The organism is Arthrobacter sp. LjRoot78 (assembly GCF_964254335.1).
In the GTDB taxonomy this organism is placed as follows: domain Bacteria; phylum Actinomycetota; class Actinomycetes; order Actinomycetales; family Micrococcaceae; genus Arthrobacter.
Genome location: NZ_CAXUTG020000001.1, coordinates 3,797,712 through 3,853,672 on the forward strand (window position 1 = coordinate 3,797,712; position 55,961 = coordinate 3,853,672).

The window sequence follows — 55,961 nt, forward strand, 5'->3', positions numbered from 1 at the left end:
AACCCCGGTGAAACCCGGACCATGTCCAAGCGGCACGCCTTCCGCCAGATGACCACCCGCGTGCACCACCCTGGCAGCCACGCCCTGGAGCTCCAGATCAACGGCATCCGGTACGCCCATACGCAGTTCCTCGTCGAGGTCTGACCGACTGCGGGACGGCAGCAGCAACTCAACCGCGGGGATGCGCCAGACGTTATAAATGTGATTTGACTCACAGGCAACTGAGAGCTAAACTCAACGAGTTGTTAGCGCTAACAACTCAGTCTATGATTTCGAACATCATCCTGCTGGCACCGGAGCCCTGCGCTCCTTCCGGCGAGATCAACTTCCGATGAGCGGGCTCCGGTCCGCCTCATCAGTCGACCGGATCCTCCCGGCCGGCCCCACCGCCGTGAAGCGCAGATGCTTTCCGGTTTAGCACCAGTTCGCGGACCGAGCCGTCCGCGGAAGGAGAACATAGTGAGAATCAAGAAACTCCTGGGCGCGTTCGCCGTCGTCCTCGCAGTGACGGTGGGGGCCACAGGCTGCGGCAGCCGGGGCGGCGCCGCTACCCCGGCCGCCAGCGCGGATAATTCGGGGGCGCTCGTGGGCATCTCAATGCCCACGCAGACCTCGGAGCGCTGGATCGCCGATGGCGGGAATGTCGAGAAGTCCTTGAAGGACCTGGGATACAAGACGGACCTGCAGTTCGCCAATGACGACATCCCCACACAGGTGTCACAGATCGAAAACATGCTGACCAAGGGCGCCAAGTCCCTCATCATTGCCGCAATCGACGGCACCACGCTCACTGACGTACTGGCCAAGGCGAAGGAGCAGAACGTCAAGGTCATCGCCTACGACCGCCTCATCAACGGGACGCCCAATGTGGATTTCTACACCACGTTCGACAACTACACGGTGGGCGTCCAGCAGGCCACCTCGCTGCTCACCGGCCTGGGCCTCCTCGACGCCAGCGGCAAGAAGGTGGAGGGCAAGGGGCCCTTCAACATCGAGCTATTCGCGGGCAGCCCGGATGACAACAACGCCAACTTCTTCTGGACCGGCGCCATGGACACCCTCAAGCCCTTCATGGAAGCCGGCACGCTGAAGGTTCCGAGTGGTCAGACCAAGTTCGAACAGGCAGCCATCCTCCGCTGGCAGGCACCCGTTGCCCAGAAGCGCATGGAGGACATCCTCACCGCCGCCTACAGCTCCGGCACCAAGCTGGACGGCGTGCTGTCCCCCTATGACGGACTGTCCATCGGCATCATCTCGGCGCTGACCAGCACCGGCGGCTACTCCAAGGGAAGCCTGCCCGTCGTCACCGGCCAGGATGCCGAGAAGGGCTCAGTGAAGTCCATCGTCGCCGGCGAGCAGTACTCCACCATCTTCAAGGACACCCGCCAGCTGGGCGCCCAGGCCGTCAAGATGGTCGACGCCGTGCTGAAGGGCAAGGAGCCGGAGGTCAACGACACGAAGACCTACAACAACAAGGTCAAGGTTGTCCCGTCCTACCTGCTGGAGTCCGTGATCATCACCAAGGACAACTACAAGAAGGAACTCATCGACTCGGGCTACTACACCGACGCCGACGTCAAGTAGCCGTGGCGGGGTTGTGGCCGGGCCGTCGCCGGCCCGGCCACAACCCGTCCGGCAGGCCCCTGCAGCCGCAGGACGGCCCAGAACCGACCAGTCAGTGGGAATTGACGATGAACACACCCATTCTTCAAATGCGAGGAATAACCAAGACCTTCCCGGGCGTCAAGGCCCTCCAGAACGTCACGCTGGATGTGAAGCGTGGCGAGGTGCACGCCATCTGCGGTGAAAACGGCGCGGGAAAATCCACGCTCATGAAGGTGCTCTCCGGGGTCTACCCGCACAGCTCCTTCGACGGAGACATCCTCTTCGAAAACGAACCGTGCACGTTCAACAGCATCAGCGACAGCGAGAAGCGCGGCATCGTCATCATCCACCAGGAGCTGGCGCTAAGCCCCTATCTTTCGATTGCTGAAAACATCTTCCTCGGCAATGAGCTGACGAAGAACGGGTGGGTGGACTGGCGCAAGACAAACCTGGAGGCTGCCAAGCTGCTGGCCAGGGTGGGACTCAGCGAAAACCCCGTCACGCCCGTCCAGCACATCAGCGTCGGGAAGCAGCAACTCGTCGAAATCGCCAAGGCACTCTCCAAAGAGGTCAAACTCCTCATCCTGGACGAGCCAACGGCCGCGCTGAACGACGAGGACTCCGGCCACCTGCTGGACCTCATCCTGCACCTGAAGGGCCAAGGCGTCACCAGCATCATCATCAGCCACAAACTCAATGAGATCCGCAAGGTAGCGGATGCGGTCACCATCATCCGCGACGGCAAGACCATCGAAACCCTGCGGCTGGATGAGGGCCAAATTACGCAGGAACGGATTATCCGCGGCATGGTGGGCCGGGACCTGGACAGCCTCTATCCGGACCGCGACCCGAAAATCGGCGAGGAAGTCCTCCGGATCGAAGACTGGTCGGTGCGGCACCCGCAGGACCACACCCGGATGGTGGTGACCAACGCGAGCCTCAACGTCCGAAAGGGCGAGGTGGTGGGACTGGCCGGCCTCATGGGCGCCGGCAGGACGGAACTGGCCATGAGCGTCTTCGGCCGGACGTACGGCACTGCCATGTCCGGGAAGGTCTACAAGCACGGCCGGGAGATCAACACTTCCACAGTGTCGGATGCCATTAAGCACGGCATCGCCTACGCCACCGAGGATCGCAAGCACTACGGCCTGAACCTCATTGAAGACATCAAGCGGAACATCTCCATGGCGGCCCTGCGGAAACTGGCCAAGGGCGGCTGGGTGGACAAGAACCAGGAAACCATCGTCGCCAACAGCTACCGGCAAAGCATGAACATCAAGGCACCGTCAGTGGCTGCCATCACCGGCAAGCTGTCCGGCGGCAACCAGCAGAAGGTCGTGCTGAGTAAGTGGATGTTCTCCGACCCCGACGTGCTGATCCTGGACGAACCTACCCGCGGCATCGACGTCGGGGCCAAATTCGAGATCTACACGATCATCACCAAGCTCGCGGCAGAGGGTAAGGCGGTCATCGTGATCTCCTCCGAACTCCCCGAACTGCTGGGCATCTGCGACAGGATCTACACGCTGTCAGCAGGCCACATCACCGGCGAAGTGCCCATCGCCGACGCTTCACAGGAGACCCTCATGCACCTTATGACCAAAGAGAAGGAATAGCGACCATGTCCGCCCTCCGAGAATCCCTCGGCTTCCTCGGAAGCCGCCTCCGCCAGGTCGGCATCTTCGTCGCCCTGATCCTGATCGTCCTGCTCTTCCAGGTCCTCACCGACGGTATCCTGCTGCAGCCCCAGAACGTCACCAACCTCGTGGTCCAGAACAGCTACATCCTGATCCTGGCCATCGGCATGGTGATGGTCATCATCGCCGGCCACATCGACCTGTCCGTCGGCTCCATTGCGGGCTTCATCGGTGCCGTATCGGGCGTGATGATCGTCCACTGGGGCTGGGCATGGTGGATCGCAATCCCCGCCTGCCTGCTGGTCGGCGCACTCGTCGGCGCGTGGCAGGGATACTGGATCGCTTACGTCGGCATTCCGGCCTTCATCGTCACTCTGGCAGGCATGCTGATCTTCCGCGGCCTGACGCTGATCACCCTCAAGAACCAGCAGATCACCCCGTTTCCGGACGAACTCCGCGCACTCGGCGGCGGCTTCCTCCCGGACATCAGCGGGGGCACGTCCGTACTCGAATGGCTCACCGTCATCCTCGGCGTCGGAGGCACCGCGGCCATCCTCTTCCAGGCCATCAAGGAGCGTCGCGTCCGCCGGAAGTTCAACCTGGAGAACGAACCTATGGCCTGGTTCGCCGTAAAGACTGCGTTCATCGCCTTGCTGATGCTGATCATCACCTTCCTGCTGGCGAGCTACCGCGGAACCCCGATCGTCCTCATCGTGCTCGCGGCCCTGGTGATCATCTACTCCGCCCTGATGAACAACAGCATCTTCGGCCGGCACACCTACGCCATCGGCGGGAACCTCCATGCAGCGGAACTCTCCGGCATTAAGACCAAGGCCGTCACCTTCCGGCTCTTCGTCAACATGGGAGTCCTGGCGGCCCTTGCAGGCCTCGTCTTCACAGCCCGCCTTAACTCGGCCCAGCCCGCAGGCGGCACCGGGTTCGAGCTTGACTCCATCGCGGCGGCCTTCATCGGCGGCGCCGCGGTGCAGGGCGGCATCGGCACCGTGGCCGGAGCCATGATCGGCGGGCTGATCATGGGCGTGCTTAACAACGGCATGTCCATCCTGGGCCTCGGCACCGACTACCAGCAGCTCATCAAGGGCCTGGTCCTCCTCCTCGCCGTCGGCTTCGACATCTTCAACAAGAACCGGAGCGGTCGCGGCGGAGGAAGCGCCCTCCGCACGCGGTTCAAGCTGAAGACCACGCCTCCGGCTGCTGCAGAAAGCGCGGAGACCGCAGCGGACCGCCCGGTCGCCGTCCCCGCCAGCTCCCGGCAGGAAAGCACCGTGCGGAACTCCTGACAGAGTCCCCCCGGGGCCGACGGCGGCAGGCAACTGCCGCCGTCGGCCCCTGCTTGTGCTTCTTCCGGCACGAAGGCCGGCCGCCCCGCTTGGCCCGCAGAACCCGCCCACACCGGAAATGTGATTTGCTTCACAGTTCCGGCGCGGATAGCATTCCATAACTGTTAGCGATCACAGAGAAGGACCTGGAATGACTGCCTCCATCCCCGAGCCCGGGACAGCCGACGACTGGCAGCAGCTGATTGGCAGCCGGGTTGAACTTCGGCTCGACGGCCGGATGGTGCGCACCGGCGAGGTGGAAGACGCCACCCGGGATTCGGCCGTCATGTGGCTGCGGTTCGACGGCAACCACGGCCGGCAATTGGTGTCCAAGGACGACGGCTACCAGGTTGTTCCCGTCAGCTGAGGGACGCGGTCACGCTTTGGCGCCGGCCGCCGATCCGGTGGCGGGCGTGTTGGTCACTTTGAGTCCGCAGCCTTCCTCGGCAAACGCCGTCAGGGTTTTGTAGCCGAAGGTCTTGTAGGTCACGTTGGGCCAGCGGCCCCGCAGGAGCTGGCCGAGGCGGCCCACGTTGACCAAGCCTTTCACCCAGAGGGTGGGATCGTCCTTGAGGAACGCATGGACACTGGCTTTGTAGAGTTCAAGCTCGGTGTGCGGCGCTCCGGCTTTCTTTTTCGCCGGCCCGGCCGGCGCCGATTTCGCGGCGGGCGTCTTGGCAGCCGGCCCGGCCGGCGCCGGGATGTCGATGACATGGAAATGGTCGGCCACCGACTGCAGGACCTTGTTCACCACGCCGGCCTTCGGCTGGGACGTTGTGGCAACCAGTGAACGTTTTCCGAGCGCATGCAGGCGCCGCAGGAGCGGGACGAAGTCACCGTCGCCGCTGACGATCACAAAAAGCTCAATCCACGGCATGTCCGCGGCCACTTCAAGTGCGTCGACCACCAGCTCAATGTCCGCGGCGTTCTTGCTGCTCTGGTCAAACGAGAAAATCTGGACGGGCTTGATGTTGTGGGCCAGCAGCTGGCTCCGGTACCCGGCCATGTCCGGCCTGCCCCAGTTGGCATATGCACGCGCCAGCGCCGTTTGCCCGCCAAGGCCCGTGTCCCCAACGACCTTTTCAATGTCACGCACCACCCTCGCCAGCGGCACGGAGGTGACGTCGTTCCCGTACCCGCCGAAGAGATTCTCCATGTCCAGGAAAATAGCCACGTTCCGCTGCCGCGATCCTGCCACGTTTACCGTCCTCCCCCAGCGAATAGTAAACAGATCCTATCCCCCGGCGGGGCCCGAAGCGGCGGGGCCCCGCCGTTGCTGGCTAGCGGCCGCCTTCGATCTTCCGGCTGCGCTGCTCCTGGGCCATGGGACCGTACGGGTACACGCCTACCCGGGGCCGGCTGGCCTCCGTGAGCCGCCGGGTTTCCTCCTCAGTCAGTTCAAGGTCCGCAGCGGCAAGGTTGTCCGCCAGCTGCTCGGTGGTGCGGGCCCCCAGGATCACCGACGTCACTGCCGGGCGGTCCGCCAGCCACGCCAGCGCTACCTGCGAGGCACTCACTCCGTGGTCCGCGGCGATCTTCTCAACGGTTCCGATGACCTCCCACGTCCGCGGATCGTCGTTGCGGGCCTGCCAGGCTTCCATGCCTCGCTTGGGATTCTCGCCCAGCCGGGTGGCCCCCTCCGGTGCCTCGTCGCGCTTGTACTTCCCGGAGAGCCAGCCGCCGCCCAGCGGGGACCACGGGAGCAGGCCGATCCCCGCGTCCAGCGACGCCGGAACAATCTCCGACTCAATCTCCCGGACCAGCAGGCTGTACTGCGGCTGCAGCGTCACCGGCGCGCTCCAGCCGTGGGCCTTGGCGAGGTGCACCGCCTTGGTCAGCTGCCAGCCCAGGAAGTTGGAGAAGCCGTAGTAGGCAATCTTTCCGCTGCTGACCGAGTCATGCAGGAAGCGCAGCGTCTCCTCCAGCGGCGTGATGGGATCCCACGCGTGCATCTGGTACAGGTCGATCTGTTCGACGCCGAGGCGGCGCAGCGAGTCATCCAGGGCCCGGGTGAGGTGGCGTCGGGAGGTTCCGAGGTCGTTCGGTGCCTGGCCCATGGGAAAGCGGCCCTTGGTGGCGAGGACGGCGCGGTCCCTGACCTCGGGACGGGCAGCCAGCCAGCGCCCGATGATCTGCTCGGAAACCCCTTGGCTGTAGACGTCAGCGGTATCAATGAAGTTGCCGCCTGCGGCGAAGTAGTCGTCGAGGATGGCGAAGGACGTTTCCTCGGTGGCTTCGGCGCCGAAGGTCATGGTTCCCAACGCGTAGTTGGATACGACGGCGCCGCTGTTGCCTAGTGTGCGGTATTGCATAGTTCTCCTCAGTCCTCGGTGGGCGTGGTGCGGTTCGAGTGGTACGTGCGCCAGGTGTGCTCCGGAGCGAATCCCAGGAGGCGCTTGGCTTTGTCGATGGACAACATCGTTTCGTGTTCGCCGAGTTCCTTGACCACCTTGACGCCCGGGAAGACTTCGGCCGCGAGGCTGGCACTGGACCGGCTCATGACCGTGTCTTCGTTGGCAATGATGAACGCCTCGAACCCGGGCCGGGCGTTCTCCAGTGCGCGGGCCACCGCCTGCGCGCCGTCCCGGCCGTCGATGTAGCCCCACAGGTTCCATTTGCGCAGCGTGGCGTCGGAGTCGAAGGAGGGAAAATCCTCGTAGTCCTCCGGGTCCATCACGTTGGAAAAGCGCAGGCCGGTGATGCTCAATTCCGGATCCCAGCGTGTGAGCTGGATGGCCAGCTGTTCCTCCAGGTGTTTGACCAGGGAGTACGTGCTTTCCGGCCGGGCCGGGTATTCCTCGTCCACGGGGATGTAGGGAGGATCGACGTCGAACGGAAGTCCCAGCACCGTCTCGCTGGAGGCGTAGACCAGCTTTTTGACTCCGGCCCGGCGGGCAGCCTGGAAGACGTTGTAGGTGGCGAGCATGTTGTTCTCGAAGGTGGCCGCGTCCGGCGCATGGCCCGGAGCCGGAATGGCCGCCAGGTGCACGATCGCGTCGAATCCCCCGTGACGGTCGTCGAGGCCAAGGATCACGTCCAGGACCTGCCCGTAGTTGCGCAGGTCCACCTCGGTGAAGCCGCGGCCCCTGGTGCCCGTGCGGTCCAGGTTCAGGACGTCATGGCCGTCCTCGGAAAGCCGGCGCACCACGCTCCTGCCCAGCTTTCCGCTTCCGCCGGTAACAGCAACTCTCATCAGGAACTCCTCTGGGTAGTTGTCGGCGGCCGGTCGTCCGCAACTGCCTGCCGCCGTCGTCATTCCACCCTAGAGGCGCCGCTGCACGGATGCAGCCCATTTGGCTGGCCCTCTGAGTCCTAGGAAAGAACGTCCCCGCCCGCCGGCGGACTTCAGCCAAGCCGGAGCAACAGGGGAAGGGTGTTGGTGATGAGGGTGAAGGCGGCCGCCACGATGCCGATGACTGCCGGAATGATGCCCGACGCCTCGCCTCGGCCACGCGCCCTGAATCCGAGCACCGCCGCAGCCAGCTCCGGTGCCAGGATCAGCAGCAGGGCGGGTCCCGCCGCGCTCACGATGACGCCCGGAGGTAGCGGGTCCCCGCTGTCGTAACCCTGCAGTGCGAGCAGCCCTTCGCCGAGGACCATGCCGGCCATGAACGCGACGGGAATGGCCGCAACGGCGATCCAGGCCCAGCGCAGAAGCCGGCGGCCAGGGAGGGAGCGTCCGGAATCCGGGGCGGCCGCGGGCACCCGGCTGCGTGAAGTCATCGGTGCAGGCTCGTCAGATGTGCTGTGACTGGCCCGGCAGGCCCATGCTCGGGCGCCCGAACGGAAGCCGGCTCGGACTGAAGCCCAGGGAGGCGTAGTAGCCGCCGGCAACCATCACGGCAAACCCGGCGACGCCCAAGTACATAAGCTGTACGACGGCGCCCGCGATCACCGCAAGGAATCCGCAGACCACGCACAGGGCACCGAGGACTACGCGCCGCATCAATGACCACGACTGGCCCTCCATGCGCGCGGCGAATTGCGGATCATCCTCGTGAAGCGACTGCTCCATCTGCCTGAGGACGTCCCTTTCATGTTCAGAAAGCGGCATCGTTGACCTCCGAACCGGATTGATATTAAGGATCGTCCATGCGGCGCTTAAGTCAATAGAGCCAAAAGTCACGGACGGATCGCGGTGTCTTTGGACCCTAGGCAAGGCGTCCCGGGTAGGCGCACGCTGGAGCCCATGAACACTGAAGAACGCATTGTGGTGGGCGTGGACGGCTCTGAATTCTCCACGGCTGCGCTGCAGCTCGCCGGACGGATGGCCGGCAGCCTCAACGCCCCGCTGGAGGTCATCACGTGCCTCGGAACCTCCGATTTCTACCTCGCCTCCCACATGCCTGCCGGGCGCGTGCCCAGCATGGAGGAACTCGAGGAAACAGCGAAGCGCCTGGTGGACCAGGCCATCGAGAGGGCCTTCGGGGCATCTCCTCCGGCGCGGCTGTCCCGCACGGTGAAGTTCGGGCCGCCGGCAAAGACCCTGGTGGATGAAAGCCGCGATGCCCAATTGCTGGTGGTGGGCCGGCGCGGCGAAGGCGGTTTCCTCTCCCAGGTCATGGGATCCGTGAGCGGAGCCTGCGCCGCACATGCGCATTGCCCCGTCCTGGTGGTGGGCCAGGACTCCAAAGTGGCCGAACCGGAACCGGGTCCAACGGCCGGGTGAAGCCGGGCGTCTCCCCTGCGGAACCCCAGGGCGTTCAGTGACTTTGTGCCCTGCTCCCGGTTCTCGTTCAAGCCCTAACCTGAATGCATGAGCGCGGCAATCACCGCGTGCCAAGTCCCGGGAGCGTCGTCATGAAAGCAGCAACTGCGAGCATCATCGCAGGCGCAGTCCTCCTGCTTTCCGGCGTCCTGTTACTGCTGGACGCCCTGCGTGTCCTTGACACCGCACTGCTGGTGTGGCCGTTGATCTTCGGCACATCCGGCGCCGCCTTCCTGGCGGTGTTTCTCAGGAGCCGCGCGAACTGGTGGGCGGCCGTCCCGGGGTTTGCCCTCCTGGGGCTGGCCGCGGTGGTCACCACCACGCAGCTGTGGCCCGGCTCTGCGGGCGACTGGCCGGGCTCGATATTCTTTCTCTTCCTCTCCGCCGGCTTCGCGGCAGTGTACTTCCGGGAGCGGGCCAACTGGTGGGCGCTGATTCCGTGCGGTGTCATGCTCACGCTCGCCTTGATCGTGGCATTGCCGCAGGGGCTGGACGGAACGCCGGTGGCCGCCGTGCTGTTCCTGGGGCTCGCCGCAACCTTCGCCACGGTGTCGTTCACCCCGGAGCGGATGAAATGGCCCCTGATTCCGGCCGCCGTGCTGGCCACCCTAGGGCTGGCCTTTGCCATTCAAGCCACCGTCACCTTCCGCACCGTGGAGTACCTGACTGCGGTGGTGCCGCTGCTGGCCGGCGCCTATCTGCTGTACTACGCATTCCACAACCGCCGAAGCGGCAGCGGGCATACGGGCGGGGCCGTCGCCGATCCGATGAAGCAAGGACTGGGTGATGCTCACGGTGGCCACTGACCCAGCAATCGGGAAGGACGTTGTTGGGGGGACGCGCGTATACATCCTGGATAGCCACGCCCTGGTCCGGGTGGGACTGCGCGAACTGCTCGAAGAGGCGCACTTCGACGTGGTTGGCGAGAGCGGCTCGGCCTCCGAGGCAAGCCGCAGCATCCCGGCGCTGAGCCCCGACCTGGTGGTGATCGGAGCCCATCTCCCGGACGGCACCGGCATCGAAGTCTGCCGGGAAATCCTCTCCGACAACCCTGGACTCCGGTGCCTGCTGCTGAGCAGTTATGACGACGACCACGCCCTCAGCAGCGCGGTACTGGCCGGGGCGGCCGGCTATGTGCTCCGGCAGTTGCCCGGGACCGCGCTCCTTGAGGGAATCCGCCGGGTGGCCACGGGCGAATCGCTGCTGGAGCCCGGCGTCGAACGCAAAGTCATGGAAGGCCTGTACAAAACGCAGGTGAGCCGCCGTCACAGCCGGCTGAGCTCACAGGAACTCAGGGTCCTCACACTCATGGGCCAGGGCATGACCAACCGCGAGATCAGCGAGGAAACGCGCTTTGCCCGGGCCACGGTGACACTCCAGGTGGCGGGAATCCTTACGAAGCTGGGCTTCGAGTTGCGCGGCTAACGCCGGCTGCCGCGGTCACGGCTTCCGGGTCACACTGAAGGGGCGGTCCAGGTCAGCCGGGTACCGTGGCCGGGGCTGCTCTCGATGGAGCACTCGCCGCCCAGGGCCATGGCCCGGTGCTTCATGTTGGCGATGCCGCTGACGCGCTCGGGGTTCTCGAAACCGCAGCCGTTGTCCGTAATCCTGAGTTCCACACAGTCCGGCTGGGCCGAAAGGGATATGTCGATTTCGTCGGCACCTGAGTGCCGCACCGCGTTGCTCAGCCCCTCGGACAGCACCGGCAGCAGCTGCTCCACGACGGCGTCGGGAACCGCTTCGTCCACAGGACCCGTCAGCTGGACCTTGGGTGAAAATTCCGAGTTGCGGATCCCTTCGTGGATGGTCCGCATGATGAGGCCGGTGAGTGGTTCCTTCTGCCCGTGGCCCGTCCGCATCGAGTAGATGGTGTCCCTGAGTTCATGAATGGTGCTGTCCAATTCGGCTGTCACGGCCGAGATGCGTTCCTGGGCCACGGGGTCCGGGATGTACCGGCGCAGGCTCTGCATGCTCAACCCCGCCCCGAAGAGCCGCTGGATAACCAGATCGTGCAGGTCCCGCGCGATCCTGTCGCGGTCCGTGGACAACAGCTGTTCTTCCCGCCTCTGCCGCGCCCTGACCAGCCCCAGTGCCAGCCCCACCCGCGAACCAAAAACGGCGGAGGACTGCAGGTCGGACTGGAGGTACAGCGGGCCTCCTGCCGGACGTGCCAGGATCAACAGGCCGCGTTCGCTGCTCTTGCGTCCCAGGGCAGCCACCAGCAGCGAACCAAGTTTCTCGTCCGTTCCGGGCCCGAAAACCTCGTTGGGGTCCCGCACGAGAGCGGACAGCCCTGTATCAAGGACGTCAGCGACGACCTTGGATGCCGGCAACTCCTGGCCGGCAGGAAGGGACTGGACACCCACCATCGTCCGGCACCGCTGCGTTCCGTCGGCATCCGGGTAGGCAATCACGGCCAGGATCGAATCCGAGACCGTCAGTGCCCGCTCAGCGACGAGGTCCAGGTTGTCGGTTTCGCCGGGGAACAGCGCCGAACTCAGCTGGTCGCTGACTTCCAGCCCGGCTTCCAGCCAACGTTGGCGCCGGCGGGTGTCCTCGTACAGCCGGGCGTTCTCGATGGCAACGCCGGCGGCCGCCGCCAAAGCCGAAGCGAGCTCCTGGTCCTCTGCAGTGAACGGCCCGCCGTCGAGCTTCTCTGTCAGGTAGAGGTTTCCGAAGACAGAACCACGGACCCTGACGGGCACCCCAAGGAAAGTCTTCATGTCGGGGTGGTTGGGCGGGAAGCCGCTGGCCATCTCATGTGCGCCGAGATCGTCCAGCCGGAGTACCTCGGGTTGGCGGATCAGGTGCCCCAGGACTCCGCGGCCCGAGGGGGGATCGCCGATCAGCCGCACGCCGTCGTCGTCGATTCCCACCGTGATGAAGTGCCCGAGCTCGTGCTCGCCGTCGATCACGCCCAGCGCGCCGTAGCGCGCGCCCACCAGCTCGCAGGCGGACTGCACCACCCGGTCCAGGACAGCTTCGAGGCTAAGGTCTTCAGTGAGTGAAACCACGGCGCCCAGCAGGCCCTGCATCTGGTCCTGGGCACGCACCAGTTCATCTGCCCGGGCCACGAAGTCGCGCAACAGGTCCTCGGTGCGCCTCCGGATAGGTTCACGCCACATGGGGCCACCGAACGCCGGGATTATGACGGCCGCCGTTGGTTACGGCGGATGCAGGCGCATCCAACAAGGGAAGGCTGCTCAGGCCACCGCCAGCGGGCTGATGTGACCGATACTTCGTAACTACCGGAAGGTCCGGGCTCATGCGACTCCCCAAGGCAGCGAGACACGCACGGCGGACTGCTTCACCGAGTTCCTAATGCATCAACCCCAGACTGATACCAACACAGTACCAAGACGGACACAGTGGCTCAAGGGACAGCGTAACGGGACTAAAGGCACTGGGAAACCCTTGCCGCGGCTGGGAGTCTGAACTGGCGGAATAACGCGGCGTCCCCGGGATACGAGGAGATGACCCAACGTGCGAATCGGATTGATCGCTCCGCCCTGGCTGCACGTGCCCCCGCCCCGCTACGGCGGCACCGAAGTGGTGGTGGACGGGCTGGCCCGCGGACTCGTTGCCGCCGGTCACGACGTGCTGCTTGCCGCCCCGGCCGGAAGCACCTGCCCGGTTCCCTTGGTGCCGGACATGCCTCCACCCAGCGCCGGATCGGCCGCCACCTGGTCCGCAGGTGCCGAGCTCTACCATGTGGCCCTGGCCTATGCCGCCCTGACGGACGTGGACCTTGTCCATGACCACACGGTGGCCGGCCCCTTCTTCCGCTACCGCCCGGCCTCGCTGCCCGTGGTCACCACCAGCCACGGGCCGTTCAGCTCGCAACTGGGCGACCTCTACCGGCTGATGGGACCCGATGTGGCCATGGTGGCCATCTCGCATCGACAGGCGGCTGACGCCGCCGGTGTGCCGATCGCCCGGGTGATCCACCACGGTATCGACGTTGACGCCGTGCCGGTGGGAGACGGCAGCGGCGGCTACGCGGCATTCCTCGGGCGGATGAGCCCGGACAAGGGCCCGCGGGAGGCCATCCTGATCGCGCGTCAGGCAGGCGTCAGGCTGCTGATGTCCGCCCGCATCCAGGGCCCGGAGGAACAGGACTTCTTCGACAGCCAGGTGGCCCCGCTCCTGGGGCCGGAAGTGGAATTCCTCGGAGAAATCACCGCGGCGGAAAAGTACCAGCTGATGGGCGGTGCCGTGGCGTTCCTCAACCCGATCCAGTGGCCGGAGCCCTTCGGGCTGGTGATGATCGAAGCGCTGGCAACCGGCACCCCCGTGGTGGGCACCGGTTCGGGGGCGGCACCGGAAATCGTGGACGACGGCGTCACCGGCTACCTCCGGACCGGCATCGATCAACTGGCCGATGCCCTGGCCCTGGCCCCCGGACTGGACCGGACTGCCTGTCGCCGGGCCGCTGAGCTGCGCTTCAGCGTGGGGCGGATGGTGGCCGATCACGTCTCCTTGTATGAGGAGATACTGCGGGGCCGGCGCCTGAATCAGTCCCCGGCCTCTTCCCCGCCCGGCTGAAGGTGTTGGAGGAACCAGTCCCTGGCCAGCGCCGCCGCTTCAGATAATGTTCCGGGTTCCTCGAAGAGGTGCGTTGCCCCCGGGACAACGGACAGCTGGCTGGGACAGCGCAGCAGCGCCTGGGCCCAGCGGTTGAGTTCCAGCACCTCGCGGTCGGCCCCGCCCACGATCAGGAGGGTGGGGGCGCGGACGGCGGACAACCGCTGGCCGGCAAGGTCCGGACGGCCGCCCCGGGACACCACGGCATCAATCCGGGCGCCGGGTTCCGCCGCAGCCCACAAAGCGGCACCGGCTCCCGTGCTGGCACCGAAGTACCCGATGCGGCTTCGGGCGGTGTCCGGCCGCTCGCCGAGCCACGCCGTCGCCGCAGTGAGCCGGCCGGCAAGCAGCGCGATGTCGAACACATTGGCGCGGTTGAGTTCCTCGGCCGGAGTGAGCAGGTCCAGGAGCAGGGTTCCCAGGCCCGCCCGCTGGAGGAAGGACGCCACAAAACGGTTACGGGGGCTGTGCCTGCTGCTGCCGCTTCCGTGCGCGAACACCACGACGGCGGCCCCCGCCGCCGGCAGGAACATGTGCCCCTGGAGCTGTGCCTCTCCCGCTTCGATCTGGACGTCCTCATCCACGGCCGTCCCGTTGGCAACGGTCTGGGCGCTGTGCAGCCGCTTCGCTGCCGCATCGAGCAACAGCACAACTTCGTCGTCGCCCGTGGGCGAAAAGTCACGGTAGTGGTACCCGACGGCGGTGAACTGGCGGGGCGTGGCCAGGCAGACGATTTCGTCCGGTTCAGTGAGGTCCGCGAGGGTGTCCGCCGGCGCCACCGGCACCGCCAGGATCACCTTTGCCGCGCCGAGCTGGCGGGCGATGCGGCAGGCAACCCGGGCCGTGGATCCGGTGGCGATTCCGTCGTCGACAATCACGGCGGTGCGGCCCGCAAGCTCGGTGCGGGTGCGCCCTTTCCTGAACCGGGCCACCCGCGACTCGAGCAGGGCGCGCTCCCGTTCTTCAACGGCAGCAAGCTCGGATTCCGTCACGCGCACATGGGAGATGATGTGCTTGTCCAGCACCCGCGCACCGCCTTCGCCGATGGCTCCCATGGCCAGCTCGGGCTGGAACGGGACGCCCAGCTTCCGCACCACAATCACGTCCAACGGCGCGTCCAGCGCCGCGGCCACCTCGAACGCCACCGGAACACCGCCCCGGGGCAGCCCAAGGATCACGATGTCCTGGCCGCGAAGGTATTCGAGGCGCTGCCCCAGCCGCCGTCCCGCTTCAACCCTGTCCTCGAAAATGCTCATGGCCAGCCGTTCGCCTCGTGGCTCATGGCCGCCGTGCGGGTCCGGGCAACCCAGGGGTATGCACTTCAGCATGCGGGGAGGGACTTCGGCGGCCGTTCTTCTCCAACTATCCGGCAGGCGGCGGCTGGCTGGGAGGGACTTTCGGCCCGGATTCCAGGGGCGTTGGCGGCCTTCGGCCAGCCCGCCCAGGGCAGCCACGGCCGCGTTGTCACACGCGTCCGGAGCCCGGCAACAGATGTATATAATTTCCCGGTACGGTTTAGCAGAGAGCCGTTGGATAGTTCTACGATCCGGTCCCCTCTGCCTGCCATCCGCGTCGCCACCGACGCGGCGGACGGCCGCGCTGCCGGGTCGTTTTGACCTGAATGAAACGGCAGCAAGAACATCGTGGCCAGCGAGTCGACCGCAAACACCGCAACGTCCATCAGCCAGCATCTGCACGAAATGGTGTTGAACAGCTCGGATGTGGAGCAATTCCTTCACGAACTCGCACGGGTTTCCGCGCGCAGCCTTTCCGAGCCCGGGGATGCCGTCCTCTGCGGGATTACCCTGCTCCGGCACCGTAAGGCAGCAACGGTGGCCAGCAGCAGCCCGGAAGCCCAAGCGATGGACGAAATCCAGTACGACTTTGGCGACGGCCCGTGCATGACCGCTTCCCGCGACCAGGTGACCGTGCACATCAAGGACCTCCGGGCCCATGAACGCTGGCCCAAGTACTCCAACACGGTCCTGGGGCACGGCGTCCGGTCCATCCTCGCCGTGCCGTTCCAGCTCGACGGCGACACCCGCGCGGCGCTGAACCTCTATTCCCACCGGCCCGGCCGGTTCGAGGGCAAGGTCCTGGAACTCGCCGAGGACTTTGTCAGCCAGACGTCCATGGCCCTCCGGCTGGCGGTGCGGTTCGCCCACTTCAGCGAAACGGCGGCCAATCTCAAGGCAACCCTGGAGTCCCGCACCGCGATCGACGTCGCCATCGGGATCATCATGGCCCAGAACCGGTGCAGCCAGGAGGAGGCCTTCGAGCTCCTGAAGGCGGCCTCAAGTGCGCGCAACGTGAAACTGCACGGCGTGGCTGCTGCCATTGTCGATTCCCTGGGCCAGGGCCCGGCCAGGACGCACTTCGAGCTGTAGCGGTTCAAAACATCGGCAGCAGGAATCCGATGACCAGGGCTGCTGCCCCGATGCCGCTGAGGATCCAGCCCAGGACCCCTGCAGCCTCGCCGCGGACCTCCGGCGCAGTGGTCCGCCAGCGGGTGGGCGTCTTCACGGCGTAGTGGATGGTGACGGCGTCACCCGGAGCCATATGCCTGATGTCGTGCGGGGACATGGGCGCGTTATGGACCTGGTAGTGGTGGTCGTACCAGCGGAAACCCACACCGCTCTCGTCGGAATAAACCACGCCCTCCGACTCGATCCAGTGATCATCGAAACGCCTCATCGTCCCCACGGCCACCAGAAGGATGAGGCCGGCGGGCAGGCAAATCCAGGTCAGCACTTCCAGGATGGGACCTGCAATGTCGAGAACTCCGGGCATGGTCATGATGGTACCTTTCCCGCGCATTCACGGGCCACATCCGCCGTCCGCTCCAGGGCGGGCCACGGGCCACATCCGCCGTGCCACACTGCCGACGTGCCACACTAAGGACTACTACGAGCGGGGCATGCCCAAGGGAGCAGCACACATGGTAACGGGGCAACGCACCCACCTGTTTGGCAAAGACAAGTGGCGCGGGAACGGCCTGTCCAGTGCGGACGTCTCCGAACGCGTCCGCGGAGGGCTGACCAACCTGGTCTCCAACGCATCCAGCCGCAGCCTGTGGGACATCCTCCGCGCCAATGTCCTGACGCTGTTCAACGCCATTGTGGCCGGCAGCTTCGTGCTGCTCCTGGCCCTGGGGCAGTGGCAGGATGCCCTCTTCGGGTTCGCCGCCGTCGGCAACGCCGTCATCGGGGTGGTCCAGGAATACCGGGCCAAGAAGTCGCTGGACCGGCTTGCGGTGCTGAACTCCCCGCACGCACGGGTACTCAGGGACGGCGCCATCCGGGACATTCCGACGGCCGAGGTGGTCCTTGACGACGTCATCCTGCTCTTCGCCGGCGACCAGGTGCCCGCGGACGCCGCCGTGTACGACGCCCACGGGCTGGAAATCGACGAATCGCTGCTCACGGGCGAGTCCAATCCCGTGGACAAAGCACCGGGGTCCGAGGTCCTGGCCGGGTCCAGTGTTGTGGGCGGCCAAGGCAGGGCCCAGGTTGTCCGAGTGGGGGACGACTCCTTCGCCGGCAAGCTTACGACGGCGGCCAAGCGTTTTTCCCTGGTTAACTCGGAAATCCGCACCGGCCTCAACCGGGTCCTGCGATGGATCACGTGGGGCCTCCTCCCTGTCATGGCCATTGTTGTCAACGGCGAGATGCACGCCCAGGGAGGCTGGAGCCAGGCGCTGGACACAGGCACATGGAAGACCGCGGCTGTGGGCGCCGTGGCAAGCGTCATCGCCATGATCCCGCTGGGCCTGGTGCTGATGGCCAGCGTCGCGTTCGCGCTGGGCGGGCTGCGGCTCGCCCGGGACGAGGTCCTCATCCAGGAACTGGCCGCGGTGGAAGGGCTGGCCCGGGTGGACATGCTTTGCCTGGACAAGACCGGCACCCTCACTGAAGGACGAATCATTTTCGACGGCGTGCACGACGCCGGCACCGCACCGGCGCAAGGGTGGAAGGAGGCCCTGGGCTGGTTCGGGGCCGACGCCGACGCAAACGCCACCGCCCGCTGCCTCGCCGCCGACTTCAGGTACGACAGCGGACCCCGCCCGGTATCCTCCGTCCCCTTCGCGTCGTCCCGGAAATGGAGCGCCGTCAGTTTCAACGACGGGGCTGCGCCCGGTGCCTGGGTGCTGGGCGCCCCGGCACTCGTCCTCGAGGCCACGACCCCGGGACACGTCCAGGCCCTGGCCTCTGCGGCCGGGCTGGCATCGTCCGGCCTCCGGACCCTTGTTTTGGCCCATGCCGGGCGGCCCATGGCTGCCAGGGAAGCGGAGGATGCAGCCCTGCCGTCGACGCTGGTGCCGGCCGCGTTACTGACATTCCGTGAAAAGATACGGCCCGACGCCGCCACGACCCTCGCCTACTTCCGGGAGCAGGGCGTCGACCTCCGCATCATCTCCGGTGATGATCCGCGGACTGTGGCGGCCATTGCCCGCGACGTGGGCCTGGACTCCGCTGACGGCTACGATGCCCGCGAGCTGCCCGAAGATCCCGAGCTCATGGCGGACGTCCTGCGGGACCACAAGGTGTTCGGCCGGGTCACCCCCGCGCAAAAGAAGGCAATGGTGGCTGCACTGCGCAGCCGCGGCCACGTGGTGGCCATGACCGGGGACGGAGTCAATGATGCCCTGGCGCTGAAGGAGGCGGACATCGGGATAGCCATGGGCACCGCCGCCGCGGCGACCAAGGCCGTTTCCCGGCTGGTGCTGCTGGACGGCCGATTCGACAGGCTTCCCGGCGTCGTGGCTGAGGGAAGGCGGGTCATCGCCAACATCGAGCGCGTCTCCATGTTGTTCCTGGCCAAGACAGCGTATGCCATTGCCCTTTCGGTGGTCTTCGGCGGTTTGCTGTGGGGCTTTCCGTTCCTGCCGCGACAGCTCTCCGCCACCGACGGGCTCACCATCGGCATCCCCGCCTTCTTCCTGGCACTCATGCCAAACACCCGGCTCTACAGGCCCGGCTTCCTCAAACGCTCCCTGACGTTCGCTGTCCCTGCCGGCCTCATCATCACCGCGGCCGTCCTTTCACTGAATGCCTATGCGGCGATCGCAGGCGGGTACGGGGAGGACTCCGTGCGGACCGGGTCGGTCATGGTGCTCGCCCTCGTGGCGCTCTGGGTGCTCGTGGTGCTCTCCCGGCCGCTGAACCGCTGGCGTCTCCTCATCATCGCCTCCATGTATGCAGGCCTGCTGGCGCTGCTCACCGTCCCGGTCATCACAGACTTCTTCGGCATCTCGTGGCCCCCGGACCACCTCCGCAATGCCGCCCTGCTGGCGGCGCTGGGCGGGTGCGCCGCCGTCGAGCTCGTGTTCCGGTTACGCCGCCGCCTCAATGTTTGACCGGGCGGCGGCCGCGGCGCCATGGACGCATAACCGCCTATGGCACTACTCGAACCCGTATGCACCTAGGGTGGAGGGGCATACGGTAGGCATCCGCCCGCCTGCGACTGATCAACTGATTGAGGAAACAAACATGGGTTTGGGCGACAAGATCAAGAACGCTGCCGAGAAAGCCATCGGCGAGGCCAAGGAAGCATTCGGCAAGCTGACCAATAACAGCAAGCTCGAGACCGAGGGCAAGATTGATCAGGGCACGGCCGACGCGAAGCACGCCGCCGAGGACGTCAAGGACACCATCAACGACAAGTAGTCGTTACTGATGGCCGGGGCGCGGAGATTTTCGCGTCCCGGCCATTTTTATGCCCCGCCGGCGGAGGGATCGGCGCGACGTCCCGTTGCAGGTTCCGGCACACGGCCGGGACCTTAGCCCCTTCCTTTTCGGAGCATCCGGAACCACTCTGGTCACATGGCAGCCTGCCCCGGGGGAACCGACAACGGCGGGCAATGATCGGTACAGGCGGCGACAGCCATGGACGAGCCAGTGGTGCACATCAGCGGTTTCCGGATGGACTTCGCGGACACCACCGTGATCCGCGACCTGTCCTTCGACGTGCGGGCCGGCGAGACGTTCGGGTTCCTGGGCAGCAACGGCTCGGGCAAGACCACCACCATCCGCGCGCTCCTGGGCCTGTACGAGCCCACGGCCGGCGTCCTCCACATCAACGGGCGGCCCTTCAAGCCCGAGCACGGCAGCAGGCTGGGCTACCTTCCGGAGGAGCGCGGGCTCTACAAGAAGGAAAAGGTTATGGACGTCATGACGTACTTCGGCCGGCTCAAGGGAATGGACCGGCACTCGGCGCGGCAATGGTCCCTGGCATACCTGGACCGCGTGGACCTTGCCGGCAAGGCCGCCACCCAGGTGGACAAGCTCTCCAGCGGCGAGCAGCAGAAGGTCCAGCTCGGCGTCACCATCATGAACCGTCCGGAGCTCCTCATCCTGGACGAACCCACCAAGGGGTTCGACCCCGTGAACCGCCGCCTCCTGATGGACATCATCGCGGAGCAGAAGAACGACGGCGCCACCGTGGTGATGGTGACCCACCAGATGGAGGAAGTGGAACGGCTTTGCGACCGCATCATCCTCCTGAAGGACGGCACGTCCGAGGCCTACGGCACCATCGATGAGGTCCAGAACAAGTACGGCGGCAGGGTGGTCCGCATCCGGCACGCCGGGCCCATCCCGCCGTCGCCGCACTATGAGGTGACGCTGGAGGAAACCAACTACGCGGAGCTCTCCATCACGGACGACACCGACGAAGCGGCCATCCTGCGCGAACTCATGGACGCCGGCATGGTCATCCGCAGTTTCATCACCACGAAGATCTCAATGGAGGACATCTTCATCCGCGTGTACGGGGAACACAACGGGTCCCCGGCACCCGCCCCCGGGCGTGTGGCCGCAACACGGGGTGCGTAGCCGTGGCCCAGCACAACCTTGGAACCGTCATCAGCTTCGAATTCGTCCGCACCGTCACCAAGCTTCGCTTCTGGATCGGCACCCTGTCCGTGCCCGTCATCATGGCCGTGGTGTTCGGGATGATCTTCCTCAGCAACACCAGCACCAGTTCCGCCGCCGAGGCCCAAAAGAACGCCCAGTTCAGCATCTCCTACCTGGATGCTTCCGGCCTGATCACTCCCGCTGACGCGGCCGCGTTCGGCGCCGTTCCCGCGGCCTCGTCCGACGCCGGGATACAGGATGTCCGGTCCGGCGCCGTCGAGGCCTACTTCGAGTTCCCCGCCCATCCCGAGGCGACTGCGGTGAAGGTCTACGGCGCGGACCGGGGGTTGTTTGAAAACGGCAAGTACGCCGCCGTCGCCCAGGCCATGCTGGCCCGCGCTGTGGCCGTGAGGATCGGTTCGCCCCAGTTGTCCGGGCTCGCGGCGGGGTCGGTGCAGGTGGAAACGGTGACCTACCAGGGGTCCGAGGTGGCCGGCGGCATGAACTCCGTGATTCCGCCGATGGCGTTCCTGGTGGTGTTTTACGGGCTGGTGGTGCTCCTCGCCGGGCAGATGCTGAACTCCACGCTGGAGGAAAAGGAGAACAGGGTCACCGAAATGATCCTCACGACCCTCAAGCCCACCACCCTGATCACAGGGAAGGTGCTGGCCCTGTTCATGGTGGGCCTGGTGCAGGTGGCGGTCTTCGCCTCGCCCATTCTGATCGGCGGACTCTTCTACCGTGATGCCCTGAGCATCCCCGCGTTCGAATTCTCCCAGCTGGTCTTCGACCCCCTGCGCATGACCGTCGGTTTCCTCATCCTCGTGGGAGGCTTCGCCCTGTTCACCACCACGCTGGTGGCCATCGGCGCCGTAATGCCCACAGCCAAGGAAGCCGGGAATTTCATGGGTGTGATGATTGCCCTGATCTTCATTCCGTTCTATTCGGTCAGCCTGGTGATCTCCGAGCCGCATTCCCTGATCGTGCAGGTGTTCACCTACTTCCCCTTCTCGGCGCCGGTCACGGCGCTGTTGCGGAACGCGTTCGGATCGCTGGGCGTCCTGGAAGCCGCAGTCGTGATCGCCATCCTCTACGTCGGCGCTGCACTGATGCTCCGTGTGGCCGTGCGGCTCTTCCAATACGGGTCCATCTCCTACACCCGGAAGGTCAGCATCAGGACCGCCCTCAAAGCTGGATCACGGCACGTTGTGGCCGGCCCGGCGGAGAAGTAGCCGGGACTTTGGCGGGGCGGGAGGCGGACCGTGCGGCTGGTTTTCCTCGGTGACGTGATGCTGGGCCGCCTGGTGAACGAGCGGCTCAGGTCAGCCCCGCCTGCCTACCCCTGGGGCGACACGCTTCCGGTCCTGGCGCAGGCGGACATGCGGTTCGCCAATCTCGAATGCGTCCTGGCCGACGGCGGGACGCCGCTGCCGGGGAAGGTGTTCCATTTCCGCTCGGACGTCCGGAACGCTGCCGCACTGACTGCCGCGGGCATCGACGCCGTCTCGCTCGCCAACAACCACGTGCTCGACTACGGGGCGGACGCCTTCCGGGAGTTGCTGCCTGCGCTGGACCGCAGCGGAATCCTGCACGCCGGAGCGGGGCCGGACCTGGAGGCCGCCCGGCGGCCGGTGATCCGGCGGGTGGGTCCGGCCGCCGTCGGACTCCTTGCCTTCACGGACAACCAGCCGGACTGGGAGGCGGGACCGTTCCGGCCCGGGGTGTACTACGTGCCGGTGGACGAACGGCGCCCGGACGACGCGAGGGTCCGGGACCTGCTGGCGCTGGTTGGCCGCACCAGGGCACGCACGGACCTGCTGGTCATTTCGGCCCACTGGGGCGGCAACTGGGGCGCCGATGTGCCGCCGGCCCACCGGGAGCTGGGGCATGCGCTGGTGGATGCGGGGGCCGACGTCGTGTTCGGGCATTCGGCGCATATCTTCCGCGGCGTGGAGCTCTACCGCGGCCGGCCGCTCATCTACAGCGCCGGCGACTTCATAGACGACTATGCCGTGGACCCCGAAGAACGCAACGACCAGTCGTTCATCTTCCGCCTCGAAATCGGCGGCGGCGTGCCCGTCCGGCTTCAGCTCCATCCAACCGTCATCACCGGGTTCCAGGCGCGGCTGGCCGGAAGAAGCTCACGCCGGATCGCAGTACGGATGCAGGAGCTTAGCGCCCTGCTGGGAACGCAGAGTAGGTGGGTCGATGAAACGAATGTGCTGCAAATACCGGTGGACAGTTAATCCCGTTTGTCCCGTTCGCTGAATTCCTCATCGAGGTCGAAATGCCTGAATTCGGTCTCCGGATTCGGTTCGCCCTCGGCCACGTACTCGTAATCCAGCTGGCGCTGGATCTGGCTGTCGAGGACCTGAAGTTCCGTGTCCTCGACCTTTGAGAGATCTTCCGGAAACTCGTCTTCCGGGGTGAGATGCAGCTTCTCTGACATGTCGTGCCTCTCTTGGCCAGGAACTGGGGTGCTGTTCTGGCAGCATCTTGGCATTTCCCAGATTATCGGTACCTGCCAGCGGGCGGAAGTCCAGTGAGCGGCAGACTAGCCGGCGGAAGCCGGCGCCCCGGCTTTGTCATCCGCTGTCCTCCGCCAGGCCGCCACGAGGAGCCAGCCGGTCCACCCGAGGATCAGCACTATGCCCGCCAGCGTGGGCAGGCTATTGGATGCGGAGAAGCCCTCGGCACCGATGATCCAGCCCTGCGCCAGGTAGGCCGCTCCGGACAGCGCCATCAGGTACCCGATGAACCGGGAGACCCTGCGCGTGGCGGCGATGCCACTGCCGAACAGGATGAGCGCTGAACCCAGCATGAAGCTCTGGTAGCTCCTGACTCCCCACTCAAGCCACCGGATGTCCTCCGCAGCCGCGAAGCGCAGGGCCTTCTCCCCCTCGGCGGCGCCGGCCCAGGCATCGACGGCATGTTTGAGCGCAACACCGTCCACACCCTGCAGGACACCGTAGAGGGCGAGCGCGGCAACGGCCGCCGCCGCACCCAGCCGCACGGCCCAGCCCGCTGGCCCGTGCCGGACGTTGAGGGCGTAGGCAAGCACCAGCAGTCCGCAGAGCAGCAGCGCCATGCCAACGAACTGCCCGAGGTGGACCACGATCCAGGCGTCGCTGGCCGCGTACTCGGCGAACGTCGCAGGGTGGTCGTTGGCGCTGGCCGCGTCCGGGTGCTGGAGTCCGGCCAGCAGCGAGGCAACGACGCCGGCGAAGAGGAGTGCGGCGGACAGCCGCAGCTCGGGGCGGCGGAGCCCGCCGTCGTTCTTTGTGTCTTCCATGTCCCTAACTCCCTTCCGCCGGCTGACAGCTACGGGTTTGCGGCCCGGTATGGCCGCCGGCGCAGGGCATGTCCGCTGCTGCCCTGGCCGGTGGTCCGGGACCTGACGGCGAGGTACGCCGCGACCGCCGCGGTCAGCACCGCCACCGCCGGGATGAACTGCCACCAGTCCACCGTGTCCATGCCCTGGGACGCGTTCATGGAACCGTGCAGGAGTCCCAGAAACAGGATGCTTCCGCCGGTTCCCACGAACACCATACCCAGTAGGTAACGCGCTACGGCGGCGAACCCGAAGAGCACTCCCCAGGACAGGGCAACGTCCGTCCACGGGGTCGCTGCGAACCCCCGCGCGGCGAAGGCCTGGGGCAAATGGATGAGGGCGAACGGGATGGCAGTCAGCAGTGAGCCTGCAAGCACGCCCTTCCGGTCCATCAGCCGGCGCTGGACCACCCCCGCCCAGGCCAGTTCCTCCCAGACGTTGCCCAGCAGGGCGCCGATGACCACTGCCTTCAGCAGGTACAGCCCCGCGGTTGTTGCCCACCCGCTGCCGGGCTCACGGAGCGTGCCGGTCGCGACGGCGGTCAGGAGAGTCAGCAACGGCAGTGCCAGCAACGCCATGGCATACCAGCCGGCGCCCACACGCCAGCGGACCACCCCGCTGAAGAGGCGCCGGACGCCGGCACGGCCATCCGTCGCCGCCGTCACAAGGACGGCCGTCCCCAGCAGGCTCAGCAGTTCCACCAGGAGCCCGGGAGTAACGTCCTTGAGCAAGACGATGGCAAGACACTGCGCCAGCCAGGCCAGCGGGATGGCAAGGATCAGGAAAGCGGCGACCGGGTGCGCGGCTATGCGGTCCTTGAGCCGCATGCGGATGCTTCCCGCGGAGTTCGGTGCATTCGATTCAACGCTCATGATGTGCCTCGGTTCAGGCCAAATCACCAGATGCGAACAGCTGCAGAGTACGCCGGTTGCAACGCTGAATCCATAGTTTCCGGTGCTGGGTTTCCCGAGCGGGCCGCCGGCCCGTCAGCGGCCATGGGTGGTCCTGGCCTTCCTCTTCCGCCCGCCGCGGACCAGCTGTCCCCGCAGGGGGCGGGCTGCCGGGGTGCTGAAGCGGGCCGCGCGGCGGGAAATGTGGTGCGTGGGCCGCCGGCGCGGAATGACGGCCGGCCGGACAGGAGGCTGTTGGGCTGTACGGGCAAAGAACCAGCGCTTGGCGAATTCGACCATGACCAGATACACCACCGTCATGCCCAGCAGCGCCAGGAAGAAAGGCGTGGGCAGCGGATCGAACCCCAAAACACCCGCCAGCGGAGACAGCGGGAGGAAGACGCCCAGTGCCACCACGCCCAGGGATGCGCCCAGCAGGCCGGCCGAAGGCCTGCTCCGCAGGAAAGGAACCCTCCGGGTGCGGATGGCAAAAATGATCAGTGTTTGCGTGGCGATCGATTCGATGAACCAGCCGGCCCGGAATTCCCCGGGCACCGCGTTGAACGCGAACAGCATCAAGGCGAAGGTGGCGAAGTCGAACAGGGAGCTGATGGGTCCGAAGAGGAACATGAAACGCCGGATGAAGCCGATGTTCCAGTGCGACGGGGCCAGCAGCTGTTCCTTGTCCACGCGGTCGCCCGGGATCGCCAGCTGGCCGGTGTCGTAGAGCAGGTTGTTCAGCAGGATCTGCCCGGGCAGCATCGGCAGGAAACTTAGGACGACTGAGGCCGTGGCGGCACTGAACATGTTGCCGAAGTTGCTGGAGGTTCCCATCAGCACGTACTTGATGGTGTTGGCGAAAATCCTCCGCCCTTCCATCACCCCCTCTGCCAGCACGCCCAGGTCTTTGTCCAGCAGGACAACATCGGCGGCGTCCTTTGCCACATCGGTGGCGCTGTCCACGGAGATGCCGATGTCCGCCGCGTGCAAGGCCAGCGCGTCATTGACGCCGTCGCCCATGAACCCGACGGACCCCCCGCTTTGGCGAAGCAGGCGGATGATCCGGGCCTTCTGCTCCGGCGAGACACGGGCGAAGATGCTCGCCTCGCGGGCCGCTGCTGCCAGCTCGGCATCAGAGAGATTTTCCACCTCGGCGCCGGTGAGCGTGCCGCCGGAGAGCACTCCGAGCTCGTCACAGACCTTCTCGGCAACCTTGGCGTTGTCCCCGGTGGCGATCTTGACCGTGATGCCGAGCGCTTCGAGCTGGTCCAGCGAAGCCCTGGCGTTGGCTTTGGGCCGGTCCAGGAAAACCAGCAGCCCCTCCAGGACCAGGTCCTGCTCGTCGGAGGGTTCAATCGCCGCCATTCCTCCAGCCGGCCGGCTGGCGACGGCCACCACGCGGGAGCCCGCGTTGAACTGTTCGTCCAGCATCGCCTGCACGCCCGCCGGGATGTCCACGCAGAGTGCCAGGACATCTTCCGGCGATCCCTTGGTGACCATCCGCGCCGCTCCGCCGTCCATGCTGACCAGCACGCTGGTCCGGCGCCGGAGGTGGTCGAAATCGATGACGTCGAGCCGCTCGTAGCGGTCCGGCTGGAACCCCGCGGCGTCGGCGGAGGCCCAGAGTGCCGTGTCCAGCGGGTTCAGTCCCACCATGGAGACCTTCGCTTCCGCGTAGTCCGCTTCCGTGGCGAGAAGCCCCAGCGTCAACAGGGCGCCCGGGGACACTCCCTCCCTGGCGGGCAATGCTGCGGTGAAGCTGATCCTGCCTTCGGTGAGGGTGCCGGTCTTATCGGTGACGAGCACGTCCATGTCCCCGAGGTCCTCAATGCACACCAGCCGTTTGACCAGCACCTTGCGTTTGGCCAGCTGACGCGTGCCCGTCGCCAGGCTGGTGCTCACGACGGCCGGCAACAGCTGCGGGGTGATTCCGACGGCGATCGCCAGCGAGAACAGCAGGGATTCAATGACAGGCCGCTGCAACAGGAGGTTGGCGATGAAGATCAGCGAGGTGAGAACCAGGGCCACCTGCAGCAGCAGGTAGGAGAAGCGTTTCAGGCCGAGCTGGAACTCGGTCTGCGGCTGCCGCTCACCGAGTCCCAGGGCGATCCGGCCGAATTCGGCCCGCCCGCCCGTGGCCACAACCACCCCTGTGCAGCTCCCCGACTGGATCACGGTCCCCATGAACACGCAGGACGTCAGGTCCGCGAGCGCTACGGCACCGGTGACTGGCGCGGGGTCTTTGCTGACCGGCAGGGATTCGCCGGTCAGGATGCTTTCGTCGCAGAGCAGGTCTTTGGCCGTCAGCAGCCTGATGTCGGCCGGGATGATCGCACCGATGGCCAGATGCACGACGTCGCCGGGCACCAGGGCGGTGACGCCGACTTCATCCATGGTCCCGTCGCGGAGAACCGCGGCCAGGTGAGTGACCCGCGAGTGCAGGGCCTCGGCGGCGCGTTCGGCCCGGAACTCGTTGGTAAAGCCCAGACCGACGCTGACCAGCAGGATCACGCCGATCACGATGGAGTTTGTGGCATCCCCCAGGAAGAGCGATAGCCCGGCAGTGATGGCGAGAAGGATCAGGATGGGGCTGCCCAGTTGCCGGCCCAATACGGACCATCCGCTCGCTTGATGCGTCCGCACGGCGTTGGGGCCCACGGCAGCCAGCCGTTTTGCGGCTTCCCCGCTGGCCAGCCCACCGCTGCCGGATTCCAACTGGTCCAGGACCTCTTCCACGGGAAGCTGCGCGGCATGCGCCATCGTCACTTGCCCGGGCAAATGCCCGTGGACCTGGAAGTCCGGCACGTGGAGTTCCTGCACGTCAGGACAGCCGCCACACGTAAGCGTAGGGCTGCGGGAACTGGGTGATCCGGAAGGCGCGGACCACGATTTTGGCCGGGCCCGGCGGCATGCCCGTCCAGAGGACCTGCTCCACGTTGTTCCCGTGGTCGAAGCCGGCAGAGGTCCCGGAATTTCCGTGCCGCTCGCTGCCGTCGGCCGCCTGCACAATGAGGTCGAGGTCGTTCTGCAACTGGGGACCGGGCGGATCGGACCACACGAGGGTGATCTTCAGCGTCACCCCGGCTGCGGTGAGTTCCGGGTCCCCGGCGGGACCCCGGTTCCGCCTCCCCTTGGCAGCAACCTTGGGGACTTCAGCAGGGATGTCGATGGCGAAGGAGTCCTCCTCCCCCTGCTCCAGCGGGCCGCCTTCGCCCAGGCCCGCGTTGCCCGGCTGCCCGGGAAGGACCACGGACCGGCCCAGGTTGACCCGGCCCCACCCGGAGTTCCCGTTCGGTGATTCGCCGGCCTCACTGGGGTTGTACTGTCCCGGCAGCACATCGGCGCCGTTGATCAACAGGGCCTTGATCAAGGCAGCACTGGGGGCGGCCAGCCCGTTCTTCACCAGTGTTTCCCGCAGCACCGCCACGCAGCCGGCAACCAGCGGGGTTGCCATGGACGTGCCGGAATCGAAGAAGAACAGCGGATCGGTGGAAGTGCCGAAGGTGCTGCCCATCGGGGCGTTCCGCGACAGCGTGGACAGGATGCTGGTTCCCGGGGCCACGACGTCGGGTTTGATCCGGCCTTCCTTCGTGGGCCCGCGGCTGGAGAAAGCCACCATCCCGTCCGGGTTGTTGGCCTGTTTGTCCCGTTTGACGGGGTTCGCGGGGAAGTCACCCGGCCAGTACGTGCCGTAGGAGGGCGCAAAATCCTTGCGGAGGCTTTCGCTGGCTCCCACGGTGATGCAGTTCTTGGCCGCGGACTGGGATCCGATGGAGTTCGAGTCCACCGTGCCGTCGCTGTTGCCGTCCACGCCGTCGTTCCCGGCTGCAAAGCAGATCACCTGGTCCGGGTGGTTCCATACGAATTCGTCGATCTCCCGCGAGCTCGCGTCGTAGGGCAGGTTGAGTCCGGGCACGCCCCACGAATTCGTGTGCACGCGGGCGCCGTCGTCATACGTCTTTTGGAAGAGGTCGTTCAGGTTGACCGGGATGCCGCCCAGACCGCCGTTGGTGTCGAGCAGGCTTTGCAGGATCAGCATGGCTTCAGGTGCCGTGCCCTCAATGTCCCCGCCCATGGTGGCCGAATTTCCCCGGCCCAGCACGGAGCCGGCCACGTGCGTGCCGTGGCCGTGCGGATCGTCCGCCTTGTCCGGCGCCGTGCGGCCCAGCGCATAGAGTGTCTGGACCCGTCCGGTGAACGCCGGATGCGGATTGGCGGCGTCGCCGGTGTCGAATCCTGTGTCCGCAACGGCCACCGCTTCGCCCTCGCCGCGGTAGACGGTACCGTTGACCAGCACCTCGGCATTCAGGATCTGCCGGGCAACGTTGTTGAAGAGCTGGCGCTCCCGGACCGGGTGGATCTCGCGGATCTCGTCGATCTTCGCCAGTTCCGGGAGCTGGCCCACCGACGTGGTGATGCGCAGCTTTCCCGGGGTCACCGCCACGGCGTCGGGCTCCACCCGGGCCGCCACGGCAACCCGGGCGATCAGGTCCGGGCCGGCCTCGATGCCCGGGTGCAGCAGCAGGTCCACCTTTTCCAGCCGGCGGTCCGGATGCGGTTCGTGGTCCGCCAGCGACCGGACGTTGCCGGTGTCCGCCCCGCGCGGCAGCAGGGGCGGCGGGATCTTGAAGACCCTGGAGTAGACGTCGGCCCAGCTCACGAACGGCAGGGCGCGCACCCGGTCCAGGTCTGCCGGCGGGAACGCTGCAAGGTAGGTGTTGTCCGATACGTATTCCTGCATCTCGACGTCGATGCCGGCAAGTTCCGCGCGCTGTTCCGCCGTCAGCGGCTCCGCGGTCTGGATGAGGATGTGGTCCGACTCCGAGGCGTCCTCGGCAACCAGTCCGGCGTCACGCAGGGCACGGTTCTGTTTGATCGGATCAATGGTGATGCCGTTGATGGTGATGTCAGACATGAAGTTGTGCCCCCTGGCGATCAGCCGGAATTGCGCCGCCGGAAACAGCCTCGGCACCCGGTGGCCGCATGTGCTCTAGAAGGAGACCCGGACCCCGCCGAGCGGGGCCCCGGAAGGTGAGCGTCAGCATACGCTCGGCACCCTAGGCGGTCAACGGCGGGTGGAAAGCCGCCCCGCAGCGGGCACCTCCGCGGGCATCTCAGCGGGCACCTCAGCGGGCAGAGTCCCGTCGTCCTCGTACGCGTCCGCTCCGGCGAGGTCGCGGCCGGCGATGTAGCCGAAGGTGAGGGCCGGTCCCAGATTGATGCCGCCCGCAGGGTAGTGCCCGCCCATGACGTTGGCATGGTCGTTGCCAGCAACGTAGAGCCCATCGATCGGCCGGCCGTCGTTGTCCAGGACGCGGCTGCGGCCGTCCGCCTCCAGTCCGGCGAAGGTGCCGAAGCTGCCGGGAACCACGCGGACCGCGTAGAAAGGACCTTTCTCGAGCGGACCCAGCGAGGGGTTGGGCCGGTTCCCGGCGTCGCCGCCATAGCGGTTGAACGCGGTCTCGCCGCGTCCGAAGTCGGGGTCCACGCCGTTGCGGGCGTTCCGGTTGAACTCCGCCACGGTGGCTTTGAGACCGGCGGGGTCGATCCCGCACCTCGCCGCGAGCTCCTCGACGGTCCGCCCCTTCTTGAGGTAGCCGGAGCGAAGGTACGGGAACAGCGGGACCGGCAGCGGCTTGGCCATGCCCAGCGGGAACCTGCGGACGAACCGGCTGTCGGCAATCTGCCACGACTCCGCGATGCCGCCCGCGGGCGTGGCTTCCATCAGCGCGGCTACGTAGTCGTAGTAGCCGTTGGCCTCGTTGACGAAGCGCTTGCCGTTCGCGAGGACGCCGATGCTGCCCGGCTTGGCGCGGTCCATGATGTGCGGGAAGGTGCCTGTGCGGCCGGTGCGGTACGGCACCAGCGACACGGGGCACCACGCCGCGGCGGACTTGACGTCGGTCTTGAACCGGGCGCCCACGGCCTGGGCCAGGCTGATGCCGTCGCCAGTGGTCTCCGCGGGTGCCAGCGTCCAGTGTTCCCGGCCGGTGGGAGTATGGGGGAAGAGTTCCTTCCGGCGGTGGATGTCGTTGGGGAAGCCGCCGCCGGCGAGGACGACGCCTCGTGCTGCGTTGATCTGCAGCTCACCGTTCCGGGAGCCGACGACGGCGCCGGTCACCTTGCCGTTGTTGTCGGTAAGTAGCCGTTTCCCGGGCGTGGAAACGCGGATATCCACACCGAGATCGTCAGCGGACTTCAGCAGGCGTCCGGTCAGGGCGGTGCCGTTGACCAGTTGCATGTTGCGGCGGTGAATCAGCAGGTCCAGGAGGTGGAGGCCCATGCGCCGGCCGGCGTGGAAGATGCCTTTCGGGTTGCCCTGCGAGGCGGAGAGGAATTTGGTGAGGTCCGGTCCGGCCATGATGCCCATGCCCAGGAAGGACGTCTCGTAGAGCTGGTGGCGCATCTTTGCCCGGAGTTCCGGCCGGATCCGGCGGGCGTTGATCGGCTTGGGGCCCACTGAGCGGTTGCCGGTGCCTGCGCCCGGTACCTTGCCGTAGATGTCATTGATCCTGGTTCCCGGGACGAACTGGAGGGACGTCTTGTGCTGGAAGAACCCCACCATGTGCGGCACGGCATCGAGGAAGGCGTCCACCTTGTCTGCCTGGTACTCCTGCCCCAGGGTGTGGCGCAGGTAGGTGCGGAACGTTTCCTTGTCCTCGTTCACGCCGGCAGCCCTGGCCAGGGGGTTGCCGGGGGTCCATGCCCAGCCTCCGGACCAGGACGTGGCCCCGCCGCAGACCTCGGCCTTTTCCACCACGATGACTTTGAGGCCGTGATAGGCGGCGGTGACCGCGGCGGACAATCCGCCGGCACCTGATCCGACCACCAGGACATCGCAGTCCACGGCGGGAAGCCGGCGGTCCTGTCCAATAGCGGCCGGTGCCGGCGTGGAGTCGGTGCTCGCGTTCATGGGGTTCTCCATTGTGGGTCTCTCGGTGTCTCTCAGTGTCGGTAGTGGTTAGTGGCCGAAGGTGTCTGAATCGAGGCGCGGCGGGGCGCCGGTCTCCAGTGCATTGATGGCGGCCAGCTGGTCCGCTGTCAGCTCAAAGCCGAAGACGTCCAGGTTCTGCCGCTGACGGGTGTCGCTGGCGGACTTCGGTGTGGCGATGCGGCCCTGCTGGACATGCCAGCGGAGCACGATCTGCCCGGGCGTCCTGGCGAGCTCCTGCGCCGCTCCGGTAATGGCCGGGCTGGCCAGGAAGTCGCCGTTGCGGCCCAGCGGGCTGTACGCACCGGTGGCAATGCCGTGCTCGCGGTGGAAGGCCAGCTGTTCAGGCTGGCCGTGGGCGGGGTCCACCTGCACCTGGTTGACCGGCACCGTAAGTCCGGCTCTTTCCACTGCAAGCAGGTGGGCGGGCTTGAAGTTGGAGACGCCCCAGGCGCGGATGACGCCGTCGTCCGCCAGCTGCTGGAGCCCTTCGCAGGCCTCGACGAACCGGCCCAGCACGGGGTTGGGCCAATGGACCAGGAACAGGTCCAGGTAATCCACGCCGAGTCGGGCCGCCGAGCGTTCAAAAGCGGTGCCGACGCCGTCCCGGCTGTGCCAGTCCCGGTTGAACTTGGTGGTGATGAAGATGTCCTGCCGGGCGATGCCGCTGCGCCGGATGCCCTCCCCCACCGCCTCTTCATTGCCGTAGTTCTCAGCAGTATCGATGTGCCGGTAGCCGTTGTTGATGGCGCGGTTCACCGCATCCGCGGCGTCCTCCCCCACCATCGGCCAAGTGCCCAGCCCGATCAGCGGAACGTGGACGCCGGGGGCAAGCTCCGTCGTCGTGCTTTCCAGTACTTCGCTCACTTGGTCCCTGCTTCCTGGAGGCTCTCCGCTGCCGCGAGTACGGCGTCGGAGGCGGCTTTGAGGTTCCGGGCCCAGCCCGGTTCGCCGAGTTCGGCAGCCCGCCGGTCCGACGGCGTCTCGACGCTCACGGGCGTCCCTGCCGGGAACGCAGCCACCAGCGCGGCCAGATCGAACCCGCCTTCGCCGGGGACACCGCGCTCGGAACGGGACTCGGCCACCAGGTCCTCGCGGCTGGAGGGCCGCTGCACCGGACCGTCGCACAACTGCAGCAGCGGGACGAGGTCCGTACTGGCTGCCAGCTGGTCGAGCGTGCCGCCGAAGCGGTTGAAGTGCAGGGCGTCCACCACGATCTTGCATCCCGCCGCCCGGGCCAGCTCGGCCGCGGCGGGGATCGAATGCACCGCCTGGTAGGAGATCGGTTCCAGCGTGGGCACGATGCCGAAGCCCCGGCCGTCCTCCGTCATCCGGGCCAGGGTGTCCGCCAGCCGCGCGGTGTCCGCATCGGCGCCGGCAACGGTCAGCGAGCCGGCGCCCAGCGCCTGGCCTGCTTCCATCATCCGCAGCCAGGCCTCGCGCTGTTCGCTGCCGTCCAGCAGCAGGAACTCTATGTCCTTCACCGTCACCCCGGTGTCCCGCATCCGGGCGAGGGTTTCCCTGAGCATGGGTGACCCCGGCTGCAGGTCGTACGCCCGCTCGGCCGCGGTGACCGGCCGCACCCGGGCGCCAATGAAGTCGAAGCCTGCCCCGGCGGCGATGGTCACGAGGTCCGGCGGCGCTGTCCCCACGAGGGAAAGCTGGGCCAGGCCCACCTGGCGGCGTGGCGGGGTGTTCATGATGCTGCTCCGTTCAGGGAAAGGTTCGCTGGATCTCGACGGACTCGGTCACAGGTGGGGCCGGCGGCCAGTGCGGCGGCCACGCGCTGGGCGGCGTCGTAGCCGCTCTTCACGGCGTTGGAGGCGATGGCCGGGGTCTGGTCCACCACCGTTCCGGCGAGGGTCACGGGAACCCCGGCCGCGAAACTCAGCTCCGCGTCGCGTTCACGGGCCGGCACGGAGCCGTCCAGCGGTGCAACCGAACGGGAGACCAGCAGCGGCCCGGGGGCGTCCAGCCACTCGCCGCTGCTGAGCCGGATCCGGGCGCCGTCGTACTCCTCGATCGCGGCGCCCAGCCGGATCCGGACCCGCGGATTCTGCTCCAGCCGGGGCACGGCCAGGATCTTGGCGCGGCGGCCGGATTCCGGCGCGATGACGTCCTGCGGCCCTACCAGCAGCACAGCGGCGCCCCGGTCCGCCAATGTGTCCGCCACGCTCATGGCCACGGAGTCGGCCCCCCAGATGGTCACCGCTGCGGGGACTTCGCCGCTGGAAGCGCCGCCGTCCAGGACGGCGGGGTGGGCGGCGAGCCATTCGCGCACGTCCAGGACGTTGTGGGAATCACCGCCGGTGAACCGGGCGGCCGGGCGCAATCCGCCCGTAGCCAGCACAACAGCGTCGGCGCCGGTTTCGCGTACCAGTGCGGCGACGTCGTTCGTGTTTACGTGCGTGCCTAGCCGGACGTCGACGCCGAGCCGGGCGTTCTCCTCCGCCGACCATTCGGCGAAACGGTGGAAGTCCGGGGTGGACTTCATCCGCTCCGCGAGGGCGAACTGGCCGCCGGGGCGGGCACCGTCGTCGAGCACTGTCACCTGTGCGCCGGCTTCGGCGAGTTCACGGGCTGCGGTGAGGCCGGCGGGGCCTGCGCCCACCACCACAACGCGGGAGCCTTCACGGACGGCGGGCGTGGGGACGGGGACGCGGGAGCGGCCCACGGCCGGGTTGACGGTGCAGGTCACCTGGCCGAGTCCCAGGTTATCGATGCAGACGTTGCAGGCGATGCACGGCCGGTAGCGTTCGCCGTGGAGGACGCCGCCCACAAAGGCGGGGTCTGCGTGGATGGCGCGGGCCAGGCTGACGAAGTCGCAGGTGCCGTCGCGGAGGACCTCTTCAATGATGGCCGGGGAGTTCAGCCGGCCGGCCATGCCCAGCGGAAGGCCGAACCGGCGGTAGGCCTTCGCGTAATCGGCAAGGACGCCCGGCTTCCATTCGCCGGACTGGACGATCCATTCGCCGGCCTCGTAGCTGCCGGCGGAGATGTCCAGGAAGTCGAGGTGCTCGAGGTGGGCTTTGGCGATGATGGCCAGCTGCTGTTCCGCGCTGATGCCGTCCGCTGGACCCTCCACCACGGAGACGCGCATGCCGATGATGGCATCTGGCGCGGCCTGCCGGACTTCGTCGATCACCAGGTTCATGAAGCGTTCGGGGGCGGCGAATTCGTCAGTGCGGTGGTTGGAGATGGGGGACATGAACTGGTGGATCAGGTAGCCGTGGGCGCCGTGGATGTTGATGACGTCGAAGCCCGCGTCCACCGCACGGCGGGCGGCCTGGCCGTAGGCTTCCGCGAGGTCGTGGCATTCCCCGATGGTGAGTTCACGGGGCACCTCGCCGCCGGCCACGTCACACGGCACCGGCGACGGCGCCAGGTTCTTGTATCCCGATACCTCGGCCTGCGCGGTGCGGCCACCGTGGTTGATTTCGACGGCGGCGAGCGCACCTGCAGCGTGCAGGGCGTCCGTGAGTTTGCGCAGGCCCGGGACCATGGCGTCGGTGTGCAGGCCCAGCTGGTGCGTGCGGCCTTTGCCGTCGGCGCGGACATAGGTTGCTTCCGTGGTCACCAGGCCTAGGCCGGCCTGGGCACGGGTGACCAGGTAGTCGATGTACTGGTCCGTGATCCGGCCGTCGGTGGTGCCGTAGTTGCGTTCCATCGGAGCGGAGGCGAGGCGGTTCCGGAGGGTCCGCGGAGTGCGGCCGTTGCGGCCGAGGGTCAGCGGCAGGGCTGCGTAGCGTTCCGTGGTCATGGGGTTCTCCTAATTTGCTGCCGGAATCCGGGCGGTGAGTTGGGCTGCCGGGGCTTCCGGCGCCGATGCCTGGCCGGTGATGCTCCGCTGGTCCACCGCGGCGAAGCGGACCGGGACGCCCGTGCGGGAGGATTCGTACACGGCCAGCAGGATGCGCAGCGCCCTGGTGGCGTCCTCGCCCGTGATGGCCGGCTCGGTGCCGTTTTCCAGTGCGGCCACGAAGTCGCGGACCTGGCTGGTGTGGTGCGGGATGAGCTGGCCGTTGATGGTGGCCAGGTCCACGTTGGGACGGATGCCTGCGGGGTGGACGGCTTCTGTGGTGATGGTTTCGCCGACGGCCCACAGGTCCACCCGGCCGTCGCTGCCCTCCGGGAACTCGGTGAGGGATGCCGAGGCGCCGGTCTCGCCGGTGATGCGGATCTGCACGCCCAGGCTGGGCGACACCGCCGTCGAGGCCTCCAGCGTTGCCATGGCTCCGGAGGCGAAGGTCAGGACCGCTGTGGCGGAGTCCTCTACCTCGATGTTGGCGCCGTGCTTGTAGCTGTTGATCTTGCCGTAAACCTCCGCAATGTCCCCCATGAACCACTGCAGCAGGTCGATGTAGTGGATGGCCTGCGTCATCAGGACCCCGCCGCCGTCGTTGGCCCAGGTTCCGCGCCAGGCGTCCTTGGAGTAGTACTCCGGTTCGCGGTGCAGCATCACCGAGCACTGCCCCATGACGGGGCGGCCCAGGGTGCCGTCATCGATCGCCGCCCGGATCCGCCGGGCGCCCGGCCAGAAGCGGCGCTGGAAGAGCACGCCCAGCTTCACCCCGGCGTCGGCGCACGCCGCGGCCATCCGCTCGGCCGAGGGCAGGTCGGTGGAGATGGGCTTCTCGCAGAGCACGTGGACGCCGGCCGCGGCCGACTGCAGCACCACTTCCTCATGGGTGGGGTGCGGCGTGCAGACCGAGATGATGTCCACGCCGAGATCCAGCAGCTCGCCCACCGTATCCACGGCGTTCGGCACATGCCACGATTCGGCAGTGGCACGGGCCCGGTCCAGGTCGATGTCGCAGACCCCGACGATCCGGACGTTGTCCAGGGCGCCGAAGGCCTCGAGATGGTTGCGGGAGATGGCGCCGCAGCCAACGATGCCGACGCGGAAGGTGCGGGCGGGTGCGGATGCTGATGGAGTCACGGGAGGATCAACTTTCTGGTGCGTGGGTACGGTGAGCGCTGGGCCGGAACCGGGTGCGCTAGGCGGAAACGCGGCGTTTGCGGGGCAGCCCGAGTTCTTCGAGCGGGGTCTTGTGGGTTTCCCTCGCCGTCGCGATGGCGATCGCGGAGACGGTCAGGCAGACCACCGTGAAGCTGGCCACCGGTATCCAGCCGCCGGGGCCGGGCTGGGCGAGCATTGTGGCGATGACGGGGGCGAACCCGGTGAGGATCAGGCCCACCTGGCTGCCGATGGCCATTCCCGAGTAGCGGACCGGGGCGGGGAACATCTCGGGGAAGAAGACCGTCCAGACGCCGTTCCAGCAGGAGTAGAACACGGACATGTTCAGGAACCCGAAGACAAAGATGAGGGGGACGTTGTGCTCGCTGATGGCCCAGAAGTAGCCGAACGAGGTGACAGCGCAGCCGAGCGCGCCCACGAGGAGCACCTTCTTGCGGCCGAACTTGTCCGAGATGATGCCCGCCAGCGGGATGGTGAACATCGACAGGCCGATGGTGACGGCGTTGACGGTGAGCATCAGCGTCCGGTCCAGCCCGATGGAGGGACCCGTGGCGTAGGCCAGTGCGTACACGGTGAAGGTGGTCTGCATGACGGAGAACAGCATGACCAGGGCTACCCGCAGGACGTCGCGCCACTGTGTCTTCAGGACCTCGGCTGCCGGGATGCCCTTGGGCTTGGCCGGATCCACAGCTTCTTCGAAGACCGGCGGTTCCTCCAGGCGGGTGCGGATCCAGTAGGCGACGCCGAGGACCACAACGGACAGCCAGAACGGTATACGCCAGCCCCAGCTGAGCAGCTGGTCTTCGGGAAGGGCGGCCAGCGGGATGAAGACCACGGTGGAGAGCACCATGCCTGAGGCGTAGCCGGTCATCACGAAGCTGGTGAAGAAGCCGCGGCGGCCTTCCGGGGAGTGCTCCATGGTGAGGGTGGACGCGCCGGCGGCCTCGGCACCCGCGGAGAAGCCCTGCGCCAGGCGGCCGACCAGCAGCAGTGCGGTCGCCCAGTAGCCGATTTGGCCGTAGGTGGGCAGGAAGCCGATGCCGATCGACGCGACGCCCATGATCACCAGCGTGATCATCAGTGCCTGCTTGCGGCCCACCTTGTCACCGAAGTGGCTCATCACGATGCCGCCCAGCGGCCGGGCCAGGTACCCGACGCCGAAGGTTGCCATCGCTCCGAGCAGTGCCACCACGGGGTCGCCGCCCGGAAAGAAGATCTTGGGGAAGACGAGTGCTGCGGCGGTGCCGTAGATGAAGAAGTCGTAGTACTCCAGGGTGGACCCCAGGAAAGAAGCCAGGGCCGCCTTCTTGGGCATCTTTTCCGGGCGGTTTTCTACGACGGCGGTCTCCCCAAGCTCAAGGGCCGGGGGTTGCTGAACATGTCCCATAGTGTCTCCTCATCGAGTGTCACGGGTTAAGGGTGGTGGGGGCCGCCGCCACGTTGCGGTGGCACGTTCCGTAAGAGTTTTGGGGCCGGGAGCTTCCGCCAGCCGGCGGGCGGTTGCGTGGCTCCCTGATGAAAAACTGTATGAGCGGCATCACAGATTTCAGCGCCAAATCCCATTCAACGGGACGCCTGCCACGGGGCAGCTACACGGGACAGCTACAGGGGACGGCGCACCGGGACGGGCGGGATCGTCCTAGGTCTTCGCGTCCCGGTCCGCCGCGGCCTGGCGGCCCGATTCGAGCCAAGGCCGGTTTCCGTAGGGCCGGCGCTCGGCACCCATGGTCCGGGACAGGCCGCGGCCGGCGGCCACCAGCACCGGCAGGATCAGCTGGGGCTTCTCATCCGCGGTGGGAACGACGACGGCGATCGCACCGATCACGCTGTTGCCCTCACCGAACACGGGAACGGAATAGGCGGTGTTTTCCGGAACCAGGACGCCGGCCAGCCGGACATAGCCCCGCTCCCGGATCAACGCCAGGTGTGCGCGGATTTTCACGGGGTCCGCTTCCGTGTTGGGCGTGGTCTTCTCCAGCGGGCCGGCCAGGAAACGCTCCTGGACGTGGCGGGGCATGTGGGCCATCATGGCGAGGCCCGAGGAGGTGTTGTGGATGTCGAGCCGGCCGGCGACGTCGGCAAGGTTCAGGACGGTGCCGTGCCGGTCGAGGCGTTCGAGGTACAGGACGCTGCCGGATTCGACGTCGGGGATGGACAGCGAGACGTTCTCGCGGACGGCCGCGTGGACACCTTCCAGGAAGGGAAGCCCCCGGCGCCGGAACTCTTCGAGGGGGTTGCTGCGCGAGGCAAGTTCCCACATCTTGACGCCCACGCCGTAGTCCCCGGCGTCGCCGCGGTTGAGCAGCCCGCTGTCTACGAGGTCGTTGGCCAGGCGGTGCGCGGTGCTGCTGGACATTCCGGTGATGCGGACCAGCTCGGCGAGCGTCAAACGCGGATGCCCCCGGGAGAAGGCATCGAGGATCTTCACCACCCGCTGGATGACGGACTCCCCCGATGCGGAGTTCGCCATGGTTCCTCCCGGTTGTGCCAGCTTTTCTCCTGCCAATATATCCCCGTGCCGGCAGGACTGCGGGCCCGTGGAAGTAGCCTAGGGGTGAACAGGCCTGCACCTGGCGACAGCAACGGGGCAGGCCATCACGGGAACACCGCCGGGAGGAACAACGTGGAGCTGCGGCAGATCGAGGCTTTCCTGGCGGTGGCCGAGGAACTGCATTTTGGCCGCGCCGCCCACCGGCTTCGCATGGCGCAGTCCCCGCTGAGCCAGACCGTCAAGAAGCTGGAAAAGAGCCTCGGCACCGACCTCTTCGAACGGAACACCAGGGCCGTCTCGTTGACCACCGCCGGCTTCGCCTTCCTGCCGCACGCACGGAAAATCCTGGAGGAGCTGGACCTGGCGCGCCGGGCCGCCACCGCGGATGCAGGCGAAGTGTACGGCCGGCTCAGCATCGGGTTTTCCGGAGCACTCAACCACAAGACCCTCCCCCCGCTCACCCGGGCGCTGCGCAGCAGCTACCCGCACCTGGACCTGACCCTCAGCGGCGGACTGCTCACCCAGGATGCCCTCGACCAGCTCCGCAACGGGTCCCTGGATCTGTCCTTCATCGGGCTGCCGGTGGATGCTCCCTCCCTGGCCACGCGACGTATCGCCGTGGAGCCGCTGGGCGCTGCAGTTCCGGAGGACCATCCGCTGGCCGGCCGGCCACAGATTGCCCTGGCCGACCTGGCAGCCGACGGCTTTGTCACCATGCCCGCAGCCCAGGGTTCCACGCTGAGGGAGGCGGTCTTTTCGGCGTGCACAGCTGCGGGCTTCAGGCCGCGCGTGGTGCAGGAGGTCTCCGATCCCTATATGGCCCTCTCCCTGGTGGCCGGCGGTGTGGGCGTCAGCCTGGTGCCCGACTCCATGGCCGGCATCATGCCCGGCGGCACCGTCTTCATCGCGCTTTCCGGCGCGGCGCCGCTGCTGGCTTCCGGGATCGCCTGGAATCCTGCCCTCATCTCGCCGGCCCTCAAGCTGGCACTTGAACTGGCCGATTCCGTGCTGCCCACGCCGCCGCGCTAGGACCTTCGAACTGCTCAGCTTGGCGGTTGACTATGTAGTTTTCACACATAGTCTCTGACCAAAGAAGTGTTGGACGCGTCTCAATCCAGGTCCCACGATGAAAGGACTCCACTGCACATCACTCAATGAAGAGGACACCGCCCCATGGCAACTTTCGCCGTCACCTATGCCTACTCTGACGCCACGGCCGGCCAACGCGACAAGCACCGGCCACGCCACGTTGAATTCCTGAAGTCGCAGTTCGACGGCGGCCGGCTGCTGACGAGCGGCCCCTTCGGCTCCGGCGAATCCCCCGGAGCCCTGCTGATCCTCACGGGCACTTCCAAGGCCGAGGTCGAGGCACTGATGGATCAGGATCCGTTCTTCAGCAACAACCTCATCCAAGAGCGGACCATCCGGCAGTGGAACATCTTCTTCGGCGCCGAACGCGTGGACGCGCCATGCTGACCGCCCGCACTGTTGCCAGGGAAACCATCAGCTACGAGGACATGGCCGAGCCTGTCCTCGAGCAGGGCCGCGCCCTGGTCCGGGTCCACCATGTCACCCTGTGCGGCACCGACCTCCATATCTGGGAAGACGACTACCCGGCCGAACTGCCGGTCGTTCAGGGCCACGAGTTCTCCGGCGTCGTCGAAGCAATCGGCTACAACGCTGCGGGCATCCGCGTCGGGGACAGGGTTGCCGTCAGCCCGATGACGTACTGCGGAACCTGCCGGCCATGCCTGCAGGGCCGGTTCAACGTCTGCCGCAACATCAGTTGCATCGGCTGCTATTCCGACGGCGCCCTGGTGGAAGTTATCAGCGTCCCGGTGGACAAGCTGTGCCCGGTTCCCGAGGGCCTGGCGCTTGAACTCGCCGCCATGGCCGAGCCCGCCTCCATCGCCATGCAGGCCGTGAACCGCGGCCGCCCCGCGGCAGGGGAAACCGTACTTGTCCTGGGCAGCGGCCCCATCGGGCTGCTCGCCACCCTGTACCTGACCGACCTGGGCGTGGACGTGGTCTGCGCGGACACGGAGGTTGACCGCCTGGAACTTGCACGCGACTTCGGTGCTGTGGACACGCTGCTGGTGGACCCGGCCGGCTTCCCCGACGCCGAACAGGCCGCGCGCCTGGGGCGGCTGACCGACGGCTACGGCCCCGGCCTAGTGCTCGAGGCCACCGGCGCACCCTCCTCGCTGGAGAACGCCATACGCCTCGTAGCCAGCGCCGGCCGCATCGTCCAGGTGGGCATTTCAGCGCGCTCGGCCACGGTCTCAATGAAGGACATTCCGTTTAAGGAACTGGACCTGCTGGGCAGCCGGAACAGCCTCAACCTGATCCCCGACGGGCTGGCCCTCCTGGCGCACCATCCGGACCAGGCCCGGGCCCTGATGACGCACCGTTTCGGCTTCGCGGACCTGCAGCAGGCGTACGAACTGATGCGCAACCGGACGGAGAAGGTGGGCAAGGTCCTCATCGAGATGCCGGCAGCCGGCACTTCGGGAGACCGTGCCTCTGCCGGAGCAGCAGCAGCATTCGCACCGGTAGGAGGGCCGGCATGAACCCGGTCTCAGACGAGACCCACCCGGTGCTCACGCCGGCAGAGGAACTGGCTCCTGCACACGATGTGGTGGTGATGGGAAGCGGAGCCGCCGGCCTGGTGGCGGCAGTCCGCGCGGCGGACGCCGGGCTGAGCGTGCTGGTGGCCGAGAAGGCAGCCCTGCTGGGCGGCACCACGGCCGCCGGCGGCGGCGTGATGTGGGCTCCAAACAACCATCTGGCAGCCGAGGCCGGCTACAGCGACAGCCATGACCGCGCCGTCGAATACCTCACGGAGGCAGCAGGGCACGCCCTGTCCCCCGAAGAAATCGACTGGTACGTCCGCACCGCACCTCGCGCCGTTGCCTACCTGACCGGCAGCACCCGGGTGTCCATGACCCCCATCGCCCGCCCCGATTACCACTTGGAGTGGAACGGAGCGGCCGACGGCGGCCGCGGCCTGGACAACGACGCCTTCGATCCGTCGGGCTACCCGGGCCTGGCGGAGGCGATCCGGCCGTCGTCGTACTTCCCGCTCCTGACCATGACGGAGCGGGACGAGCTCAACGGCCGGGCCGCCGATCCTGCCCTTCTCGAGACGAGGGCCGCCACCGGGGTGCGCACCATGGGCGGCGCACTGGTGGGCCGGCTGCTGGCGAGCGCCCTGGACCGGGGTGTCCACATCGCTGCCGAAGCACCGGTGGAGGACCTGGTCCGCGCCGGAAGTGGCTGGAGGGTCACGCTCGGTACAGGGGCGGGCCGCAACAGGACGCTGGCGGCTGCCGCCGTCGTCCTGGCCTCCGGCGGGTTCGAATGGAACCGGAGGCTGCGCCAGGCGTTCCTGCCCTTCCCGGTGACGCCCATCAGTGCGCCGTCCAACGAGGGCGACGGGCTGGAACTGGGCCTCAAGGCCGGGGCTGCGGTGGCTGACATGACGGCCATCTGGGGTGTTCCTGTGATCTCCGTTCCGGCGCACCGCTACGACGGCCGGCAGTCCGGCCGGATGGGCAATGTGGAGATGACCCTGCCCGGTTCGATCACCGTGAACGCCGCGGGAAAGCGCTTCGTCAATGAGGCTCTGAACTACCACGACGCCTGCCGGGTGTTCGCCTCGGTGGACCCCCACACGGGGCGGCAGCTGAACAATCCGGCATGGCTGGTGTTCGACTCCGCCTACCTGTCCAAGTACCCCGTGGCCGGCTCAACGCCCGGGTCACCGGCGGAATGGATGACCTCGGCCGGAACCGTGGAGGAGCTGGCCGCGAAGCTAGGAGTGGACCCCACCGGGCTCGGCGAGACCGTGGCCCGGTTCAACAAAGATGCTGCTGCGGGCGTCGATACCGAGTTCCGCCGCGGCGCCACGCCCCAGGACCGCTTCCTGGGCGATACCGGCAACACCCCCAACCCGTGCCTGGCTCCCCTGGCCACCGGCCCGTTCCATGCGGTGCCGATTTCGGCGGGCGTGCTGGGCACCTCCGGCGGGCTGGAAACCGACTTCGACGGCCGCGTGCTGGACCGCCGGGGGGATCCGATCCCCGGGCTTTACGCCGCCGGGAACGTTGCTGCCGGCGTGTTCCGGAACAACTACCCTGGCGGCGGGGCCACCCTGGGGTCCGCCATCACGCGGGCCTTCGCCGTGGGCGAGCACCTGGCTCGGCGCCAGCAGAACTGACAGCACGAGCAGCGCCAGGAGCGCTGAGCAGAGAACACCACGGCGAGGGGCCGACGGCGGGAGTTTCCGCCGTCGGCCCCTCGCCTTTTGTGCGTGTGACGCGGGACACAGAAGAAATTCCAGCGAAGTGATTGCCTTCCGGCCGGTCAGTCGGCCACACTTAGGGTGGATCCGCAGGAACGACAAAACGTTCCCGGTCCCTCCGCCGGATGCATCGCACCGGCCCCGCCCCATCTCAGAATGCCGGGCCCTTCGAATCACCTTCAGCTCGAATCTCCTCCCGCCTCACACGGCACCCTTTTTGTCCTCCCCGGATTCCCTTATCCGAAGCACGGCCCGGCCCGGCCAACTTCCCTCAACACGCAGTGCCCGCCCCGCGAAAGAGAGCACCCCATGATCAAGCACCATTCCGACATCCTGCTCGAGATCATTGCCCACGATCCCGCAACGATTGAAAACGACCTCAACAGTGCCGTGGACATCGCCCTCCGGCACGCCATGGAGGAACGCCGCCACGGCGTGCTGGTCACGCAGACCGGCTTCTCCACCTACACCGTGGCCGTCAGCCGCGATGTTCCGTACGGCGAAACCCGGGAGCTGCGGCAGTGGGCTTCCATCTCCTAGGAAGGTCCGCCGCTGTACGCACCCGCACCCCGCCTGTAGCGTGGGACCACACCGCGAGATCAGGAGCAGCCGATGAGTACGGAACACAACGAAGCCGACGACATCGTGAGCGATGGCGTAGAGGACGAAACCAACCCGGTGCCGAGGGAAAAGCCGGCGGACCAGGCGTCCGGCCGCCACGCCGGGCCCGGCCCTGTCGATGGCCGCCCTGCCGGTGCGGACGGCACCAAACCCCCGGGACCGGCCGAGGAACAGAACAGCAAAACCCCGGACCACCGGGGCCTCACCACCGAACCCAGCTCCAGCTGACATAGAAAGCGACAACAAAGAGGAGGAGTCCGACGGCGGCAATTGCCGCCGTCGGACTCCTCCTCTTTATGCTTTTCCTGACTAGGTTGCTGACTGCGTTGTGCCGGTCAGGCAGTCTGGCCTGCGTGCTCGCCCTCTTCGATCTCTTCCAGCAATTTGTCGTTGAAGGCCTTGAGGTCCCCGGGGTGCCTGCTGGTGACGAATCCCTGGTCCACCACAACCTCCTCATCGCTCCAGAGAGCGCCCGCGTTCTTCAGGTCGGTCTGGAGCGTGTGGTACGAGGTCAGCTTGCGCCCGCGGACCACGCCTGCGTCGATGAGCAGCCAGGGGCCGTGGCAGATGGACGCCACCGGCTTGTGCTGTTCGAAGAAGCTGCGGGCAAAGGCCTGCGCATCCCTGTCCACGCGGAGGTGGTCCGCATTGACCACTCCGCCCGGGATCACCAGCGCATCGAAATCAGCAGCGCGGGCCTCGGCCGCCGTGATGTCGACGTCGAACTTCTCGCCTTTTTCGGTGCCGTGGAAGCCCTGCAGTTTTCCGGCCTTGGGCGCCACGAGGGTGGGCTCGCCGCCTGCCTCCTTCACTGCGTTCCAGGGGCTGGTGAGCTCCACCTGCTCCACGCCGTCGGTCAGCAGGAACGCAACCTTCTTGCCTGCAATATTGTGCGCTGACATATGTCCTCCTTCGCCGGATGCCTTACGGCTTTAACACTAGGAACGCCGGAAATAATAAGCAAGCTGACAATTCGTTTGTCAGGGACAATCTGCCCCGGACAAACAGTGCTAGCACGGAAGTCAGGGACAAGGCCCCGAGCGGACCATGGAAACACGGCATCAGGAAAGGATTCCTGGCCGAAACCACAATCACCGCAACAGGAGCAAAAAAAATGTCCATGACCGCCGGAACAAAGAAGTCCCGCCCGTCCCGCGCCAAGATCGCACTCGTCTCAGCAATGACGCTGGGACTTGCTGCGGGCGGCGTCGCCTTGGCCGCACCAGCCCAGGCCGCCGCCACCAACTACGCCTGCACCGTGGTGCCCCTGAAGCCCATCTTCGCGGGCTTCAACTCGTCCGGCACCAAACTGGTGGACTACCGGATCAACGTCTACTGCGGTGCCAACCGCTACGTCAACATCGAGCAGCAGCGCTGGGAAAGCGACGACTGGCCCAACGGTGACGACCACCTCGGCAACTCCTCGTTCAGCCGCTACCTCGGCCCCGCCAACGGCTGGTACACCATCCACAACGTCCGCACCCTGACCAACACCGAGATCGGCAACGAGGAGGTCTACCAGAAGGTCCGGCATCAGGAAGGCGTGGGTGGCGTCTGGTCGCCGTTCACCGGCTGGACCGGCAGCGGCACCACGTCCATGTCCAACTAGTTCCGTATCCAACTGAGTCCGACCAACCAGCAGGCAATCCGGCGGCTGTCCCCACGGGGGCAGCCGCCGTTTTGCTAGTGCCGGCGCAGGTAGGTGAGCACGGCGAGGACCCGGCGGTGGTCCTCGGGTTCGGGTCGCAGCCCCAGCTTCAGGAAGATGCTCCGGATGTGCGCCTCCACCGTCCGCTCCCCCAGGAACAGGGTCTTGCCGATCGCCTGGTTGGTGCGCCCCTGGGCCATCAGTTCCAGGACGTCCCGCTCGCGGCTGCTGAGCTCGTCCTCCCCCTGGTGTCCGTTGTGCGGCCGGGCCACCATCCGGGCCACCAGTTCAGGATCGACGGCGGTCCCGCCGGCCGCCACCCGGTACAGGGCGTCGATGAAGTCGTCGATGTCGGACACGCGTTCCTTCAGGAGGTAGCCAAGCCCTTTCGCTCCGTTCCCCAGGAGCTGCATGGCGTTCTCCGTCTCCACATATTGGGACAGCAGCAGAACCCCCGTCCCGGGCTGGTCGCGGCGGATCGCGGTGGCGGCCTGGATGCCTTCGGTGGTGAAGGTGGGCGGCATGCGGATGTCGACGATGGCAACATCAGGCTGCTGCGCTGCGATACATCCCAGTAGCTCCTGGGCGTCCGCGGCCTCGCACACCACCTCCAGCCCTTCGGAACTGAGCAGCGCGGCAAGGCCGCGGCGGAGCAGCGCCGAGTCGTCCGCGATGGCGACGCGCAGTGTCATGGCAGGTCCTCCATCGGGTCGGCCGAGAAGGGCAGGGTTGCGGCCACGGTTGTTCCGCGGCCGGCCGGGCTGGTGACCGTAAGGGAGCCGCCCAGGGCCGCCGCCCGGTCGGCCAGCCCCAGCAGGCCGCCGTCGGCGCCGGGACTCGCCCCGCCGATCCCGTTATCCGTCACGTGCAGGCTGAGTCCGTCTTCCGTGCCTTTGACGCCGATCTGCAGGTTCGAGGCCCGGGCGTGCCTGGCGGCGTTGGTCACGGCCTCGGCGCAGATGAAATACGCTGCGAGTTCCACCGGCGGCGGAGGCCTTTGCGGCAGGTCAACGTCCAGCTCGATGGGCAGCGCGGACCGCTCCGCGAGCGCCGTGAGCGAGCCGCCCAGGCCTCTTTCGCGCAGCGACGGCGGGTAGACGCCCCGGGCCAGTTCACGCAGTTCCGCCAGCGCAACGGCGAGCTCGTCGCTGGCCTGCGCCACAAGGACTTTCATCTCCTCGGGGCTCGCGGCACGCCGTGCCCTCGCCAGGTCCATGGACACGCCCACCAGACGCTGCTGCGCACCGTCGTGGAGGTCCCGTTCGAGTTCACGACGCCGGGCGTCCCCGGCGGTGACTATCCGTTCCCGGGAGCGGCGGACCTCGACCAGCTGGTCCCGCAGCTGCTGCTCCATGTTCTGGTTGTCCAGGGCCAGGGACGTGGCGCTCTGCACTGCCGCCAGCAGCTGGGGCTGGTCCCGGAGTGCTTCGTCGAAAACCAGGGCCCCGACGGGCGTGCCGTTACGCTCCAGAACCATGGCCGCCCGCCCGGATCCGTCCTCCGGGACGGCGCGGGGCACGCCGTCGTCGTCCACGAATCCGGACAGGGCTGGCGACCACCGCCACAGGCTGAGGGTGGGGTCCCGGACCGACCTGCGCAAGGCGCGGATCAGCCGGTCACTGACCGGCGCCGCACCGATCTCCACCAGCAGCTCGCTCAGCGCGCCGCGGGCGAACCGGTAGCGCCAGAGCCCCAGCAGCACGGCGAGCGGGACGATCGCCGTCGCCGGGTATTGCCACAGCAGTGCCTCATTGGACAGTGTGCCGGTCAGCTGGACCACGGCAAGTGACACCCAGACGGTGGAGGCGGTCTTGATGATCACTGCCAGCCACAACGGCAGGAAGGCCGCCCGGTAGGCGGCTGAGCCGGACTGCCAGCGGGCCACGAGCACGGCCACAATTGCCAACCCGATGCCCACCTGGAGAATGCGGGCAACGTCGCCGATAGCGCTGGTGAGCTGCGGGCTGTCCCACAGCAGGAACAGGTTCCGGGACGTGGACTCCCCTGCGGCGATGTGCAGCCGGGGGTCGAAGAACGCCCAGCTCGCCACGGCAATCACCGCCCAGGCGGCGAAGAAGAAAACCACGACCGCCCGTTCCGCACGCGAGCGCAGGACTCCGGACGGGAAGCTGAGGGCCAGCTGCAGCAGCGGAGGCTGGTACATCAGGGTCAGCCCCACCCCCACCGTAAAGAGGACCGGATCACTGGACCGCCGCACGCCGGCCGCCAGCCACAGCAGCCCGGCCACCACCAGCAGCAGGCCGGGATTCCGGTTGGGCCGGGTCTGCCACGCGGTCACGCCGGCCAGGACGAAGGCAAGCCCGACGGCGACGAACAGGGAGAGTTCAAAGACTGAGAAAGGTGCCCGGGCCGGGTTCTCGCCCCAGCGGATGACACCCTGGGCGTTGAGGACACCCAGCGTCCGGGCGGGATCCTGCAGGGCGGCCGGCTGCCAGTCGATCGAGATCAGCACCAGGGCCAGGACGCCCACGGTGGCAGCCACTACGAATACCAGTTGCTTGGGAGTCACGGTGCTTCCCTCCGCCAAGCTTAAGAATAGGCGCCCGTCAGGCTATTCGGCAGCCATCTGCGGCGCCAGCCGGTAGCCAATTCCCCGCACGGTTTCGACCCACCTGGGCGCGCGCGAGTCGTCTCCCAGCCGTTTCCGCAGGTTTCCCATGTGGACTTCGACGGTGCGCTCCTCTGCCGTGCTGACGTAGGAGCCGGTGTCGTAGGGTTCGTTCCTCAGGCGGCGGACCAGGTCGGCCTTGGTCTGAACCAGGCGGCCGTTCTCCAGGAGCACCAGGAGAAGGTCGAACTGGGTCCGGGTCAGCTCAATCCGTAGCCCCTCGAATTCGGCGGTCCTGGTTCCCTCGCTGAGCGTGAGGCCGTTGTGCTCGAAATCGGCGAGTTCGGGATCGGCAGGCTCACCCTGCCGGAGTGCCGCCACGGCCGGGACGGACGACAGTGCGGCATCGTCCGGAGTGTTGAGCGCTCCCCGTGCATCACCGGCCGGTCCCGCCAGCCTGTGGCCAGCCCGCCTCGGCCGTCGCAGCATGGCGGCGATCCTCGCCCGCAGCTCGCGGGGACGGAAAGGCTTGGTCAGGAAGTCGTCGGCCCCTGCTTCGAAGCCCATGATCGCGTCCGCTTCGTCCACCCGGCCGGTCACAATGACAAGGTAGGCGTCGCTAAACGTGCGGATGCGGCGGGACGCTTCCAGGCCGTCAAAGTCCGGAAGCCCGAGGTCCATGGTGACCACCACCGGGTTGTACCGGCGGACCGCCTCAACACCTTCGAGCCCGGAGGCGGTCGCGTGGACGGCGAAACCTGACTGCAGCAGCACCTCCCGCAGGGAATTCCTGACGTCGTCGTCGTCCTCTACCACAACGGCAATGCCGCGTTCTTCCATCTATGCCCCCATAGTCTTCGGCCAGTCACCCCTTCATATTCGTCGGCAGGGAGCCCGCGGATGGGTATCTCCACTAACTGGACATATGAGGTTGATGATGAGCCTACACACGGCGGGACAGCGGACATTGCCGTCGAATCAAATCTTGTGCATCTCTTGAGTTCGCCCCAGGTATCCCCGGGAACTTGAGCCAAAATTGCGTCAAAGTCGCGTCATTCATGATTCCGCCGGTCCACCCTTGAGTCATACATCCAGGCGGGAACCCAGCACCCGTGAGAAGGAAGCATCACAGGCTGCAAGGAAGCAGGACCGGCCATGAAAAAGGCTCAAGCTGCCAATGAGGTCGCCGCGATCCACGGCGTCATCACCGACCAGGCACCGTTGGATTTTCACGCCCTGGGGCTCGCCGGCTGCATCGACCGGCTCGCCGCCCCGCTGCGGGAGCAGGGAACCACGGTCCGGTGGGAGACGCCGCACCACGGCGTCGAGATACCGTCCGGCACTGCAGGGCTGCTCTACCACGCCGCCCAGGAGGCCCTGAGCAATGCGCTCAAATTCGCCGGTGCCACCGAACTGACCGTCCGGCTCGCGGCAGTACATCACGGCATCCGGCTGACGGTGGCCGACAACGGTGCAGGCTTCGACGGCAATGACCGCACGGGCAACCGCCCGCAGGGATTCGGACTGTTCCTGATGTCCATCGCAGTCCATGACGCCGGCGGCACCGCAACCATTGACAGTGCGCCCGGCGAGGGTACCCGCGTCACGGTCACGCTTCCGCTGGACTGACCACACGCTTTTACGGGGGATTACCATGCATATCAGCCCGGGCCGTTGTGCCCACGGAACCAGCAACCGTCTCCAGTATTATTTTGCCCATGACCAGGCCTGCGGTGAGGGCTCCTATCGCGGACGTGGCCCGCACTGCACTCGATACCGTCTGGGACCGGATCTTCTTTATGGTCGGTGGTGTCGCCGCCGCGTGGTTGACCTATCTTCTCCTTGAGCTCAGCTTCCAGTGGGGCTGGGGCCAGCTCTGGTTCACGTTCGTCTTCTGGGCCATGCTCGCCTACCTCGTCCTGCCCAGGCTCCACTCGATCCTGACCCGCGTCTATGTGCCCGACTATTTCATCGGGCGCGCCCGCACCAGCGACGGCCTGCTCGGCGATCCGGTGAATGTGGCCCTGCTCAGCTCCGAAGCCCAGCTCCACCACGTGATGCGCCGGGCCGGCTGGACCATCGCCGACGACGTCACCCTGGCCAGCAGCCGGAGGATCATCACCTCCACCCTGCTGCGCCGCAGCTACCTTGAGGCGCCGGTCAGCCCGCTCTTCCTCTTCGGCCGGCAGCAGGACTTCGCGTACCAGCAGGAAGTGGACGGAACCCCGGGCAAGCGCCACCACGTCCGCTTCTGGCGGTGCCCGCCCGGCTGGCTGCTTCCCGGCGGCGTGGCCGCGGACTGGCTGGCCGCGGGCACGTACGACCGCAGCGTCGGCTTCTCCCTGTTCACCCTCCAGATCACGCACAAGATCGACGAGCACACGGACGATGAGCGGGACCACATCGTCGCGTCCATTTCCGCCGCCGAACCCTCGGCCGACGTCCGGGTGATCCGGGACTTCTCCACCGGGTATCACACCCGCAACGGCGGCGGCGATGAAATTGCCACCGACGGCGACCTTCCCATCATTAACCTGCGGGCAACGATGGTGCCCGGCGTTGCCGTTCCGCGGCTCGCGAGCGACAGCAGGAACAGGCGCCCTGCGCCCACCATCATCGGAGCCGCCCTCGTGGCCGGCCGTGCACTCGCCGCGGCGGCACTGGCCCTGTCCGTCCTGCTCTTTCCCGCCGGGCACTTAAGCGAAGGCCAATCGCAGCTGGTGCTCTACGCAGGGGTGGCAGTACTGGTTCTCTCTGCCCTCGCGGAACTACTGCTCGCCTGGTTCGTCTTCCTGGGACGGAACTGGGCGCGCACGCTCGCCATGGCCTTGAGCACCGCCGCGATCGGCCTGCAGGTCATTGACGTCGCTCACGGGGGTCCTGGAATCACGCTGCAGACCAACCTCCCCGGCCTCACCTTGGACATCCTGCTGATCCTCGCGCTGTCCAGCGAGCGGTCCCGCGTCTACGCCCGCCGCGACCGCAAGGAGCCAAAACGGATCGCCGCACGGCCCGGCGGCCGCGCAGCGATCTGACCGCCAGACCGTCAGAGCGTGGACGGGTCCGTGTTCGCGCCGCACAGGATCACGGCCACGCGTTCGCCTTCCGCCGGGACGTAGGCCCCGGAGGTCAGGGCGGCAAACGCCGCCGCCGCGCCGTGCTCCACCACCATCCGGTAGTCGGCCCACAGCCGCGAGCGCGCGGCGACAATCTCATCGTCGGACACCAGCACGCCAGCCACGCCGGTCCGCACCGCGAGGTCAAAGCCGATCCGGCCGATCCGGCGCGCTCCCAGCGAGTCCGCGGCAATCCCGGAAACCGCCACATCCACCGGTTCGCCCGCCTTCAGCGCGGCGTGCAGGGTGGGGGCGGTTGCGGGCTCCACTCCCACCACCCTGGCCAGGCCTTCGACGGCCGCGGCGATCCCGGCCATCAGGCCTCCACCGCCCACCGCCACCAGCACGGTGTCCACTCCGCCCAGCTGTTCCAGGAGCTCCGAACCGACTGTGCCGGCGCCGGCGGCAATTTCGGGCTGGTCGTAGGCGTGGCAGTACACGGCTCCGGTCTCGGCCGCGTAGGCGGTGGCGGCGTCGTAGGCCACGGCATATTCGGCGCCGCGCTGGATCACCGTGGCCCCGGATTCCCTGAGTTTCTTCACCTTCATGGCGGGGGCTGTCTCCGGGACAAAGACGGTGGCGGGTACTCCCGCCTGCGCGGCGGCGTAGGCGTTGGCCAGGCCGGCGTTGCCGCCGGAAGCGACCACTATGCCGACGTCCTCCTTGAGCTCACCACGCTCGCGGCAGGAAAGCACGCGGTTGAATGCGCCCCGGGCCTTGAACGTGCCGGTGTGCTGCATGAACTCGCACTTCAGCCACACCGACCCGGGAAAGCTCTCCGGGTCCGCTTCGATCACTGGCGTGCGGCGCACCAGCCCGGCAATCCTGGCGGCAGCTTCGTCGACGTCGGACCGGGTAATCACCGCACTCCCCCGGCCGCCGTGCCGGCTGGTGCCGTGGCGCGCCCGCCGTAGTCATGGCCGATCTGGCGTGCGGCGTCCAGCAGGAACGGGACCACCGTCTTTTCGATGGCTTCCGCCGGAGCCCGGTGGGTCTGCAGGGACACGTTGACCGCGGCAACGACCTCGTGGCCGCGCCAGACCGGGACGGCCACACCGCGGAGGCCTTCCTCCAGTTCCTGCGAGACCATGGACCACCCCCTGGTCCTGGCTTGTTCCACTTCGGCCTGCAGCTGTTCGAGGGTGCCGATCGACCGCTCGGTGAACCGCTGCAGCTGGACGGAGTCGTAGTACGTTTTCAGCTGGGCCTCGGACAACGCACCCAGCAGGACGCGTCCCATGGACGTTGCCCAGGCCGGGAACCTGGTACCCACACTGATGGAAACGCTGAGGAGGCGGGGCGACGGAACGCACGCGACGTACACGACGTCGGTGCCGTCAAGGATGCACAACGACGTTGTCTCGTTCAGCTCCGCGGCCAGGGACTTGAGGTGCCGCTCGGCGATTCTGGGGAGCGCAAGGTTTGCCAGGAAGGACTGCCCGATGTCCAGCGAGCGGGGGGTCAGTTCGAAATGTGAACCTTCGGCCCGCAGGTAGCCAAGGTCGGTCAGCGTCATCAGGAACCTCCGGGCTGAGGCCCTGGTCATGTCAGATTTCGCGGCAACCTGGGACACCGTCAGGCGGGGTTCGTCCGGAGCGAAGGCGCGCAGTACGTCAAAGGCCTTCTCCACCGACTTCACGAAGTATGCGGGTTGTTCCGCCATGGAATCGCTTGCCCTTCCTGAAGCTCACATCCGGCGCCCGCGGACGCGTGGCCGCCGGCTTGTTTCGATCATATCCGGCCCCTATCCGCCGCACGACCGCGCAACCCGGCGGGTCCAACTCCGGTCAGTTCCGGCCAGTTCCCCGCCGCATCCGGTCAGCCATCTGCCCGGATATGCGTCAGCGTCCGCCCCAGGAGCGTTCCCGTCTCCGGCGCCAGGCCAAGAATGGGGATCATGGCCGCCGCCTGCGCCCGAAGGTGGTCCCAGCCGTCGGCGTACGCCAGCCCCTGCGCCTTGGCGCTGGCGATGGTTGCGGTGGTGTGGCCGGCGTAGACGAAGTCATAGACAACGGCATCCGGCGAGAGCTGCGACTGCCCCCACGCCGGTTCATCGTCAATGCCCTTGCCGAGGGGTGTCGCATTGACGATCAGGGATGCGCCGGGCGCGTGGTCCCGGGATTCGGCCCAGGACACGGCGGCGGCCTCCATGCCCAGGCTGGCAGCAAGGTCCACCAGCTGCTGCGACGCCAGCAGATCCTTGTCCGTTATCGTGACCCGGTCTGCCAGCCCCGCCAGTGCCACGAGGGTTGCGCGTGCGGCGCCGCCCGCCCCGAGCATCAGGGCGTGCCGCTGGTGCCGGCCGCCCAGGAGTTCGACGACGGCGGTGATGTCCGTGTTGTGCGCATTCAGCCTCCGGCCGTCCCGGACCAGGAGGTTGGAGGCTCCGCTGAGCCGGACCGGTTCGGTGACGGTGTCAGCCGTTCCCGCGGCCCACTGCTTGTGGGGCATCGTCACGTTTGCAGCCACGACGTCGGCCTCCAGCATCGCAGCACGTACGCCGGACATGTCCTGGCCGGCAGGCACGTCCCATGCTTCGTACGTCCAACTGCTCCCGAGCTCTTCGAAGACCGGGCCCCACAGCCCGGGCGACATGGCGCTTGAAGCAGCCGAGCCGATAAGGAACAAACGGTGTGCGGGCGTTCGGTTCTCCATAGTGACCCTCTCATGTGAAGACGCAGTCGGTTGCCCGGCCAGGAAAGTGTTGTGAGGCACCTCACTCTGCGGTACTCTATTCCATAATCGCATACCGCACAGCTGTTCGGAATGCGCACAAATGGGAAATTCAGACAGTCTTTCAACGCGGAGGGACCAGCATCATGACCAACACAGCCACGGGCGCCGGCATCGGAGCCGAACAGCGCCAGCTCAAGAGGGCCAAGAAAGCAGCCCTGGCCGCGTTCCTCGGCGGCGCCCTTGAGTACTACGACTTCTTCATCTACGCCACTGCGGCGTCGCTGGTCTTTTCCAAGATCTTCTTCCCGCCGGGGGACCCCACGGTCGCCCTGATCGCCTCCTTCGCCACCTTCGGCGTGGCGTACGTGGCACGGCCTTTCGGCGCAGTGGTCTTCGGGCACCTGGGTGACAAGATCGGCCGCAAGAACACGCTGGTGCTGACCCTCGTCCTGATGGGTTCGGCCACGTTCCTCATCGGCGTGCTGCCCGACTTCAACACCGCCGGCTACTGGGCCCCCGCCCTGCTGGTCCTCCTGCGCCTCATGCAGGGCCTCTCCGCCGGGGCCGAAACGGCTGGCGCCTCGGCACTGTCCACCGAAGAAGCCCCCGAAGGACGCCGCGGCTTCTTCGCCAGCTTCGCCATGAGCGGCATCTCCGCCGGCATTGTCCTGGCCTCCCTGGCGTTCCTCCCCGTGGCCGCCATGAGCGAAGCGGACCGCCTCGCCTGGGGCTGGCGCATTCCGTTCTGGCTGTCGCTGGTGGTTCTGATCGTCGCCTACCTTGTCCGCCGCTCGCTGGAGGAACCGGAGGTCTTCGAGGAGAAGCATGATCACGGCGAACTGGTGAAGCTGCCCTTCGCCAAGATGTTCAAGACCCACCCGGCACAGTTCTTCCAGGTGGCCCTGATGTCCTTTGAAACGGTCACGAACACGTTCATGCAGTCCTTCGGCCTGGCCTACGCCGTCTCCGTGGGCGTGCCGGCCTCCACCATGCTCTGGGTCAGCATCACGGGCAACATCATCGCCGTCGTATCCCAGCCGTTCATGGCCTGGCTCTCCGACAGGTACGGCCGCCGTCCGATCTTCATCACCGGCGTCCTGGGTTCAGGCCTGATGATCTTCGTGTACTTCTCCGTGATTTCCACGGGCAACATCCCCATGATCTTCCTGACCAGCACCCTCATCACGGCAGGCACCTACGCCATGTCCAACGCCATCTACCCCGCCTGGTTCTCGGAGCTGTTCAACGTCAAGGTCCGCTACTCCGGCATGGCCATCGGCCTGCAGGTCGGCATCCTGTGCGCCGGCTTCACCCCGCTTCTCGGCACCGCCCTCGTCGGCGCGGACAAGGCGAACTGGGGCCCCGCCGCCTGGATCGTGGCTGCATCTTCACTCCTGGCCGTGGCCGGTGCTTACTGGGCCCGCGAGACCAGCAAGACCCCGCTGCGCGAACTGGGCAACCCGGTCCGCTAGCGGACCGCTAACGGCCCGCCTCCGGCGCCTTACCGGCGACGGAGGCGGGCCAGCAGCGTCGCGGCGAGCAGCGCCGTCGTGATTTCCAGGGCGACGACGGCGAGCAGCCCGCCGGCGCCGGTGCCAGCCACAGCCGGCACCCCGGGAACCCCGTGACTGTGGGCGTGCGGGCCGCCGCCGGACGCTGTCCCCAACAACAGGAAAGCG

53 protein-coding genes (2 of these 53 cut by a window edge) are annotated in these 55,961 nt (G+C 66.9%); 25 read left to right on the forward strand and 28 right to left on the reverse strand.

Annotation, left to right across the window (positions count from 1 at the left end; all coding sequences use genetic code 11):
• From ACSQ1X_RS17650 to ACSQ1X_RS17670, 5 genes are all read left to right on the forward strand, one after another.
• Nucleotides 1-144: the 3' portion of a DNA alkylation repair protein gene (locus tag ACSQ1X_RS17650; RefSeq protein ID WP_436058614.1), read on the forward strand. The gene continues 969 nt to the left of window position 1, outside the view; only the last 144 of its 1,113 coding nucleotides appear in the window; its start codon lies off the left edge, out of view; the stop codon is at nt 142-144.
• Nucleotides 145-459: 315 nt separating this feature from the next.
• On the forward strand, nt 460-1,584 hold the full coding sequence (gene chvE, locus ACSQ1X_RS17655) for a multiple monosaccharide ABC transporter substrate-binding protein (RefSeq protein WP_436058615.1): 1,125 nt from the start codon (nt 460-462) through the stop codon (nt 1,582-1,584).
• A gap of 107 nt (nt 1,585-1,691) precedes the next feature.
• Nucleotides 1,692-3,221, forward strand: a complete 1,530-nt coding sequence (mmsA, locus tag ACSQ1X_RS17660) for a multiple monosaccharide ABC transporter ATP-binding protein (protein WP_436058616.1) — start codon at nt 1,692-1,694, stop codon at nt 3,219-3,221.
• 5 nt (nt 3,222-3,226) lie between these two features.
• On the forward strand, nt 3,227-4,543 hold the full coding sequence (mmsB, locus tag ACSQ1X_RS17665; RefSeq protein ID WP_436058617.1) for a multiple monosaccharide ABC transporter permease: 1,317 nt from the start codon (nt 3,227-3,229) through the stop codon (nt 4,541-4,543).
• A gap of 190 nt (nt 4,544-4,733) precedes the next feature.
• Nucleotides 4,734-4,949 carry a hypothetical protein gene (locus tag ACSQ1X_RS17670; protein ID WP_436058618.1) on the forward strand — a complete coding sequence of 72 codons (216 nt, stop codon included), beginning with the start codon at nt 4,734-4,736 and terminating at the stop codon, nt 4,947-4,949.
• A gap of 9 nt (nt 4,950-4,958) precedes the next feature.
• Here ACSQ1X_RS17670 and ACSQ1X_RS17675 read toward each other — a convergent pair whose 3' ends face one another.
• The 5 genes from ACSQ1X_RS17675 to ACSQ1X_RS17695 all read right to left on the reverse strand — a co-directional run bounded on the left by ACSQ1X_RS17675 (nt 4,959) and on the right by ACSQ1X_RS17695 (nt 8,636).
• Nucleotides 4,959-5,780, reverse strand: a complete 822-nt coding sequence (locus tag ACSQ1X_RS17675) for an NYN domain-containing protein (protein WP_436058619.1) — start codon at nt 5,778-5,780, stop codon at nt 4,959-4,961.
• An 82-nt stretch (nt 5,781-5,862) separates the two neighbouring features.
• On the reverse strand, nt 5,863-6,894 hold the full coding sequence (locus ACSQ1X_RS17680) for an aldo/keto reductase (protein ID WP_436058620.1): 1,032 nt from the start codon (nt 6,892-6,894) through the stop codon (nt 5,863-5,865).
• A gap of 8 nt (nt 6,895-6,902) precedes the next feature.
• A complete protein-coding gene (locus ACSQ1X_RS17685) occupies nt 6,903-7,775 on the reverse strand; it encodes an NAD-dependent epimerase/dehydratase family protein (RefSeq protein WP_055807311.1) in 873 nt (290 codons plus the stop codon).
• A gap of 152 nt (nt 7,776-7,927) precedes the next feature.
• On the reverse strand, nt 7,928-8,305 hold the full coding sequence (locus ACSQ1X_RS17690) for a hypothetical protein (protein WP_436058621.1): 378 nt from the start codon (nt 8,303-8,305) through the stop codon (nt 7,928-7,930).
• A gap of 13 nt (nt 8,306-8,318) precedes the next feature.
• Nucleotides 8,319-8,636: a DUF3040 domain-containing protein gene (locus ACSQ1X_RS17695; RefSeq protein WP_055807317.1), complete on the reverse strand. Its 318-nt coding sequence runs from the start codon at nt 8,634-8,636 to the stop codon at nt 8,319-8,321.
• A gap of 135 nt (nt 8,637-8,771) precedes the next feature.
• Between ACSQ1X_RS17695 and ACSQ1X_RS17700 the strand changes: the two genes are divergently transcribed.
• The 3 genes from ACSQ1X_RS17700 (at nt 8,772) to ACSQ1X_RS17710 (ending at nt 10,715) form a co-directional block, all read left to right on the forward strand.
• Complete coding sequence (locus ACSQ1X_RS17700; protein ID WP_436058622.1) at nt 8,772-9,251, forward strand: universal stress protein; 480 nt, start codon at nt 8,772-8,774, stop codon at nt 9,249-9,251.
• Between the two features lie 131 nt (nt 9,252-9,382).
• On the forward strand, nt 9,383-10,096 hold the full coding sequence (locus ACSQ1X_RS17705) for a hypothetical protein (protein WP_436058623.1): 714 nt from the start codon (nt 9,383-9,385) through the stop codon (nt 10,094-10,096).
• The gene (locus ACSQ1X_RS17710; protein WP_436058624.1) at nt 10,077-10,715 is read left to right on the forward strand and encodes a response regulator; all 639 of its coding nucleotides are present in this window, start codon (nt 10,077-10,079) and stop codon (nt 10,713-10,715) included. Before ACSQ1X_RS17705 ends, ACSQ1X_RS17710 begins: the two co-directional genes overlap by 20 nt.
• Nucleotides 10,716-10,744: 29 nt before the next feature.
• Here ACSQ1X_RS17710 and ACSQ1X_RS17715 read toward each other — a convergent pair whose 3' ends face one another.
• Nucleotides 10,745-12,415, reverse strand: a complete 1,671-nt coding sequence (locus tag ACSQ1X_RS17715) for a GAF domain-containing sensor histidine kinase (RefSeq protein WP_436058625.1) — start codon at nt 12,413-12,415, stop codon at nt 10,745-10,747.
• Between the two features lie 358 nt (nt 12,416-12,773).
• Here ACSQ1X_RS17715 and ACSQ1X_RS17720 point away from each other — a divergent pair, with 358 nt between their 5' ends.
• Nucleotides 12,774-13,835 carry a glycosyltransferase family 4 protein gene (locus tag ACSQ1X_RS17720; RefSeq protein WP_436058626.1) on the forward strand — a complete coding sequence of 354 codons (1,062 nt, stop codon included), beginning with the start codon at nt 12,774-12,776 and terminating at the stop codon, nt 13,833-13,835.
• On the opposite strand, the gene ACSQ1X_RS17725 is transcribed toward ACSQ1X_RS17720, so the two are convergent.
• Entirely contained in the window at nt 13,805-15,130 is a 1,326-nt protein-coding gene (locus ACSQ1X_RS17725; protein WP_436058627.1) for a phosphoribosyltransferase family protein, read from the reverse strand. The genes ACSQ1X_RS17720 and ACSQ1X_RS17725 overlap by 31 nt on opposite strands.
• Before the next feature lie 387 nt (nt 15,131-15,517).
• Here ACSQ1X_RS17725 and ACSQ1X_RS17730 point away from each other — a divergent pair, with 387 nt between their 5' ends.
• Nucleotides 15,518-16,261: a GAF and ANTAR domain-containing protein gene (locus tag ACSQ1X_RS17730; protein WP_055807333.1), complete on the forward strand. Its 744-nt coding sequence runs from the start codon at nt 15,518-15,520 to the stop codon at nt 16,259-16,261.
• 4 nt (nt 16,262-16,265) lie between these two features.
• Here ACSQ1X_RS17730 and ACSQ1X_RS17735 read toward each other — a convergent pair whose 3' ends face one another.
• Nucleotides 16,266-16,670: a hypothetical protein gene (locus ACSQ1X_RS17735; RefSeq protein WP_326951076.1), complete on the reverse strand. Its 405-nt coding sequence runs from the start codon at nt 16,668-16,670 to the stop codon at nt 16,266-16,268.
• A 142-nt stretch (nt 16,671-16,812) separates the two neighbouring features.
• Between ACSQ1X_RS17735 and ACSQ1X_RS17740 the strand changes: the two genes are divergently transcribed.
• The 5 genes from ACSQ1X_RS17740 (at nt 16,813) to ACSQ1X_RS17760 (ending at nt 22,974) form a co-directional block, all read left to right on the forward strand.
• The gene (locus tag ACSQ1X_RS17740) at nt 16,813-19,230 is read left to right on the forward strand and encodes an HAD-IC family P-type ATPase (protein ID WP_436058628.1); all 2,418 of its coding nucleotides are present in this window, start codon (nt 16,813-16,815) and stop codon (nt 19,228-19,230) included.
• A gap of 133 nt (nt 19,231-19,363) precedes the next feature.
• A complete protein-coding gene (locus tag ACSQ1X_RS17745) occupies nt 19,364-19,540 on the forward strand; it encodes a CsbD family protein (RefSeq protein ID WP_082507011.1) in 177 nt (58 codons plus the stop codon).
• Between the two features lie 219 nt (nt 19,541-19,759).
• Entirely contained in the window at nt 19,760-20,707 is a 948-nt protein-coding gene (locus ACSQ1X_RS17750; RefSeq protein WP_436058629.1) for an ABC transporter ATP-binding protein, read from the forward strand.
• Between the two features lie 2 nt (nt 20,708-20,709).
• Entirely contained in the window at nt 20,710-21,960 is a 1,251-nt protein-coding gene (locus ACSQ1X_RS17755) for an ABC transporter permease (protein ID WP_436058630.1), read from the forward strand.
• A gap of 30 nt (nt 21,961-21,990) precedes the next feature.
• Nucleotides 21,991-22,974, forward strand: a complete 984-nt coding sequence (locus tag ACSQ1X_RS17760) for a CapA family protein (protein ID WP_436058631.1) — start codon at nt 21,991-21,993, stop codon at nt 22,972-22,974.
• On the opposite strand, the gene ACSQ1X_RS17765 is transcribed toward ACSQ1X_RS17760, so the two are convergent.
• From ACSQ1X_RS17765 to ACSQ1X_RS17820, 12 genes are all read right to left on the reverse strand, one after another.
• Entirely contained in the window at nt 22,971-23,177 is a 207-nt protein-coding gene (locus ACSQ1X_RS17765) for a hypothetical protein (protein ID WP_055807347.1), read from the reverse strand. The two genes, ACSQ1X_RS17760 and ACSQ1X_RS17765, sit on opposite strands and share 4 nt — an antisense overlap.
• 105 nt (nt 23,178-23,282) lie before the next feature.
• A complete protein-coding gene (locus ACSQ1X_RS17770; protein ID WP_436058632.1) occupies nt 23,283-24,020 on the reverse strand; it encodes a hypothetical protein in 738 nt (245 codons plus the stop codon).
• A gap of 29 nt (nt 24,021-24,049) precedes the next feature.
• Nucleotides 24,050-24,931 carry a CPBP family intramembrane glutamic endopeptidase gene (locus ACSQ1X_RS17775; protein WP_436058633.1) on the reverse strand — a complete coding sequence of 294 codons (882 nt, stop codon included), beginning with the start codon at nt 24,929-24,931 and terminating at the stop codon, nt 24,050-24,052.
• A gap of 114 nt (nt 24,932-25,045) precedes the next feature.
• The gene (gene mgtA, locus ACSQ1X_RS17780; protein WP_436058634.1) at nt 25,046-27,754 is read right to left on the reverse strand and encodes a magnesium-translocating P-type ATPase; all 2,709 of its coding nucleotides are present in this window, start codon (nt 27,752-27,754) and stop codon (nt 25,046-25,048) included.
• Nucleotides 27,755-27,770: 16 nt separating this feature from the next.
• Nucleotides 27,771-29,864 carry a S8 family serine peptidase gene (locus ACSQ1X_RS17785; protein ID WP_436058635.1) on the reverse strand — a complete coding sequence of 698 codons (2,094 nt, stop codon included), beginning with the start codon at nt 29,862-29,864 and terminating at the stop codon, nt 27,771-27,773.
• A 150-nt stretch (nt 29,865-30,014) separates the two neighbouring features.
• Complete coding sequence (locus ACSQ1X_RS17790; RefSeq protein WP_436058636.1) at nt 30,015-31,862, reverse strand: FAD-dependent oxidoreductase; 1,848 nt, start codon at nt 31,860-31,862, stop codon at nt 30,015-30,017.
• 48 nt (nt 31,863-31,910) lie between these two features.
• Entirely contained in the window at nt 31,911-32,747 is an 837-nt protein-coding gene (locus ACSQ1X_RS17795) for an aldo/keto reductase (RefSeq protein WP_436058637.1), read from the reverse strand.
• The gene (locus ACSQ1X_RS17800; protein ID WP_436058638.1) at nt 32,744-33,580 is read right to left on the reverse strand and encodes a sugar phosphate isomerase/epimerase family protein; all 837 of its coding nucleotides are present in this window, start codon (nt 33,578-33,580) and stop codon (nt 32,744-32,746) included. The genes ACSQ1X_RS17795 and ACSQ1X_RS17800 overlap by 4 nt, the downstream gene beginning before the upstream one ends.
• Nucleotides 33,577-35,640 carry an FAD-dependent oxidoreductase gene (locus ACSQ1X_RS17805; protein ID WP_436058639.1) on the reverse strand — a complete coding sequence of 688 codons (2,064 nt, stop codon included), beginning with the start codon at nt 35,638-35,640 and terminating at the stop codon, nt 33,577-33,579. The genes ACSQ1X_RS17800 and ACSQ1X_RS17805 overlap by 4 nt, the downstream gene beginning before the upstream one ends.
• A 9-nt stretch (nt 35,641-35,649) precedes the next feature.
• Nucleotides 35,650-36,819, reverse strand: coding sequence for a Gfo/Idh/MocA family protein (locus ACSQ1X_RS17810; protein WP_436058640.1), 1,170 nt, complete (start codon nt 36,817-36,819; stop codon nt 35,650-35,652).
• Between the two features lie 58 nt (nt 36,820-36,877).
• Entirely contained in the window at nt 36,878-38,245 is a 1,368-nt protein-coding gene (locus ACSQ1X_RS17815) for an MFS transporter (RefSeq protein WP_436058641.1), read from the reverse strand.
• Nucleotides 38,246-38,497: 252 nt separating this feature from the next.
• Nucleotides 38,498-39,328 carry an IclR family transcriptional regulator gene (locus ACSQ1X_RS17820; protein ID WP_436058642.1) on the reverse strand — a complete coding sequence of 277 codons (831 nt, stop codon included), beginning with the start codon at nt 39,326-39,328 and terminating at the stop codon, nt 38,498-38,500.
• A gap of 84 nt (nt 39,329-39,412) precedes the next feature.
• Between ACSQ1X_RS17820 and ACSQ1X_RS17825 the strand changes: the two genes are divergently transcribed.
• The 6 genes from ACSQ1X_RS17825 to ACSQ1X_RS17850 all read left to right on the forward strand — a co-directional run bounded on the left by ACSQ1X_RS17825 (nt 39,413) and on the right by ACSQ1X_RS17850 (nt 44,501).
• Nucleotides 39,413-40,378: a LysR family transcriptional regulator gene (locus tag ACSQ1X_RS17825; protein ID WP_436058643.1), complete on the forward strand. Its 966-nt coding sequence runs from the start codon at nt 39,413-39,415 to the stop codon at nt 40,376-40,378.
• Between the two features lie 144 nt (nt 40,379-40,522).
• Nucleotides 40,523-40,825 carry a YciI family protein gene (locus ACSQ1X_RS17830; protein ID WP_436058644.1) on the forward strand — a complete coding sequence of 101 codons (303 nt, stop codon included), beginning with the start codon at nt 40,523-40,525 and terminating at the stop codon, nt 40,823-40,825.
• A complete protein-coding gene (locus tag ACSQ1X_RS17835) occupies nt 40,819-41,919 on the forward strand; it encodes an alcohol dehydrogenase catalytic domain-containing protein (RefSeq protein WP_436058645.1) in 1,101 nt (366 codons plus the stop codon). Before ACSQ1X_RS17830 ends, ACSQ1X_RS17835 begins: the two co-directional genes overlap by 7 nt.
• A complete protein-coding gene (locus ACSQ1X_RS17840) occupies nt 41,916-43,568 on the forward strand; it encodes an FAD-dependent oxidoreductase (protein ID WP_436058646.1) in 1,653 nt (550 codons plus the stop codon). The genes ACSQ1X_RS17835 and ACSQ1X_RS17840 overlap by 4 nt, the downstream gene beginning before the upstream one ends.
• Before the next feature lie 393 nt (nt 43,569-43,961).
• Nucleotides 43,962-44,192, forward strand: coding sequence for a hypothetical protein (locus tag ACSQ1X_RS17845; RefSeq protein ID WP_055807384.1), 231 nt, complete (start codon nt 43,962-43,964; stop codon nt 44,190-44,192).
• 72 nt (nt 44,193-44,264) lie between these two features.
• Nucleotides 44,265-44,501 carry a hypothetical protein gene (locus ACSQ1X_RS17850; RefSeq protein WP_055807387.1) on the forward strand — a complete coding sequence of 79 codons (237 nt, stop codon included), beginning with the start codon at nt 44,265-44,267 and terminating at the stop codon, nt 44,499-44,501.
• A gap of 107 nt (nt 44,502-44,608) precedes the next feature.
• Here ACSQ1X_RS17850 and ACSQ1X_RS17855 read toward each other — a convergent pair whose 3' ends face one another.
• A complete protein-coding gene (locus ACSQ1X_RS17855; protein ID WP_055807390.1) occupies nt 44,609-45,175 on the reverse strand; it encodes a type 1 glutamine amidotransferase domain-containing protein in 567 nt (188 codons plus the stop codon).
• Between the two features lie 218 nt (nt 45,176-45,393).
• On the opposite strand from ACSQ1X_RS17855, the gene ACSQ1X_RS17860 reads away from it, so the two are divergent.
• Nucleotides 45,394-45,882, forward strand: coding sequence for a hypothetical protein (locus tag ACSQ1X_RS17860; RefSeq protein WP_235506139.1), 489 nt, complete (start codon nt 45,394-45,396; stop codon nt 45,880-45,882).
• 74 nt (nt 45,883-45,956) lie between these two features.
• On the opposite strand, the gene ACSQ1X_RS17865 is transcribed toward ACSQ1X_RS17860, so the two are convergent.
• From ACSQ1X_RS17865 to ACSQ1X_RS17875, 3 genes are read right to left on the reverse strand one after another with little or no spacing between them, the layout of a single operon-like run.
• The gene (locus ACSQ1X_RS17865; RefSeq protein ID WP_055807394.1) at nt 45,957-46,613 is read right to left on the reverse strand and encodes a response regulator transcription factor; all 657 of its coding nucleotides are present in this window, start codon (nt 46,611-46,613) and stop codon (nt 45,957-45,959) included.
• Nucleotides 46,610-48,451 (reverse strand): sensor histidine kinase, encoded by a 1,842-nt coding sequence (locus ACSQ1X_RS17870; protein WP_436058647.1) that lies wholly within the window; start codon nt 48,449-48,451, stop codon nt 46,610-46,612. The genes ACSQ1X_RS17865 and ACSQ1X_RS17870 overlap by 4 nt, the downstream gene beginning before the upstream one ends.
• Before the next feature lie 42 nt (nt 48,452-48,493).
• Nucleotides 48,494-49,330, reverse strand: a complete 837-nt coding sequence (locus ACSQ1X_RS17875) for a response regulator transcription factor (RefSeq protein ID WP_055807400.1) — start codon at nt 49,328-49,330, stop codon at nt 48,494-48,496.
• 315 nt (nt 49,331-49,645) lie between these two features.
• Between ACSQ1X_RS17875 and ACSQ1X_RS17880 the strand changes: the two genes are divergently transcribed.
• Both ACSQ1X_RS17880 and ACSQ1X_RS17885 read left to right on the forward strand, forming a co-directional pair.
• Nucleotides 49,646-50,119: a sensor histidine kinase gene (locus ACSQ1X_RS17880; RefSeq protein WP_055807403.1), complete on the forward strand. Its 474-nt coding sequence runs from the start codon at nt 49,646-49,648 to the stop codon at nt 50,117-50,119.
• A gap of 89 nt (nt 50,120-50,208) precedes the next feature.
• The gene (locus tag ACSQ1X_RS17885) at nt 50,209-51,525 is read left to right on the forward strand and encodes an LssY C-terminal domain-containing protein (protein ID WP_436058648.1); all 1,317 of its coding nucleotides are present in this window, start codon (nt 50,209-50,211) and stop codon (nt 51,523-51,525) included.
• Nucleotides 51,526-51,536: 11 nt separating this feature from the next.
• On the opposite strand, the gene ACSQ1X_RS17890 is transcribed toward ACSQ1X_RS17885, so the two are convergent.
• From ACSQ1X_RS17890 to ACSQ1X_RS17900, 3 genes are all read right to left on the reverse strand, one after another.
• Nucleotides 51,537-52,469 (reverse strand): threonine/serine dehydratase, encoded by a 933-nt coding sequence (locus ACSQ1X_RS17890; RefSeq protein ID WP_055807409.1) that lies wholly within the window; start codon nt 52,467-52,469, stop codon nt 51,537-51,539.
• Nucleotides 52,466-53,269, reverse strand: coding sequence for an IclR family transcriptional regulator domain-containing protein (locus ACSQ1X_RS17895; RefSeq protein WP_055807411.1), 804 nt, complete (start codon nt 53,267-53,269; stop codon nt 52,466-52,468). Before ACSQ1X_RS17895 ends, ACSQ1X_RS17890 begins: the two co-directional genes overlap by 4 nt.
• A 155-nt stretch (nt 53,270-53,424) precedes the next feature.
• Entirely contained in the window at nt 53,425-54,261 is an 837-nt protein-coding gene (locus tag ACSQ1X_RS17900; protein WP_436058649.1) for a shikimate dehydrogenase family protein, read from the reverse strand.
• Between the two features lie 164 nt (nt 54,262-54,425).
• On the opposite strand from ACSQ1X_RS17900, the gene ACSQ1X_RS17905 reads away from it, so the two are divergent.
• Entirely contained in the window at nt 54,426-55,754 is a 1,329-nt protein-coding gene (locus ACSQ1X_RS17905) for an MFS transporter (RefSeq protein ID WP_436058650.1), read from the forward strand.
• A 29-nt stretch (nt 55,755-55,783) separates the two neighbouring features.
• Here the strand turns inward: ACSQ1X_RS17905 and ACSQ1X_RS17910 are convergent, their stop codons facing one another.
• Nucleotides 55,784-55,961, reverse strand: partial view of a hypothetical protein gene (locus ACSQ1X_RS17910; protein WP_436058651.1) — the 3' end only. 272 nt of this gene lie beyond the right edge of the window; 178 of the gene's 450 nt are visible here — the last part of the coding sequence; the start codon falls outside the window, past its right edge — the gene reads right to left on this strand; it ends in the stop codon at nt 55,784-55,786.

Bases quoted from the DNA above. Each gene is read 5' to 3' on its own strand.
- ACSQ1X_RS17845 (WP_055807384.1), top strand. From the start codon at position 43,962: ATGATCAAGCACCATTCCGACATCCTGCTCGAGATCATTGCCCACGAT.
- ACSQ1X_RS17860 (WP_235506139.1), top strand. From the start codon at position 45,394: ATGACCGCCGGAACAAAGAAGTCCCGCCCGTCCCGCGCCAAGATCGCA.
- ACSQ1X_RS17770 (WP_436058632.1), bottom strand. From the start codon at position 24,020: ATGGAAGACACAAAGAACGACGGCGGGCTCCGCCGCCCCGAGCTGCGG.
- ACSQ1X_RS17715 (WP_436058625.1), bottom strand. From the start codon at position 12,415: ATGTGGCGTGAACCTATCCGGAGGCGCACCGAGGACCTGTTGCGCGAC.
- ACSQ1X_RS17705 (WP_436058623.1), top strand. From the start codon at position 9,383: ATGAAAGCAGCAACTGCGAGCATCATCGCAGGCGCAGTCCTCCTGCTT.
- ACSQ1X_RS17725 (WP_436058627.1), bottom strand. From the start codon at position 15,130: ATGAGCATTTTCGAGGACAGGGTTGAAGCGGGACGGCGGCTGGGGCAG.
- ACSQ1X_RS17850 (WP_055807387.1), top strand. From the start codon at position 44,265: ATGAGTACGGAACACAACGAAGCCGACGACATCGTGAGCGATGGCGTA.
- ACSQ1X_RS17800 (WP_436058638.1), bottom strand. From the start codon at position 33,580: ATGAACACCCCGCCACGCCGCCAGGTGGGCCTGGCCCAGCTTTCCCTC.
- ACSQ1X_RS17835 (WP_436058645.1), top strand. From the start codon at position 40,819: ATGCTGACCGCCCGCACTGTTGCCAGGGAAACCATCAGCTACGAGGAC.
- ACSQ1X_RS17900 (WP_436058649.1), bottom strand. From the start codon at position 54,261: ATGGAGAACCGAACGCCCGCACACCGTTTGTTCCTTATCGGCTCGGCT.
- ACSQ1X_RS17855 (WP_055807390.1), bottom strand. From the start codon at position 45,175: ATGTCAGCGCACAATATTGCAGGCAAGAAGGTTGCGTTCCTGCTGACC.
- ACSQ1X_RS17785 (WP_436058635.1), bottom strand. From the start codon at position 29,864: ATGTCTGACATCACCATCAACGGCATCACCATTGATCCGATCAAACAG.
- mmsA (WP_436058616.1), top strand. From the start codon at position 1,692: ATGAACACACCCATTCTTCAAATGCGAGGAATAACCAAGACCTTCCCG.
- ACSQ1X_RS17680 (WP_436058620.1), bottom strand. From the start codon at position 6,894: ATGCAATACCGCACACTAGGCAACAGCGGCGCCGTCGTATCCAACTAC.
- ACSQ1X_RS17885 (WP_436058648.1), top strand. From the start codon at position 50,209: ATGACCAGGCCTGCGGTGAGGGCTCCTATCGCGGACGTGGCCCGCACT.
- ACSQ1X_RS17685 (WP_055807311.1), bottom strand. From the start codon at position 7,775: ATGAGAGTTGCTGTTACCGGCGGAAGCGGAAAGCTGGGCAGGAGCGTG.
- ACSQ1X_RS17805 (WP_436058639.1), bottom strand. From the start codon at position 35,640: ATGACCACGGAACGCTACGCAGCCCTGCCGCTGACCCTCGGCCGCAAC.
- ACSQ1X_RS17775 (WP_436058633.1), bottom strand. From the start codon at position 24,931: ATGAGCGTTGAATCGAATGCACCGAACTCCGCGGGAAGCATCCGCATG.
- ACSQ1X_RS17695 (WP_055807317.1), bottom strand. From the start codon at position 8,636: ATGCCGCTTTCTGAACATGAAAGGGACGTCCTCAGGCAGATGGAGCAG.
- ACSQ1X_RS17865 (WP_055807394.1), bottom strand. From the start codon at position 46,613: ATGACACTGCGCGTCGCCATCGCGGACGACTCGGCGCTGCTCCGCCGC.
- ACSQ1X_RS17745 (WP_082507011.1), top strand. From the start codon at position 19,364: ATGGGTTTGGGCGACAAGATCAAGAACGCTGCCGAGAAAGCCATCGGC.
- ACSQ1X_RS17905 (WP_436058650.1), top strand. From the start codon at position 54,426: ATGACCAACACAGCCACGGGCGCCGGCATCGGAGCCGAACAGCGCCAG.
- ACSQ1X_RS17880 (WP_055807403.1), top strand. From the start codon at position 49,646: ATGAAAAAGGCTCAAGCTGCCAATGAGGTCGCCGCGATCCACGGCGTC.
- ACSQ1X_RS17820 (WP_436058642.1), bottom strand. From the start codon at position 39,328: ATGGCGAACTCCGCATCGGGGGAGTCCGTCATCCAGCGGGTGGTGAAG.
- ACSQ1X_RS17690 (WP_436058621.1), bottom strand. From the start codon at position 8,305: ATGACTTCACGCAGCCGGGTGCCCGCGGCCGCCCCGGATTCCGGACGC.
- ACSQ1X_RS17830 (WP_436058644.1), top strand. From the start codon at position 40,523: ATGGCAACTTTCGCCGTCACCTATGCCTACTCTGACGCCACGGCCGGC.
- ACSQ1X_RS17750 (WP_436058629.1), top strand. From the start codon at position 19,760: ATGGACGAGCCAGTGGTGCACATCAGCGGTTTCCGGATGGACTTCGCG.
- mmsB (WP_436058617.1), top strand. From the start codon at position 3,227: ATGTCCGCCCTCCGAGAATCCCTCGGCTTCCTCGGAAGCCGCCTCCGC.
- ACSQ1X_RS17875 (WP_055807400.1), bottom strand. From the start codon at position 49,330: ATGGAAGAACGCGGCATTGCCGTTGTGGTAGAGGACGACGACGACGTC.
- ACSQ1X_RS17815 (WP_436058641.1), bottom strand. From the start codon at position 38,245: ATGGGACATGTTCAGCAACCCCCGGCCCTTGAGCTTGGGGAGACCGCC.
- ACSQ1X_RS17670 (WP_436058618.1), top strand. From the start codon at position 4,734: ATGACTGCCTCCATCCCCGAGCCCGGGACAGCCGACGACTGGCAGCAG.
- ACSQ1X_RS17735 (WP_326951076.1), bottom strand. From the start codon at position 16,670: ATGACCATGCCCGGAGTTCTCGACATTGCAGGTCCCATCCTGGAAGTG.
- ACSQ1X_RS17700 (WP_436058622.1), top strand. From the start codon at position 8,772: ATGAACACTGAAGAACGCATTGTGGTGGGCGTGGACGGCTCTGAATTC.
- ACSQ1X_RS17790 (WP_436058636.1), bottom strand. From the start codon at position 31,862: ATGAACGCGAGCACCGACTCCACGCCGGCACCGGCCGCTATTGGACAG.
- ACSQ1X_RS17840 (WP_436058646.1), top strand. From the start codon at position 41,916: ATGAACCCGGTCTCAGACGAGACCCACCCGGTGCTCACGCCGGCAGAG.
- ACSQ1X_RS17765 (WP_055807347.1), bottom strand. From the start codon at position 23,177: ATGTCAGAGAAGCTGCATCTCACCCCGGAAGACGAGTTTCCGGAAGAT.
- ACSQ1X_RS17895 (WP_055807411.1), bottom strand. From the start codon at position 53,269: ATGGCGGAACAACCCGCATACTTCGTGAAGTCGGTGGAGAAGGCCTTT.
- ACSQ1X_RS17710 (WP_436058624.1), top strand. From the start codon at position 10,077: ATGCTCACGGTGGCCACTGACCCAGCAATCGGGAAGGACGTTGTTGGG.
- ACSQ1X_RS17740 (WP_436058628.1), top strand. From the start codon at position 16,813: ATGGTAACGGGGCAACGCACCCACCTGTTTGGCAAAGACAAGTGGCGC.